Below are 56,781 nucleotides of genomic sequence, written 5' to 3' on the forward strand. Positions count from 1 at the left end.
ATACGTTGCGCGGCCACCACATGCAGGTTCTCGACGATCTGCCCGTCGACCACCGCGATCCCCTGCCCCGAGGCCATGCTGTCTTCATAGGCCTTGATCTGACGCTCGGCGAGATCAATCTCGGAACTGGTCGGCGCAAAGGCCTGATTGGCCCCCTCGATCTGCGCCGGATGGATCAGCGTCTTGCCGTCAAAGCCCAGATCCCGCCCCTGCTCGCACTCGGCCTTGAGCCCATCGCCATCACGAAACCGGTTATAGACCCCGTCAATCGCCACGATCCGCGCCGCCCGTGCCGCCATCACGATGGTCTGCAACGCGGTCATCAGCGGCATCCGATCCGCCCGCGACCGACAGCCCAGATCCTTGATCAGATCATTGGTCCCGGTGACCAGCCCCGCCACCCGGCCATGCGCCGCAATCTCGCGCGCGTTGAACACGCTGACCGGCGTCTCCATCATCACCCAGATCGGCATGGTCGGCGGCAAGAGATCGGCCAGCGCATCCACATCCGACGGCGAATTGACCTTGGGCAAGAGGATCGCATCGGCCCCCGCATCGCGCAGCACCCGCACATCCTCGAGCCCCCACTCCGTGGTGAGCGCATTGATCCGCACGATCTTGATCCGCTTGCCATAGCCCCCCTCGCGCAGCGACGCGGCCAGCGTTTCGCGCGCCTCCGCCTTGGCATCCGGGGCCACCGCATCCTCGAGATCGAAGATGATCGCATCCGCCGGCAGGCTTCGCGCCTTGTCGAGCGCCCGCTCCTTCGAGCCGGGGATATAGAGCACGGAACGATAGGGGTGGTTGGTCATGTCCATCGGCGGCACCTCTCGGGGAGTGTGAAATTTTCTTGCGCAGGGATGCCATTTTTTGCCCGAAATGTTCAAGCCCTTTCATGCCGCAACGCAGCGACACCCCTCTTTTCGGGGCAAAGCACGCGGCGTTAACCGTGTTTTCAGGGATCATTCGGCAGGCTGTACCCAGAGCCGGGGCGTGAACCGACCCCCGGCGTGACAGGGGCCCAACCATCTGGAAAGGACTGCGACATGAGAAAACAACTGATGATCGCCTGCACGGCCGGGCTGGCCTTCCTCTCCGGCGGGCTCACCGCCGAAGGTCAGGCACAGAATTGCGCGCCCCGTGACATGGTCGTCGACCGGCTCGCCACAAAATACGGCGAATCCCGGCAGAGCATGGGGCTCGGCTCCAACAACGCGGTGATCGAGGTCTTTGCCTCACCGATCTCCGGCAGCTGGACCATCATCGTCACCACCCCGCGCGGCATCGCCTGCCTCGTGGCCTCCGGTCAGGCCTATGAAACCATGGCCGAGGCGCTGCCCGCCGAGGGCAGCGACGCCTAGCTCAGCGCCACCTGCACAAGCCGCAGCCCGGTGACGATCAGCAACCCGTAGGTGAGCCCAAAGAACCAGCGCTCGGGAATTCGGTGATGGGCCATCACGCCAATCCACGTCCCCGCCAGCGCAAAGGGCAGCAACCACAGGTCGAGCCAGAGCGTCGCCGGGCTGAACATGCCCTGCCCGGCATAGAGCGCGAATTTCAACAGGTTCATCAGGCCAAAGACGAGAACCGTCGTGGCCTGAAACACCGTTTTCGTCACGCCCCGCGCCAACAGGACCACTGCCACCGCCGGCCCGCCGGCATGGCTGACATAGCTGGTGAACCCCGCGAGCCCTGCCAGCGCCCAGACCGCCCAAGGCGGCAGATCCCGGCGCGCGGCGTCACGGCGCGGCCAAAGCCGCCAGGCGACAAAGCCGAGACAAATCACCCCGATGATGAGCCGGAACAGATCCGCATCCGCCACCCGGTAGACCAGCGCCCCGAGCAACACCCCCGGCACCGACGCCAGCAGCAAATGCCGCGCCAGCGCCCAATCCCACTGCCGCCAATAGGCCCGCAATGACGCCGCATCGATCGCCAGCAACAGCGGCAACATGATCGCCAGCGCCGCCCCCGGTGACACGAACAGCGCCAGCACCGCCGCCCCGACAAAGGCCGCGCCTGATCCGAATCCCCCCTTCGAGATGCCCGCAAAGAGCGCCGCCCCCGCGCCCACCGCCATCACCTCCCAGCCCATCTCGCCCATCCGGCCCGCCTTTCAAACGCCCATGCCTGCCAAAATCCCCCGCAATTACGGTACACAACAGTACACAATTGCCCCCTGCGGCACGCTGCACCCTTGCACGCAAGGCGGCAAAGGGCTACGCACTCGGCAACATTCACATTGATGCGGAGACACTCCCATGGCCAGACCCAAGATCGCCCTGATCGGCGCCGGTATGATCGGCGGCACGCTCGCCCATATGGCGGCGATGAAGGAACTCGGCGACGTCGTCCTGTTCGACATTGCCGAAGGCATGCCCGAGGGCAAAGCCCTCGACATCGCGGAATCCGGCCCCTCCGAAGGCTTCGACGCCTCGCTCAAGGGCACCCAATCCTATGCCGATATCGCCGGGGCCGACGTCTGCATCGTCACCGCCGGTGTGCCGCGCAAACCGGGGATGAGCCGCGACGACCTGCTGGGCATCAACCTCAAGGTCATGAAATCCGTCGGCGAAGGCATCAAGGAACACGCGCCCAACGCCTTTGTGATCTGCATCACCAACCCGCTCGACGCCATGGTCTGGGCCCTGCGCGAATTCTCCGGCCTGCCCCACAACATGGTCTGCGGCATGGCCGGCGTGCTCGACAGCGCCCGCTTCCGTCACTTCCTGAGCCTCGAATTCGGCGTCTCGATGCGCGATGTCACCGCCTTCGTGCTCGGCGGCCATGGCGACACGATGGTGCCGCTGGCCCGCTACTCGACCGTCGCTGGCATCCCGCTCCCCGACCTGGTGGACATGGGCTGGACCACCCAGGACAAGCTCGACCAGATCATTCAGCGCACCCGTGACGGCGGCGCCGAGATCGTCGGCCTGCTGAAAACCGGTTCGGCCTATTACGCCCCGGCCACCAGCGCCATCGAAATGGCCGAAGCCTATCTCAAGGACCAGAAACGCGTCCTGCCCTGCGCCGCCCATGTCGACGGGGCCCTCGGCCTCAATGGCATGTATGTGGGCGTGCCCACCGTCATCGGCGCCGGCGGTGTCGAGCGGGTCATCGACATCAAGATGACCTCCGACGAACAGGCGATGTTCGACAAATCGGTCGACGCGGTCAAAGGTCTCGTCGAGGCCTGCAAAGGCATCGACAGCACGCTGGCCTGATCGCCGCGGCATGACTGCAAAGGGCGTCCCTCGGGGCGCCCTTTTTTCTTTGCATACGAATGGCTTGGCCTCCCTGCGCCCCTGCACAAAACCGCGCCGGTTTGATCCCATTGCCGCGCTGTGGCACAGTGCCGCCATCCCCCCTCCACTGGGCCCCGGCACATCGCGGCGGTGATTCTTTCCACAGGACGCAGCCGCCCTTGTGATCACAGGAAAATATCATGTGATCACAAATCCGCGAAAATCCGCGCAATTTTCCGCAACAGCCCAGAAACCGCTTTAATTCCCTCGCAACCTGCCCAGTATACCAAGGCAATCGCACCAACACGGGATAGGTTTATGAACATCCACGAGTATCAGGCGAAGGCGCTGCTTCGCTCTTACGGCGCGCCGGTTTCCGATGGCCGGGTCGTGCTTCGCGCAGAAGAGGCGAAGACCGCCGCAGGCGAAATGGACGGCCCTCTCTGGGTGGTCAAGGCACAGATCCACGCGGGCGGCCGCGGCAAGGGCTCCTTCAAAGAGGCCGGCGCCGGTGAAGCAGGCGGCGTGCGTCTCGCCAAATCGGTCGAAGAGGCCGCCGAAGAGGCCAAGCGCATGCTCGGCCGCACCCTGGTGACCAAACAAACCGGCCCCGCCGGCAAACAGGTCAACCGCATCTATATCGAAGACGGCTCGGGCATCGAAAAGGAATTCTACCTCGCCCTGCTCGTCGACCGGCAGACAAGCCGCGTCTCCTTCGTCGCCTCCACAGAGGGCGGCATGGACATCGAGGAAGTCGCCGAAAGCACCCCTGAGAAAATCCTCAGCTTCTCGGTCGATCCGGCCACCGGCTATCAGCCCTTCCACGGCCGTCGCATCGCCTTCAACCTCGGTCTCGAGGGCAAGCAGGTCAAACAATGCGTTTCGCTGATGGGCACGCTCTACAAGATGTTCCTCGAAAAGGACATGGAGATGCTCGAGATCAACCCGCTGATCATCACCGACGCGGGCGATCTGAAATGCCTCGACGCCAAGATGGGCTTTGACGGCAACGCGATCTATCGCCACGCCGACATCGCCGAGCTGCGCGACACCACCGAAGAAGACCCCAAAGAGCTCGAAGCGTCGAAATACGACCTCAACTATATCGCGCTCGACGGTGAAATCGGCTGCATGGTGAACGGCGCGGGCCTCGCCATGGCGACCATGGACATCATCAAGCTCTACGGTGCCGAACCCGCCAACTTCCTCGACGTGGGCGGTGGCGCGACCAAGGAAAAGGTCACCGAGGCGTTCAAGATCATCACCTCCGACCCCAACGTCAAAGGCATCCTCGTCAACATCTTCGGCGGCATCATGCGCTGTGACGTGATCGCCGAGGGCGTCGTCGCCGCGGTCAAGGAAGTGGGCCTCAAGGTGCCGCTCGTCGTCCGCCTCGAAGGCACCAATGTCGAAGAGGGCAAGGCCATCATCAACAATTCCGATGTCGATGTGATCGCCGCCGACGACCTCAAGGATGGCGCCGAAAAGATCGTCAAGGCGGTCAAGGGCTAACGCGACGGGCGGGCCCGGCGCCCGTCCTTTCGCCATGGCGGGCCTCAACCCCCGCCCCAACGGATTTCAAAGGAGAACGCCAAAATGGCAGTCCTCGTAGACAAGAATACCAAAGTTATCTGCCAGGGCCTCACCGGCTCGCAGGGCACGTTTCACAGTGAACAGGCCATCGCCTACGGCACCCAGATGGTCGGCGGCGTGACCCCCGGCAAGGGCGGTCAGACCCATCTCGACCTGCCCGTTTTCGACAGCGTCCACGAAGCCATGGACCGCACCAGCGCGGATGCATCGGTGATCTACGTGCCGCCCCCCTTCGCGGCCGACTCGATCCTCGAGGCCATCGACGCCCAGATGCCGCTCATCGTCTGCATCACCGAAGGCATCCCGGTGCTCGACATGATGCGCGTCAAACGCGCGCTCGAAGGCTCGAAATCGACCCTCATCGGCCCCAACTGCCCCGGCATCATCACCCCCGACGCCTGCAAGATCGGCATCATGCCCGGCCATATCCACAAACGTGGCTCGGTCGGCGTCGTGTCGCGCTCGGGCACGCTCACCTATGAGGCGGTCAAACAGACCACCGATGTGGGCCTCGGCCAGTCGACCTGCGTCGGCATCGGCGGCGACCCGATCAAGGGCACCGAACATATCGACGTGCTCGAATGGTTCCTCGCCGATGACGAGACCGAGAGCATCATCATGATCGGGGAAATCGGCGGCAGCGCCGAAGAAGAGGCCGCTCAGTTCCTCGCCGATGAGAAAAAGAAAGGCCGCTGGAAGCCGACCGCCGGCTTCATCGCCGGGCGCACCGCGCCTCCGGGCCGCCGCATGGGCCATGCCGGTGCCATCGTCGCCGGTGGCAAGGGCGGGGCCGACGACAAGATCGAAGCGATGAAATCCGCAGGCATCGTCGTCGCCGAGAGCCCCGCAGGTCTGGGCGAAGCCGTTCTGGCCGCCATCGGGTAAGTGACCGGGCCGCGCGCATATCGTGGCCGGGCCGTCCCACCGGACGGCTCGGCCGCTGTGCCGCCCCCGCTCGCTCTCCCAACCGACCTGCGCAGGCCCCGGCCCGGCGCAGGTTTTGCGTTACCACCGGTCCCAACCCAATAGAGGTGACATCATGACCGACCAATCCCCCAATGATCAGTTCCATGCCTCCAGCTTCATGCAGGGGCATAATGCCGAGTATCTCGAACAGCTTTACGCCCGCTACGCCACCGATCCCAACGCCGTGGATGAGGCCTGGCAGGCGTTCTTCGCCCAGCTCGGGGATGGCGAGGTCGAGGTCAAACGCGAGGCCGCCGGCCCCTCCTGGGCCCGGGCCGACTGGCCGCCGATGCCCCAAGATGATGTCACCGGGGCGCTGACCGGGGATTACCCGCCCGAGGTCGAAGCCGCCGATAAGACCCGCAAGATCACCGCCAAGGCCGCCGAAAAAGGCGTCGAGATTTCCGACGCCGCCGTGCAACAGGCGGTGCTCGACAGCGTGCGCGCCTTGATGCTCATCCGCGCCTACCGCATCCGCGGCCATCTCGTCGCCGATCTCGATCCGCTCGGCCTGCGCGAAATGCCCTACCGGCCCGAGCTTGATCCGAAATCCTACGGTTTCACCGAGGCCGACATGGACCGGCCGATCTTCATCGACAATGTGCTCGGTCTCGAAGTGGCCTCGATCCGCGAGATCCTCAGCATCGTGCGCCGCACCTATTGCGGCACTTTCGCGCTGCAATACATGCATATTTCCAACCCCGAGGAATCCGCCTGGCTCAAGGAGCGGATCGAAGGCTATGACAAGGAAATCACCTTCACCCGCGAGGGCCGCAAGGCGATCCTGAACAAGCTGGTCGAGGCGGAAGGCTTCGAAAAATACCTTCACGTCAAATACATGGGCACCAAACGCTTTGGTCTCGACGGCGGCGAGAGCCTGATCCCCGCGATGGAGCAGATCATCAAGCGCGGCGGTCAGCTCGGCGTCAAGGACATCGTCATCGGCATGCCGCACCGTGGCCGGCTCTCGGTGCTCGCCAATGTGATGGGCAAACCCTACCGCGCCATTTTCAACGAATTCCAGGGCGGCAGCTTCAAGCCCGAGGATGTCGACGGCTCCGGCGATGTGAAATACCACCTCGGCGCCTCGTCCGACCGCGAATTTGACGGCAACACCGTGCACCTGTCGCTCACCGCCAACCCGAGCCACCTCGAAGCGGTGAACCCCGTGGTGCTCGGCAAGGTCCGCGCCAAACAGGACCAGAACAACGACAGCGACCGGATCTCGGTGCTGCCGATCCTGCTGCATGGCGACGCGGCCTTTGCCGGCCAGGGCGTCGTGGCCGAATGTTTCGGCCTCTCGGGCCTGCGCGGCCATAAAACCGGCGGCACCATCCATATCGTGGTGAACAACCAGATCGGCTTTACCACCGCGCCACATTTCTCGCGCTCCTCGCCCTATCCGACCGACATCGCGCTGATGGTCGAGGCGCCGATCTTCCACGTCAACGGCGACGACCCCGAGGCGGTGGTGCACGCCGCCCGCGTCGCCATCGAGTTCCGCCAGCGGTTCAAGAAGGACGTGGTCATCGACATGATCTGCTATCGCCGCTTCGGCCATAACGAGGGGGATGAACCGATGTTCACCAACCCCGTCATGTACAAGAAGATCAAAAAGCAAAAGACCACCCTGTCGCTCTACACCGACGTGCTGATCAAGGACGGTCTCATCCCCGAGGGCGAGATCGAGGATATGAAGGCGGCGTTCCAGGCCTTCCTCGCGGACGAGTTCGAGGCCGGCAAGGATTACCGCCCGAACAAGGCCGACTGGCTCGACGGCAAATGGAAACATCTCGACCGCAAGGACGAGGATTACCAGCGCGGCGAAACCGCCATCAAGGCCAAGACCTTCGATGAAATCGGCCGCGCCCTGTCGACCGCGCCGGACGGTTTCCCGCTGCACAAGACCGTGCAGCGCCTGCTGGAAAACAAGGCCAACATGTTTGAGACCGGCAAGGCCATCGACTGGGCCACGGCCGAGGCGCTGGCCTTTGGCTCGCTCCTCACCGAAGGTTTCCCGGTCCGCCTCTCGGGTCAGGATTGTACCCGCGGCACCTTTAGCCAGCGCCACTCCGGCCTGATCAACCAGGACACCGAAGAGCGCTACTACCCGCTCAACAACATCCGCAAGGGGCAGGCCCATTTCGATGTCATCGACTCGATGCTGTCGGAATATGCGGTGCTCGGCTTTGAATATGGCTACACGCTGGCCGAACCCAACGCCCTCACCCTCTGGGAGGCCCAGTTCGGCGATTTCGCCAATGGCGCGCAGATCATGTTTGATCAGTTCGTCAGCTCCGGCGAGAGCAAATGGCTCCGCATGTCCGGCCTCGTCTGCCTGCTGCCGCATGGCTACGAGGGCCAGGGCCCGGAACATAGCTCGGCGCGGCTCGAACGCTTCTTGCAGATGTGCGGTCAGGACAACTGGATCGTCGCCAACTGCACGACGCCCGCCAACTATTTCCACATCCTGCGCCGTCAGCTGCACCGCACCTTCCGCAAGCCGCTGATCCTGATGACCCCGAAATCGCTGCTGCGCCACCGGCTCTGCATCTCGAACAAGGAAGACTTTACCAAAGGCTCCTCCTTCCACCGGGTGCTCTGGGACGATGCGCAACAGGGCCATTCCGACACGAAACTGGTGGCCGATGATAAAATCCGCCGCGTCGTGGTCTGCTCGGGCAAGGTCTATTTCGACCTGCTCGAGGAACGCGACAAACGCGGGCTCGACGATGTCTACCTGCTGCGCGTCGAACAGTTCTACCCCTTCCCGGCCATCTCCATGGTCAAGGAAATGGAACGGTTCACCAATGCCGATGTCGTCTGGTGTCAGGAAGAGCCCAAGAACCAGGGCGCCTGGAGCTTTATCGAACCCAATCTCGAATGGGTGCTGACCCGCATCAAGGCCAAGCACACCCGCCCCATCTATGCCGGCCGCTCGGCGTCGGCCTCGCCCGCCACGGGCCTGGCCTCGGCACATAAGCAACAGCAAGAAGCGCTGGTCGACGCCGCGCTCACCATCGAAGGGAATTAATTCATGAGCACCGAAGTTCGCGTCCCCACGCTGGGCGAATCCGTGACCGAAGCCACCGTCGCCACCTGGTTCAAGAAACCGGGCGATGCCGTGGCGCAGGATGAAATGCTCTGCGAGCTGGAAACCGACAAGGTCACCGTCGAAGTGCCCGCCCCCGCCGCTGGCACCATGGGCGAGATTGTCGCCGCCGAAGGCGACACCGTCGGCGTCGACGCCCTGCTCGCCACCATCGTCGCGGGCGATGCCAAACCCGCCGGCAACACGGGCTCGCCCAAGGATGACGCCCCCGCCGCCAAACCCGCCTCCGGTGGCGACGCGGCCAAAGGCAACACCGATGTCATGGTGCCGACGCTTGGCGAATCCGTGACCGAGGCGACCGTCTCCACCTGGTTCAAAAAGGTCGGCGACAGCGTGAGCCAGGACGAAATGCTCTGCGAGCTTGAAACCGACAAGGTCTCGGTCGAGGTCCCCGCCCCGGCGGCTGGCACCATCGTCGAAATCTTGGCCCAAGAAGGCGACACCGTGCAGGCCAATGGCCGTCTCGCGGTGCTCTCCGGCTCGGCCGATGGCACCATCACCCCCGACACCCGCCCCGAGGCTTCCGCCGCCGACGCGGCCCCGGCCCCTGCCGCCTCTGGTTCTGGCCGCTCGGATGTCGAAGACGCGCCCTCCGCCAAAAAGGCCATGGCCGAGGCCGGTCTCAACCGCGACCAGGTCACCGGCACCGGCCGCGACGGCCGCGTGATGAAGGATGACGTGGCCCGCGCCGCCGCCGCCGGTGCCGCCACAGGAGCCAGCGCCTCGGCCCCGGCCCCTGCAGCACCCGCCGCCCCGCGCGCCGTCTCGGCCGACGATGCCGCCCGCGAGGAACGGGTCAAGATGACCCGCCTGCGCCAGACCATCGCCCGCCGCCTCAAGGACAGCCAGAACACCGCCGCGATGCTCACCACCTATAACGAGGTGGACATGACCGAGGTCATGGCGCTGCGCAACGAGTACAAGGACCTGTTCCTGAAGAAACACGGTGTCAAACTCGGCTTCATGTCCTTCTTCACCAAGGCCTGCTGCCACGCGCTCAAAGAAGTGCCCGAGGTCAACGCCGAAATCGACGGCACCGACATCGTCTATAAAAACTTCGTGCATATGGGCATCGCCGCCGGCACCCCCACCGGGCTCGTCGTGCCGGTGATCCGCGACGCCGACAGCATGTCCTTCGCCGCCATCGAAAAGGCCATCGCCGAAAAAGGCGCCCGCGCCCGCGACGGCAAGCTCTCCATGGCGGAAATGCAGGGCGGCACTTTCACCATCTCCAACGGTGGCGTCTACGGCTCGCTGATGTCCTCGCCGATCCTCAACCCGCCGCAATCGGGCATCCTTGGCATGCACAAGATCCAGGACCGCCCGATGGCGATCAACGGCAAGGTCGAAATCCGCCCGATGATGTATCTGGCGCTGAGCTATGACCACCGCATCGTCGACGGCAAAGGCGCGGTCACCTTCCTCGTCCGCGTCAAAGAAGCGCTCGAAGACCCCCGCCGCCTGCTGATGGATCTCTGATCCTTGCGCAGGTCTCGTGACATCGGGCAACGCCCGACCCTGGGAGGGCGTCTCACGCCCTCCCGTGAGGAGGCTCAGACCCCCCAATGACCCCCGAGCTCAACGCCCTCACCCTCGCCGCCCTCCTCCAGGGGCTGCAATTCCTCGCCTATTCGGTGCAGGCCAATCTCGACGTGGGCCCGGGCTATGCCATGTCGGCCCGCGACCGCGAACCCTCGCGGCCGCTCTCGATCCATGGCGGGCGGCTGCAACGGGCGCTCACCAACCATTTCGAAGGGCTCATCCTCTTCACCATCGCGGTGCTGGTCACCACCCTCTCGGGCCAGTCCACCGCCTTCACCGCCGCCTGCGCCTGGATCTACCTCGCCGCCCGCCTGGCCTATGTGCCCGCCTATTACTTCGGCCTGCGCCCCTGGCGCTCGCTGGTCTGGGCCGTGGGGTTTCTCGCCACCATGGCCATGCTCTTCGCCGCGCTGCTATGATGCCGCCCAACGCCGCATCTTCTGGCGCGAAATATCCCGGGGGGTTCGGGGGGCTGGCCCCCCGTCCCGCCACTGACAAAAGGACCAAACCCAATGGCAAGCTATGACGTCATCGTAATCGGTGCAGGCCCCGGCGGCTATGTCGCCGCCATCCGCTGCGCGCAACTGGGACTGAAAACCGCCTGCGTCGAAGGCCGCGACACGCTCGGCGGCACCTGCCTCAACGTCGGCTGCATCCCGTCCAAGGCCCTGCTGCACGCCTCGCATATGCTGCATGAGGCGGAACACAACTTCGCCAAGATGGGGCTCAAGGGCAAATCCCCCTCGGTCGATTGGCCCGGCATGCTCGCCTATAAGGACGACGTCATCGGCCAGAACACCAAAGGCGTCGAATTCCTCTTCAAAAAGAACAAGATCGACTGGCTCAAGGGCTGGGGCTCGATCCCCGAAGCGGGCAAGGTCAAGGTCGGCGACGAGGTCCATGAGGCCAAGAACATCATCATCGCCTCCGGCTCCGAGGCCGCCTCGCTCCCCGGTGTCGAGGTGGACGAGAAAATCGTCGTGACCTCCACCGGCGCGCTGGAACTGCCCAAGGTGCCCAAGAAACTCGTGGTGATCGGCGCCGGCGTCATCGGGCTCGAACTGGGCTCGGTCTATGCCCGCCTCGGCTCCGAGGTCACGGTGATCGAATATCTCGACGCGGTCACCCCCGGCATGGATGCCGAGGTGCAGAAAACCGTGCAGCGCATGCTCAAGAAACAGGGCATGTCTTTCATCATGGGCGCCGCCGTGCAGAAAACCGAGGCCACCAAGACCAAGGCCAAGGTCCATTACAAGCTGCGCAAGGACGACAGCGAACATGTGCTCGACGCCGATGTGGTGCTCGTCGCCACCGGCCGCAAACCCTATACCGACGGTCTCGGGCTCGAGGCGCTCGGCGTCGAGATGTCCCAGCGCGGCCAGATCAAGACCGACGATCACTGGCAGACCAACGTCAAGGGCATCTATGCCATCGGCGACGCGATCGACGGGCCGATGCTCGCCCACAAGGCCGAGGACGAAGGCATGGCCGCCGCCGAGGTCATCGCCGGCAAGGCGGGCCATGTGAACTATGGCGTCATCCCCGGCGTGATCTACACCCACCCCGAGGTCGCCACCGTCGGCAAGACCGAGGACCAGCTCAAGGAAGAAGGCCGCGCCTATAAGGTCGGCAAGTTCTCCTTCATGGGCAATGGCCGCGCCAAGGCGGTCTTTGCGGGCGACGGCTTCGTGAAACTTCTGGCCGACAAGGACACCGACCGCATCCTTGGCTGCCACATCATCGGCCCGGGCGCCGGCGACCTGATCCACGAGGTCTGCGTCGCGATGGAGTTCGGCGCCTCCGCCGAAGACCTCGCCATGACCTGCCACGCCCACCCGACCTATTCCGAGGCGGTGCGCGAGGCGGCGCTGGCCTGTGGCGACGGCGCGATCCACAGCTGATCCCGCCCCGCAAAACGACATCAGGCGCCGGGGATCCCCTCCGGCGCCTTTTTCATGCCCGCCTTTTTCATGCCCGCTGTTTCATGCCCGCTGTTTCATGCCCGATGTGCAAAGGTTAACGCGACCCGCTGTGGCGAAAAGACCCACTGTCGTCTTGCTGCCGTAATACCGACAGGATACCGACGTCCCAAATCGTGGTTAACGCGGGCCTCACCACAGGCTCTTGGCGGCGCGCTCGGGCCAGGCTGCATCATAGGCCGCGCCCCCCACTTCCCCGTCGGTCTGCTCGGCCAGAATATCGCCCATACTGGGCAGGCCCGCGCTCTCATCCGGCCCCCAGAGCCCGGCCCGCATCACCGCCCGCGCGCATTGGCTATAGATCTCGCCGATACGGATCACGATCACCGATCTCGGCCGCCGCCCCCGGTCCTCGAACCGGTCACAGAGCGCCGCATCGACACTGATCCGCGCCCGCCCGTTGATACGCACCACATTGGTCGATCCCGGCACCATGAACATCAGAGACACACGGTCATCCGTCACGATATTTCGCAGCGAATCCATACGGTTATTGCCCCGCCAATCGGGCATGAGCAGGGTTTGATCATCGAGCTCGGTCACCACCCGGCCATCGTCGCCGCGCGGACTTCCGTCGGTGCCCTCCGGCCCCACGGTCGACAGCACGCAAAACCGCGACGCCATGATCCACTGGCGATAGAGCGGCGTCATCCGATGCGCCACCTTGCGGATCGAGGCCGCGCCCGGCGTCCCATAGATCGCCTCGAGCGTCGCAATATCCTCAACCCACTCCGTCATCGCCTAGCCCTCGAACCCTGCCTCGCGCGCCAGCCGCTCCGACGCGCCTTCCACCGCCTGCTCCAACTCGGCCATAAAGGCCTCCTTGCTCTTGCCCGGCGCGATTTCGGGTAGGAATTCCACCACCGCCAACCCCGGCTTGCGATAGATCCCCCGCTTCGGCCAGAACAGGCCCACATTCGTTGCCACCGGCACGCAGGGCTGGCCAAGCTCTTGATACAAAACGGCGGTTCCGACCTTATAGGGTGCCTTGACCCCGGGCGGAATGCGCGTGCCCTGCGGATAGATGATGAGCTGCCCGGGCGCGGCACGGCCCTTTTCGACATCGTTAACCATCTTCTTGATAGCCTGGCTGCGCTTGCCGCGATCCACCGGCACACAGCCCAGCTTGAGCGCATATTGCCCGATGATCGGCGCATAGACCAATTCGCGCTTCATGATGAACTTGCCGGCGGGGATCGACATGAAGATGAGAATGATATCGAGAAAGGATTGATGCTTGGCCGCGATCATGACCTCACCTTGCGGTGGCGTGCCGCGCACCTCGGTGCGAATGCCCACCATCCAGCGCGCCGACCAGATGGCCCAGCGCGACCAGGCCTTGCAGGCGCCAATCGCGCCGCGGCGGCTGAGCAGAGCCCAAGGCAGGTACACAACCCCGATGGGCAGCATCATGAAATAGATCTGCATCACATAGATCAGCGACCGCAGCCATTGGACCGCATAGCTCATGCCATATTCTCCAACGTCCGCCGCGCCGCCGCCCGGGTCGCCGCATAGGCCACCGCGCCCGCCAGAAGCGGGATCAACAGCGGCCAGAGCCAATGCCAACCCTGAAAGCCAAGGCCGGTCAGGAACCCGCCCGCCACATCCGTGCTCGGCAGGATCAGCGTCGCGAGCACCCCGGCGATCATGCCGACGCCCGCCCCCATCAGCCCGCGCAGGGTGAACCGACGCTCAAACGCCTGCGCGATATAGCCATCCGTGGCCCCCACCAGCCGCAGCACCGAAATCACCTGCGCATTGGCCGAGAGCGCCGCATTCGCCGCCAGCGTGATCATCGCCGCCATCGTGCCGCCAATCAGGAGAAGCGACAGCCAGCCCAGCAGCCGCAGCCGTGACGCCGCCGAGATCAGCGGCTTGCGCCAGCGCGTATGATCGTCGAGCACCGCCCCCGGTGCCTCCGCCGAGAGCCGCAGCCGCAGCCCGTCCGCGTCATAGCCGTCGCCCTCTTCGATGATCTCGATGAGCCGCGGAATGGGCAGCCGCTCGACCGGCAGATCGGGGCCGAACCACGGCTCGAGCAGGGCCTTTTGTTCGTCACTGGTGAGCGTCCGCGCCGAGGCGATCCCCGGCGTCGTCTTGAGCACCTTGAGCGCGGCATCGGTCTGCGCCTGGATCTGCCCCTCAGGGGCCGAAATCCGCAGCGTCGAGGCCCGCGCCAGCTCGTCGCCCCAACGATCCGCCAGCCGCGACGTGGCCAGCGACAAGGCCAGCGCAAACACCGCGAGAAAGGCCATCGCCCCGGCGCTGAAAAGCGTCAACCAAGCGGTAAACCCGGTCGGCGGCACCACCCGGTCCGCCTGGCTATCACCAATGATAAGCCCCGAGAAACGTTCAACAAATTGACCAAAGAGCTCTTTCACAGATCCGCCCCCGCCAATTGCAGCCGCCGGTTTGAGATGCGCAGCACCCGCGCTTGAACCTGGCTCTTGGCGGCGCGGATCAACCCGAGGTCATGGGTCGCGATCATCACCGTCTTGCCCATCCGGTTGAGCTCAATCAACAGCCGCAACAGCCGCTGCGACATCTCCCAATCGACGTTGCCGGTGGGCTCGTCGGCGAGGATCACATCGGGCGACATGATCACCGCCCGCGCCAGCGCCGCCCGTTGCCGTTCCCCACCCGAGAGCTCTGGCGGCAACGCCTCGGCCCGCGATTTGAGACCGACCCAATTCACCAGCTCGCGCAGGTTGGCCCCTTCATTGAGCATATCGCGCCCCGACACCGTCAGGGGCAGGGCGATGTTTTCCTCGACGCTGAGATGGTTGAGAAACTGGCAATCCTGATGCACCACCCCGATCCGCCGCCGCGCCAGCGCGATGTCGTCCCGATCAAGCGATCGCACGTCCCGATCAAACAACTGCACCTGCCCCGCCGTCGGAAACAGCGCGCCATAGCACAGCTTCAGCAAGGTGGTTTTCCCGGCCCCCGAAGGCCCGGTGAGGAAATGGAAAGACCCCGGCTGCAGTCGCAGCGATATGTCGCTGAGCAACTCGCCCCCGCCATAGCTATAGGCCACATTTTCAAGCTCGATCACACGCGCCCTTTCCCATCCTGCCCGTTTCCTAAATGCCTCAGAGCCGCGCCTCTTGCAATCGGGGGTCGCAAATCCTTTGCTCTTTTCCGCCAATCCTTTACACCTTATGGTGTTGGCAAGGACAAGACGGCCCGGGCAACGGGACCGGCCAAGAGGTTCAGACAGGTGATTTCATGCGACTGACCTGCCCCAATTGCGAGGCGACATATGAGGTGCCTGACGACGTGATCCCCGAAGCGGGACGCGACGTGCAATGCTCCAATTGCGGGGATACATGGTTTCAGCACCACCCTGATCACCTGCCGCAAACCGCCGATCACCCGCAGGACGATCCGTCTCAGGACGCCGACGATTATGACGACACGGCCCTCGATGACGAAGAGGACGACCTGCCCGACCTCGGCCGCGGCACCGCCGCCGCCGCAGGCTCGCCCCTCGCCTCCGAAGAGGACAGCGACGCAGACATCGCCCGCGACATGTGGCAGGACCCAGAGCCCGAGGATCACGACGCCGCCGCGAGCGACGCCCCCCTCGCCGGCCAGCCCCGCCGCGCCATCGATCCCGAGGTGCGCGGCATCCTGCAAGAAGAGGCCGAACGCGAAAGCCGCGCCCGCGCCGAAGAACGCGCCCGGCTCGAGACCCAGCCAGAGCTCGGCCTCGACGACGAGGACGAGACCAGCCGCCGCACCCGCGAGGCCCGCACCCGCATGGCCCGCCTGCGCGGCGAACCGGACCCCGAGGATGACGCCGAAATCGCCAGCGCCACAATCGACCCGACCTCGCGCCGCGACCTGCTGCCCGATATCGACGAAATCAACTCGTCCCTGCGCTCCGAAGGCGAGGCCGCGGCGGGCAGTTTCAACGAAGATGACTATCCGGCCCTGCCGCCCCGCAAACGCGGCGGTTTTCGCTTTGGCTTCTTTCTGATCCTCATCCTCGCCGGGCTTGGCCTGCTGGCCTATATGCTGGCGCCGATGATCAAGGAAAACGTCCCGCAAGCGGCCGATCAGGTCGATGCCTACGTCGCCCAAGTCGACAGTTTCCGGCTCTGGCTCGACGATCAGGCGCGGCTCTTGCTGGCCTGGCTCGACAGCAAATCGGGCAGCGGCGCGGGGGAATAACCCGCGCCCGAAAACGCGGTCTGGACGCCGCCCAACCGCCACTTTATAACGCCCTCATGTTGCGGATAGACGCGATCATTATTCGAATTACCTGCCCGGCGCTCTGATCCAGACGAGCCGCCGGGACAAGGCGTATGGACCTTTCCGCGCCGCCCCAGACCTGACCCTCCGACCTATCGAACCGAAGGACGCCGTCCAATGTGCGCCGCTGACACCCAGACGCCCGACTACAAAGACACCCTGAACCTGCCCGAAACCGATTTCCCGATGCGCGCGGGCCTGCCCAAGCGCGAGCCGGAATGGCTCGCCCGCTGGCAAAAGCTCGACGTGTATCACCGCCTGCGTCAGGCCGAGGGGCGCAAGCCCTTCACCCTGCATGACGGCCCGCCCTATGCCAACGGCCACCTGCATATCGGTCACGCGCTCAACAAGACGATCAAGGACATGATCGTCCGCTCGCATCAGATGATGGGCTTTGACGCGCGCTACATCCCCGGCTGGGATTGTCACGGGCTTCCGATCGAATGGAAGATCGAGGAACAATACCGCAAGAAGGGCCGCGACAAGGATCAGGTGCCGATCAACGATTTCCGCGCCGAATGCCGCAAGTTCGCCGATGAATGGGTCGATGTGCAGCGTCAGGAATTCAAGCGTCTGGGCATCACCGGCAATTGGGAAAAACCCTATCTCACGATGGATTTCCACGCCGAGCGGGTGATCGCCGAAGAGTTCATGAAGTTCCTGATGAACGGCACGCTCTATCAGGGGTCCAAACCCGTCATGTGGTCGCCCATCGAAAAGACCGCGCTGGCCGAGGCCGAGGTCGAGTATCACGACAAGGAAAGCTTTACCATCTGGGTGAAGTTCAAGGTCGTGAATGGCGGCGATCTCGATGGCGCACAGGTCGTCATCTGGACCACCACCCCCTGGACGATTCCGTCGAACAAGGCCGTGGTCTATGGCAAGGACATTGCCTATGGGCTCTACGAGGTCACTGGCACGCCCGACGAATGCTGGGCCAATGTCGGCGACCGCTATCTGCTGGCCGACAATCTGGCCGCCGATGTCTTTGGCCGTGCGCGTCTTGGCGATGATCAATGGACACGCCTGCGCGACGTCACCACGGACGAGCTCGCCGGTCTCTCGCTGCAGCACCCGCTGGCCGGGGCCGAAGGCGGTGAGGGCGAATGGGATGACCTTCGCGACTTCCGCGCGGCGGAGTTCGTGACCGACACCGAAGGCACGGGTTTCGTCCATTGCGCGCCCTCGCACGGGATGGAGGAATACGAGCTCTACCGCGATCTCGGCATGCTCGAGCAGGTGATCACCTATAACGTGCTCGACGACGGGTCTTTCCGGCCCGGCCTGCCCTTCTTTGGCGGCAAATACATCCTCAACCGCAAGGGCGGCGAGGGCGATGCCAACAAGACGGTGATCGACAAGCTGGTCGAGGTCGGCGGGCTGCTGGCGCGTGGCAAGATCAAGCACAGCTATCCGCATAGCTGGCGCTCCAAGGCGCCGGTGATCTACCGCAACACGCCGCAGTGGTTTGCCGCCATCGACAAGGTGGTGGGCGATGGGCTCGACACCCATGGCAAGACCATCCGCGAACGCGCCCTGACCGAGATCGACAATGTGAATTGGGTGCCGCGCACCGGCCGCAACCGGCTCTATTCGATGATGGAGGCGCGCCCCGATTGGGTGCTCAGCCGTCAGCGGGCCTGGGGCGTGCCGCTCACCTGTTTCACCAAGAAAGGCGCGCTGCCCACCGAGGAGGATTTCCTGCTCCGCAACCCCGAGGTCAACGCCCGCATCGCCGAGGCCTTTGAGGTCGACGGCGCCGATGTCTGGTATCAGGACGGCGCCAAGGAACGGTTCCTCGGCGGCATCGTGAACCCCGAGGATTACGATCAGGTTTTTGACATTCTCGACGTCTGGTTTGACAGCGGCTCGACCCATGCCTTTGTGCTGCGCGACCGCGAGGACGGCACCGAGGATGGCATCGCCGATGTCTATATGGAAGGCACCGACCAACACCGGGGCTGGTTCCATTCGTCGCTTCTGCAGTCGGTGGGCACCACCGGCCGCGCGCCCTATCGCAACGTGGTGACCCATGGCTTCACGCTCGATGAAAAGGGCCTGAAGATGTCGAAATCCATCGGCAACACCATCGTGCCGCAGCAGGTGGTCGACCAATATGGCGCCGACATCCTGCGCCTTTGGGTGGCCCAGACCGACTATACCGCCGATCAGCGGATCGGGCCGGAGATCCTCAAAGGCACCGCCGACAGCTATCGCCGTCTGCGCAACACGGTGCGCTTCATGCTCGGCGCGCTGGCCCATTTCGACGAGAGCGACCGGGTCGAGGCCGAGGCCATGCCCGAGCTCGAACAATGGGTGCTGCACCGTCTCGCCGAGCTCGATCACAAGGTCCGCAAGGGTTATGGCGCCTATGACTTCCAGGGCGTGTTCCAGGCGCTGTTCCAGTTCTGCACCGTCGATCTGTCGGCCTTCTATTTCGACATCCGCAAGGACGTGCTCTATTGCGATGGCGACAGCGCCGAACGCCGGGCCGCGCGCACCGTGCTCGACCTACTGTTCCACCGTCTGACCACATGGCTCGCGCCGATCCTCGTCTTCACCATGGAAGAGGTCTGGCTGTCGCGCTTCCCCGGTGACGAGAGCTCGGTCCATCTCATCGACATGCCGGCCACCCCCGCCGATTGGCTCAACGAGCCGCTGGCGGCGAAATGGGCGCAGGTGCGTCGCGCCCGCCGTGTCGTCACCGCCGCGCTCGAAGTGCAGCGGACCGAGAAGGTCATCGGCTCGTCGCTCGAGGCGGCGCCGGTGGTGCATGTGCGCGAACCGGAAACGCTGGCGATCCTGAAATCGGTGCCGTTCGAGGATATCTGCATCACTTCGGACATCTCGCTGACCAAGGACCCGAGCCCGTCGGAAGCCTTCCGCATGCCCGAGACCGACGGCATCACCGTGGTGTTCGAGAAGGCCGAAGGCGGCAAATGTCAGCGCTGCTGGAAGATCCTGCCCGATGTCGGCACGCATAAACATGCGGACACCTGCAAACGCTGCTCGGACGCGCTGGGCTAAGCCTCAGGCGTCACGCCACAAGATTAAAGCCCCCGGAGCCATGCGGCGCCGGGGGCTTTTTCATGTCTGGTTTGAAGTGGCCGAGCTCAGTCGGTTTTCCATTCCCAGGGCCGGGTAAAGGCACCGAGCACCCCGTTCACAGCCGCGTCATCCGCACCGTCGCCGGTCGCCTCGAGCCGCGCCACGAGGCCGCGCTTCTTGTCGTCGATGACCTCGGCCACCCGCGCCGCAACCCCGGCCTCGGCCAGCGCCGCGTCATAGACCCGGGTGATCGCCCGCTTGCGCAGATCGGGTTTGAACACCTTGCCCACGGCGGTCTTGGGCAGCTCGTCGAGGATCTCGATATGCTTGGGCAGGGCCGCGCGTTCCTTGACATGGGTTTTGCAGATCTCGGCCAGATCGGCCTCTGTCGCTTCGGCCCCCTCGACCAGTTCGACATAGACGCAGGGCAGTTCGCCGGAATGAGCGTCGGGCTGACCGATGGCCCCGGCCATGGCGACCGCATCATGCGCCATCAGCGCCTCTTCGATCTCCGCGGGGTCGATGTTATGGCCGCCGCGAATGATCAGATCCTTGGCCCGGCCAGTGATCCAGAGATAGCCATCGCCGTCGAGCCGACCGAGATCGCCGGTGCGCAGATATTCGTCGAAATAGTAGAGATCGGCGTTTTTCTCGGCCTCGGTATAGGTGTGGCCGGCATAGACGCCGGGGCTCGAAATGCAGATCTCGCCCACCTCGTCGGCGGCGCATTCGACCGGGCCGTTGGGAGTGTTCTTGACGATCTTCACATCCGTATGCGGGAAGGGCACCCCGACTGAGCCCACCTTCTTTTCGCCCTCGGGCGGGTTGCAGGACACAAGGCAGGTCGCCTCGGTCAGGCCATAGCCTTCGATCACCTTCATGTTGGTCGCGCTCTCGAACCGTTTGAAGAGTTCGAGCGGCATCGGCGCGCTGCCGGAAAAGGCGTTGCGCACGGTCGAAAGGTCGGCATCCACCGGGCGCTGCATCAGGGCCGACACGGCGGTGGGCACGGTGATCACAAAACTGATTTTCCAGCGCTCGCAGAGCTTCCAGAAATTGTCGAAAACGCCATCGCCGCGATAGCCCGCAGGCGTCGGAAAGACCACATGCGCGCCGGATTTGATCATCGCCATCAAGATCACATGGCAGGCGAAAACGTGGAAGAGCGGCAGCGGGCACATGACATTGTCATGCTCGGTGAAGAGCAGTTTATGCCCGATCCAGCCATTGTAGACGAGCCCGTCATAGCGGTGCTGGGCGACCTTGGGCATGCCGGTGGTGCCGCCGGTGTGGAAATAGGCGGCGACCCGGTCGCCGGCGCTGTCGGCGAAATCGAGGCTCTTGTTCTGGCGCGCGATTTCCTTGTTGAAATCGCGGCAATCGGCGGGGCGCGGGCCCGGCACCTTGGGCCGGATCAGCGGCACGATCCAGCTCTTGGGCGGGCTGAGGTAGCGGTTGAGGTCGATCTCGAGCACGGTTTTGACATTGGGCGCCTGGGCCGCGGCAAGGGCGGTTTTCTGGGCGATGTCGGTCTTGGGGAAGGCGCGCAGGGTGACCACGACGCGGGCGTTGGTTTCGCGCAGGATGGCGCCGATCTGTTCGGCGTCGAGCAGCGGGTTGATCGGGTTGACGATCCCGGCCACCGCCGCGCCGATGGTGGCAATGGCGGTTTCCATGCTGTTCGGCAGGACCAGGGCCACGACGTCGTTTTCGCCGATGCCGAGGCTGCGGAACAGGTTCGCGGCCTGACAGACCTTGGCGTGGAACTCGGACCAGCTCAGCGTTTCGGCGGGGTCCTTGGGGCCCGACATGAGCTGATAGCTGATGGCGGGGCGGTCGGGAAAGGCCTCGGCGGTGTTGCGCAGCATCTGATAGAGCGTGCGCGGGTTGTCGAGCTGATCCCAGCTGCCTTCTGCCTCGATATCGAGCACGTCCTGACGTGTCGTGAAACTCATCCTAATCTCCTCCCCTGCGCGGTCGTTGCCGCGCGATCTCTACTGCGTCCAGCATGGGCAAGCTTTTCATTCCGCGCAAGTTTTACGCAGCGTTGTCACATATGCGGGCCCCAGCATCCCATGCCAAGGGCAGATATGTGATTTCGCCCCGCGGGAATTGACTTGACTAAATTAGTCGGACTCTCCAGAGAGGGTTCCGAGTATTTTAGTCGGAAAAGCAAGGAATCGCTATGAACTGCCTGACTTTCGCCCGCCGTGCCAGCGCTGCTGTTGCACTGGCCGCCCTTGGCACCACCGCAATGGCCGACGAGGTCAATGTCTATTCGAGCCGCCATTACGATTCGGACGATGCGCTCTATGCCAAGTTCACCGAGCAAACCGGCATCACCGTGAACCGCATCGAAGGCGAGGCCGACGAGCTCATCGCGCGGCTCAGCGCCGAGGGCGACAACAGCCCCGCAGATGTGTTCATCACCGTCGACATCGGCCGCATGGGCCGCGCCGAAGAGGCTGGCGTCCTGCAAGCGGTGGAGTCCGACGTGATCGCCAATGCCGTGCCCAAGCACCTGCGCGACCCGGAGAACATGTGGTTCGGCGTGTCGCAGCGCGCGCGCATCATCTTCTACGCCAAGGACCGCGTCGAGAACCCGCCGCGCAGCTATGAAGAGCTGGCCGATCCGAGCCTCAAAGGCCAGATCTGCATCCGCTCGTCCAAGAACATCTACAACCAATCGCTGCTGGCCTCGCTGATCGAAGCCAATGGCGAAGAGGCTGCCAAGGATTGGGCCGCCGGGATCGTTGCCAACATGGCGCGTGACCCTGAAGGTGGCGACACCGATCAGCTCCGCGGTCTCGTGTCGGGCGAATGCGATATCGCCGTGGCGAACCATTATTACTTCCTGCGCGGCTACGACAAGGATGTCGAAGGTCTGACCTCGGGCATCGACGGTATTGGCTGGGTCTGGCCCAACCAGAGCGACCGTGGCGCGCATCTCAACCTCGCCGCTGCTGCGATGACGAAATCGGCCCCGAATGCCGAGGCCGCGAAAACCTTTCTCGAATTCCTAACCAGCGAATTTGCGCAGCAGCATTTCGCCAGCCAGAACAACGAATACCCGGCGGTTCCGGGTGTGGGCCTCGACGAGGACACCGCGCGCCTGGGCTTCTTCATTCCCGACACGGCGACCAACACCGCGTCGTTCGGGGATAATGCCGCCAAGGCACAGGCGATCTTCAACGAGGTCAACTGGAAGTAAGCCGCAAAAGCTTTAACGAGCAGTAAAGCGTCGGGGCCCTGCCCCGGCGTTTTTTTTGGTCAGCTCTTGGGGCAGGGTCTGAAAGAGGCTCAGACCTTGGGACGGCTCAGCTCTCGGGCAGGCGCAGTACGGCGCCGGGGTTCATGATGCCGCGCGGGTCGAGGGCGGATTTGATGGCGCGCATGGCGGCGAGCTTGGCCGGGTCGCCGTAATGTTCGAGATCGCCCACCTTGAGCCGTCCGACGCCGTGTTCGGCGCTGAACGAGCCGCCGAGCTCGGCCACCAGATCATGCAGTGCGCGCGAGATGGCGGGGGCCTCGGCGCGGTAGGCGTCGCGGCTCTCGCCCTCGGGCGGGAAGATGTTGTAATGCAGATTGCCGTCGCCGAGATGGCCAAAGCAATTGATCCGGTAGGGGCCGAGATCCGCCACCAGCGCGGCGCCGCGGCGGATGAATTCGGGCAGCTCGCCGAGCGGCAGGGCGATGTCATGCGAGGCGATGGCGCCGATGCGGCGGTTGCCCTCGGGGATATGTTCGCGCATGTCCCAAAGCGCGTCGCGCTGGGCCTGGGACTGGGCCACCACGCCATCATGGACGAGACCGGCCTCAAAGCCTTCGGCGAAGAGCGTCTCGAGCGCCTCGGCCGGGTCGAGCCCGCGCGGCAGCCCGACTTCGATCAGCACCGACCATTCCGGCGGCTCGTCGAGCGGCTGGCGCACGTCGGGGAGGGTCTGGCGCAGGAAATCGAGCCCTTGGCGGTGGATGATCTCGAAGGCGCTCACCCCCGAGCCCATCTGCGCCTGAGCCATGTCGAGCAGCGCCAGCGCGGCATCGGGATCGCGCACCGCCATCAGCGCCGTGCCCTCGCCTGCGGGCACCGGGACGAGGCGCAGCGCGGCGGCGGTGATCACCCCGAGCGTGCCCTCGGCGCCGATCAGCAGGTTGCGCAGATCATAGCCGGTGTTGTCCTTGCGCAGGCGTTTGAGCCCGTGCCAGATCGTGCCGTCGGGCAGCACCGCCTCGAGCCCGAGACAGAGGTCGCGGGCATTGCCATAGCGCAGCACATTCACCCCGCCCGCATTGGTCGACAGGATGCCGCCGATCCGGGCGGTGCCCTTGGCCGCGAGGCTCAGCGGGTAGAGCCGGTCGGCCCCGGCGGCGGCGTCATGGATGTCCGACAGGATGGCGCCGGCCTCGACGATCATCGTGTTCTCGCTCGGGTGGAGGGCGCGGACGCGGGTCATCCGCTCGAGGCTCAGCACCAATGGGGCGGGGCCTTCCGGCATGACCTGTCCGCCGACCAGCCCGGTGCCGCCGCCATAGGGCACCACGCCGACGCCCGCCGCATGGGCGATGCGGAGCGTTGTGGCGACCTCTTCGGTGGAGGCGGGGGCGACGATCACCCCGGCCTGTCCCTGCCAGCGGCCACGGGGCTCTTCGACGTAATGCGGGGCCGGCTCGCGGAAGGCGGAGGCGGGGAGTTCGGCGGCGAGGCGGGCGCGGAAGGCGGGATCGGCGGGGGCAAGTGTCATGACAAATTTCTAGCCAGATCACCGCGGGTTGGAAAGCCAGAACTATGGCGAAATGGAGGGTCGGTTTTGCGTCGGTATCACGGCGGCAGGACGGCGGTGCGCCTTGGCCGAAAACGCCCCGAAATGTCCTGTCGGCAGCACGTCGGTATCGCGTCGGTATTACGACAGTGTGGATTTTGGGCCGTTCGAGACCGTCCCAAAACCCCGGCCCAGCCCCAGCGCCGCCCAGCGTACGGAGGGTTAACAAAATCCTGACGCCTGAGGGGGAGGCTGATCCCACTGAACGCTCCGAAGCAACAGGAGGCGACGAACAGGCATGACGACACAGGCATATGGCGATGACGGGTTGGGGCTCAGCACCTCGATCCGGCGGCTGGAGCAACAGCTCAGCGACATGACCCGGGACCTGGAACGGATACAGAGCAAGCTGCGCGACGGGCCGCCCGAAATCCTGGGCAACTCGGGGCGGTTGATTTCGGACATACGGCAATGGTTGCGCATTGCCTTTGAAGCGGAGGCGGACCTTGAAAGACGCAAGACACGAGACACAGACACCAGTGCCGCAACGGCGCTCGACCTCGACGCAGCACGGCATTCGATCGGGTGCCGATTGGATCGCCTCCGGCGGGCCTGTGCGGCAGGAGAGGTTCCTCAACAGCCTGAGTGACGCGGAAATCCTCGCGCTGCCCTATCTTTTCGAGTTCTGGGCGCTGCCGCATCAGATGCCGCCGGAAGGTAAATGGAAGACCTGGGCCATCATGGGCGGGCGTGGCGCGGGCAAGACGCGGGCCGGGGCCGAATGGGTGCGCGCCGCCGTGGAGGGTGCGACGCCCGGCGCGCCGGGGCGGTGCCGCCGGATTGCCCTTGTCGGCGAGACGGTCGATCAGGTGCGCGAGGTCATGATCTTTGGCGAGAGCGGCATTCTGGCCTGTTCGCCCCCCGATCGTCGCCCGGAATGGCAGGCGAGCCGTCGCCGGCTGGTCTGGCCCAACGGGGCCGAGGCGGCGGTGTTTTCGGCGCATGATCCCGAGGCGCTGCGCGGGCCGCAGTTCGATGGCGCCTGGCTCGACGAGATGGCGAAGTGGAAGAAGGCGCGGGCGACATGGGACATGCTGCAATTCGCGCTGCGGCTGGGCGACGATCCGCAGATTTGCGTGACCACCACGCCGCGCAATGTAGGCGTGCTCAAGGATGTGCTGGCAGCCCCGAGCACCGTGGTGACGCAAGCCCCGACCGAGGCCAACCGGGCGCATCTGGCCGAGAGCTTTCTCGCCGAGGTGCGGGCGCGCTATGTCGGCACGCGGCTGGGGCGGCAGGAGCTTGACGGGATTTTGCTCGAAGAGGCGGAAGGCGCGCTCTGGAGCCTCGCCGCGCTCGATGCGGCGCGGGTGAGCAAGCTGCCGGAGCTGAGCCGCATCGTGGTGGCGGTCGATCCGCCGGTGACGGGCCATGCCGGGTCGGATGAATGCGGCATCATCGTCGCGGGCGTCGATCAAAGCGGGCCGGTGCAGGAGTGGCGGGCCTATGTGCTGGCCGATCGGTCGGTGAGCGGGATGAGCCCCACCGGCTGGGCCGGGGCGGCGATCCGCGCCATGGAGGAATTCGGCGCCGACAAGATGGTCGCCGAAGTCAATCAGGGCGGCGATCTCGTCGAGACGGTGCTGCGCCAGATTGATCCGCTAATCCCGTTCCGGGGTGTCCATGCGAGCCGGGGCAAACAGGCCCGGGCCGAGCCGGTGGCGGCGCTCTATGAGCAGGGGCGGGTGCATCACATGGCCGGGCTCGACCGGCTCGAGGATCAGATGCGGGCGATGACGACGCGCGGCTATGAGGGACGGGGCAGCCCGGACCGGGCCGATGCGCTGGTCTGGGCCTTGCATGAGCTGGTCATCGCGCCGGCGGCGAAATGGCGGCACCCGAGGGTGCGTGCGGTGTGATTCACATTTCTTAAACTTTTCAGGGTCTGCTGAGACCCAGACGCGACACAGCCGGAGACGGCAGGGCCAGTCCAACAGGCCGGAACAAGGAGCCAAGCATGATCCTCGACTTTCTTCGCCAGACGGCCAGCGGCCCCGATGCGACCGCCAGCGCCGCCCGCCCCACCGAGAGCAAGGCAAGCGCCGCCGGGCCGGTCATGGCTTGGCCCGGAGCCTGGACTGGGGCTGGACGCGTGGCCTGGAGCCCGCGCGATACGGTGAGCCTCACCCGCAACGGGTTTGCCGGCAATCCGGTGGGGTTTCGGTCGGTCAAGATGGTGGCCGAGGCCGCCGCCGCGCTGCCGCTGGTGTTGCAGGACAGCTGTGCGCGCTATGCCGATCACCCGATCCTCAGCCTGATGCGCCGTCCCAACCCGGCGCAGGGGCGGGCCGAGCTTCTTGAGGCGCTCTATGGTCAGCTGTTGCTCACCGGCAATGCCTATCTCGAGGCGGTGGGCGCGGATGAGGCGGCGGGCGGTCTGCCGCAGGAGCTGCATGTGCTGCGCTCGGACCGGATGAGCGTGATCCCCGGGCCGGATGGCTGGCCGATGGGCTATGAATATGCGGTGGGCGGGTCGAAACACCGGTTCGACACGCGCAGCGGCCCGCCTGTCATCTGCCATTTCAAGAGCTTTCATCCGCAGGATGACCATTATGGTCTCTCGCCCTTGCAAGCGGCGGCGCAGGCGGTCGATGTGCACAACAGCGCGAGCCGCTGGTCCAAGGCGTTGCTCGACAATGCGGCGCGGCCCTCGGGGGCGATTGTCTATCGCGGGGCCGAGGGCCATGGCAGCCTCAGCCCGGATCAATATGACCGGCTGGTGAGCGAGATGGAGAGCCACCATCAGGGCGCGCGCAACGCCGGGCGGCCGATGCTTCTTGAAGGCGGGCTCGACTGGAAGCCGATGGGGTTCAGCCCCTCGGACATGGAGTTTCAGAAAACCAAGGAAAGCGCCGCGCGCGAGATCGCGCTCGCCTATGGGGTGCCGCCGATGCTCTTGGGCATTCCGGGCGACGCGACCTATGCCAATTACCAGGAGGCCAACCGGGCGTTTTACCGTCAGACCGTGCTGCCGCTGGCGCAGCGGGTCACGGCGAGCCTGTCGGATTGGCTCACCGGGTTTGGCGCCGAGGTGGCGCGGCTCTGTCCCGATCTCGATCAGGTGCCGGCGCTGGCGGGCGAGCGCGATGCGCTCTGGGCGCGGGTGGCGGGGGCCGAGTTCCTGACCCGGGCCGAGAAACGCGCGCTGCTTGGCCTGCCTGCCGAGGAGGAGGAGGCGTGACGGGCGAGCGCGCCCCGGCCGAGGCAACGCTGGCCTACATCCCCTTTGAGAGCAGCCAGGCGATGTTTCGCCATCTCGAGAAGCGGATCGCGCAGGCCGAGGCGATGCTCGCCGCGATCGAGACCGACCGGGCGGTGGCGGCCGAAAAGCGCAAGTTCATGGAGGCGCGGTTTGACGGGATCGACCGGCGGCTCGACCGGATCGAAGGACATATCGCGCGGCTGGTCTGGCTGATCATCGCGGGCATTCTGGGCGGGGTCATGTCGCTCTTGGTGCAGGGCAATATCTGGGCCGCCTGAGCGGTGGCGAGAAGGAGACGACGGATGCAGGTAGAGAACGGCAATAGGGGCGGGCTCGAACACAAGTTTCGCCGGTTTAGTGACGATTTGGCGCTGGGTCAGGACCTCGGGATCGCGGGCTATGCCAGCTTTTTCGGCGCGGCCGATCAAGGCGGCGACATTGTCGAGCCGGGGGCCTATGCGGCGTCGCTGGCGCGGCTCGCGGCGGAGGGGCGGCAGGTCAAGATGCTCTGGCAGCATGACCCGGCCCAGCCCATCGGCCTCTGGGACGAGGTGCGCGAGGATGCGCGGGGGCTGTTCGTCAAGGGGCGGCTTCTTGAGGGGGTGGCGCGGGCGCGGGAGGCGGCCGAGCTGATCCGGGCGGGGGCCATCGACGGGCTCAGCATCGGCTATCGCACCCGGCGCGCCACCAAGGACAGCAAGGGCCAACGGCACTTGCACGAGCTGGAGCTTTGGGAAGTGTCGCTGGTGACCTTTCCGATGCTGCCCAGCGCGCGGCTTGGGGCCAAGGGCGATGCGCCCGATCCCCAGGATCTGCGTGAGCTGGCCCGGACCCTTCGGGGTGCGCGGCAGAGACTGGCGCGGATCTAGCGCCGGGGACCACGACCACCACCAGAACACAGGATGAGATGATGACAGATACCGAGACGACTTCTCGGGCCGGGACGGGTGTGTCCGCGGTCACCGAGGTGAAAACCGCGATGGCGGATTTCCTCACCGGGCTCGCCGAGTTTCGGGCCGATTTCGACAGCAAGCTTCAGCAACAGGAAGAGAAACTGACCATGATGGAACGCAAGACACTGGCCGCGGCGCGCCCTGCGCTGGCAATGGATCATGACGCGGGTGCCCCGCATCTCAAGGCCTTTGGCACCTATCTGCGCAATGGCGATGACGACGGGCTGCGCGGGATCGAGCTCGAGGGGAAGGCGATGTCGAGCGCGGTGGCGGGCGATGGCGGCTATCTCGTCGATCCGCAGACCTCGGAGACGATCCGGTCGACCCTGTCGTCGACCGCGTCGATCCGGGCGATTGCCAATGTGGTGACGGTCGAGGCCACCTCGTTCGACGTGCTCGTCGACCATAGCGAGATGGGCCATGGCTGGGCCACCGAGACCGGCAGCACCACCGAGACCGGCACGCCGACCATCGACCGGATCACCATCCCGCTGCATGAGCTGAGCGCCCTGCCCAAGGCCAGCCAGCGTCTGCTCGACGACAGCGCCTTTGACGTGGAAACCTGGCTTGCCGGGCGGATCGCCGAAAAGTTCGCCCGCGCCGAAGCCGCGGCCTTTGTCAGCGGCGACGGCATCGACAAGCCCACCGGCTTTCTGACCAAACCGACGGTGGACAATGACGTCTGGAGCTGGGGCAATCTCGGCTATGTGCCGACCGGCACGGCGGGCGGGTTCACCAGCGCCGATGAGATCGTCGATCTGGTCTATGCGCTGGGCGCCGAGTACCGCGCCAATGCGAGCTTCGTGATGAACTCGAAAACGGCGGGCACCATCCGCAAGATGAAGGATGCCGATGGCCGCTTCCTGTGGTCCGACGGTCTCGCGGCGGGAGAGCCTGCGCGCCTCTTGGGCTATCCGGTGCTGATCGCCGAGGACATGCCGGATATCGCGACAGACGCGATGGCCGTGGCCTTTGGCGATTTCGGCGCGGGCTATACCGTGGCCGAGCGTCCCGACCTGCGGGTGCTGCGCGACCCGTTCAGCGCCAAGCCGCATGTCCTGTTCTATGCGACCAAGCGCATCGGCGGCGATGTCAGCGATTTCAAAGCGATCAAGCTGTTGAAATTCGGCCTCTCCTGAGCCGGGCCGGGGGCGGGTCTGCCCGCCCCCCTTCCCCGCACTCCGTGAGCCACGGCCCTGCCCTGCCTGCCCCTTCGGGCCGGGGGTGCCACGCGGAGAACCAACCCTCAGAGGGGCCGGTCGTTTCGGAGCAAAACCATGAGTCTTATAGAAGAAACCGCCATACCGCTGATGGCGCTGCCGCTGGCCCAGTTTCGGGCGCATCTGCGGCTCGGCACCGGGTTTTCGGATGATGACGTGCAGGATGCGGTGCTTGAGAGCTTTCTCCGGGCAGCCCTTGCCACCATCGAGGCGCGCACCGGCAAGATCCTGATCGAACGCGATTTTTCCTGGGAGCTGCGGCAGTGGCGCGACGGCGGCGAGCAGCCTTTGCCGGTGGCGCCCGTGTCGCTCATCCTGAGCCTGACGGTGCGGGATCGGATGGATGATCCGATCCCCGTCGAGGCCACGAGCTACAAGCTCATCCCCGATATGCAGCGCCCGATGGTGGCGGCCACCGGCACCTGTCTGCCGAGCATCCCCACCGGCGGCGCGGCTGAAATCCGCTTTACCGCGGGCTTTGGTCCGGGCTGGGCCGAGCTGCCCGCCGATCTCGGTCAGGCGGTGCTCTTGCTGGCGGCGCATTACTATGAGCACCGCGCCGAGGCCGCGCCGAGCGGCGGGCCGATGCCCTTTGGGGTGAGCAGCCTCATCGACCGCTATCGCACGGTGCGCATTCTTGGCGGGGGGCCGGGCGCATGAGCGTGCCGCAGCTCACCCGACAGCTCACCCTCGAGACACGTGCGCGCACGCCGGATGGCGCGGGCGGCTATGCCGAGAGCTGGCAGGCGCTTGGCACGCTTTGGGCCGAGGTCGTGCCGCGCAGCGGGCGGCAGGCCGCGCAGGGCGCAGTGTCGGTGTCGCGGGGCAGCTTTCGCATCACCTTGCGCGCCGCCCCGGTGGGCAACCCGTCGCGGCCCCGGCCCGGCCAGCGGTTTCGCGCGGGCGACCGGATTTTTGCCATCACCGCCGTGACCGAGCGCGACGCCGAGGCGCGGTATCTCACCTGCCATTGCGACGAGGAGATTTCGCTATGAGCTATGGCCCATCCTCTGCGCTGCAAAGCGCGATCTATGACCGGCTCAGCACCGATGCCGCGCTCACCGCCCTGATTGGCGACGCGATCTATGACGCGCTGCCCGAAGGGCCGCTGCCGCCGCTTTACGTGGTGCTCGGCCCCGAGGATGCCCGCGCCGCCAGCGACCAGACCGGGCGCGGTGCCTGGCATCGGGTGATCCTGTCGGTGGTGACCGATGGCGCCGGGTTCCAGCCCGCCAAGGAGGTGGCCGGGGCGATCAATGACGCGCTGGCCGCGACGCCGCTCAGCCTGACGCGGGGGGCGGTGTCGCATCTGAGCTTTTACCGGGCCAAGGCGCGGCGGGTCGGCACCGCCGATATCCGGCGCATCGATCTCACCTTTCGGGTGCGCACCGACGAGGCGGCGGCCTGACGAAGCAGACCCACAGACCAGACCCAGACATCAGACCCAGAGACAGATTTCCAACGGAGTAGAGACAATGGCAGTTCAGAACGGCAAGGACCTGTTGATCAAGGTGGATCTCACCGGCGACGGCAATTTTCAATCGGTGGCGGGGCTGCGCGCCACGCGGATCAGTTTCAACGCCGAGAGCGTCGATGTGACGAGCCTCGAGAGCCAGGGCGGCTGGCGCGAATTGCTGTCCGGCGCGGGCGTCAAATCGGCGGCGATCAGCGGCTCGGGCATTTTCCGCGATGCGGCCTCGGACGAGCGGGTGCGGCAGATCTTCTTTGACGGCGAGACGCCGGAATTTCAGGTCATTATCCCCGATTTCGGCACGGTGGAGGGGGCGTTTCAGGTCACCTCGATCGAATATGCCGGCACCCATGACGGCGAGGCCACCTATGAGCTGTCGCTCGCCTCGGCCGGGCTTTTGACCTTCACCGCGCTGGTCTGATCATGGCGAACCCATGGGCAGGCGAGGTGGCGATCCGCATCGATGGCGAGCGGCAGGTGCTGCGGCTCACCCTCGGGGCGCTGGCCGAGCTCGAGACGCAGCTCGGGGCCGAGGGGCTGGTGGCGCTGGTCGAGCGGTTCGAGAGCGCCCGGTTCAGCACCCGCGATGTGCTCGCGCTCATCGTGGCGGGGCTGCGCGGCGGCGGCTGGCAGGGCGGGCCCGGCGATCTTTTGGGGGCCGAGATCGAGGGCGGGCCGGTGGCGGCGGCGCGGGCGGCGGCCGAGCTCTTGGCGCGGGCCTTTGCCCTGCCCGAGACGCCCGGCCAGACCCCATGAGCACCTTTGACTGGCCCGGCTTGATGCGGGCGGGGATCTGCGGGCTTGGCCTGAAGCCCGCCGAATTCTGGGCGCTGACCCCGGCCGAGCTCGGCCTGATGCTGGGCCGGGGGGCGGGCATCGCGCCGCTTGGGCGGCGCGGGCTCGACGAGTTGATGCAGAGCTATCCCGATTGCGCAGGAGGCGATCACCATGACCGAACTGGATGAGATGAGCGAGTTTGACGCCGAATTGGCGCAGCTTGAGAGCGGGCTTGCCGGGGCGGCGGGGATGGCCGCGGCCTTTCACGGCGAGCTGGGCCGGGTGCAGGGTGCCTTTGTCGGGGCGGGGCGCGATGTGGCGAGCCTCGAGCGGGGGGTGAGCACCGGGCTGCGCCGGGCCATTCGCGGTGCTGTGGTGGAGGGCGACAGCCTGTCGACCTCGCTGCGCAGCCTCGCCAATTCGATGATCAACACCGCCTTTAACGCCGCGATGCGGCCGGTGACCGACCATGTCGGCGGGATGCTGGCGCAGGGGGTCGGCGACCTGATGGGCGGGCTGTTCAAATTCGCCGATGGCGGCAGTTTCACCCAGGGCCGCGTCATGCCCTTTGCCAATGGCGGGGTGGTGAACGGGCCGGTGACCTTTCCGATGCGCCGGGGCGTCGGTCTGATGGGCGAGGCGGGACCGGAGGCGATCATGCCGCTGGCGCGCGGCGCCGATGGCAAGCTTGGGGTGCGCAGCGCGGGCGGCGGCGGCCCGGTCAATGTGGTGATGAACATCACCACGCCCGATGTCGGCGGCTTTCGCCGCAGCCAGGGCCAGATCGCCGCGCAACTGGGCCGGGCCATTGGCCGTGGCCAGCGCAACAGGTAACCCGAAAGGAGGCATGTCATGGGATTTCACGAGGTTCGATTTCCCGCCAGTCTGAGCTTTGGCTCGGTCGGTGGGCCGGAGCGGCACACGGATGTGGTGACGCTCGCCAATGGTCACGAGGAGCGCAACACGCCCTGGGCCCATTCGCGGCGGCGCTATGATGCCGGGGTGGCGATGCGAGGGCTCGACGATATCGAGACGCTCATCGCCTTTTTCGAGGCGCGGCAGGCGCAGTTGCACGGGTTCCGCTGGAAGGATTGGTCGGATTACAAATCCGGTCCGGCGCTGGCCGAGCCCGCCTATCACGATCAGATCATCGCCATCGGGGATGATGTGACCGCGAGCTTTCCGCTCATCAAGGCCTATCGCTCGGGCGAGCAGATCTATCGTCGTCCGATCACCAAGCCGGTGGCGGGGACGGTGCGCATTGGCCTCTCGGGCGACGAGCAGCAGGAGGGGGTGCATTACGAGGTCGACACCACCACCGGGATCATCACATTCGCGCATCCGCCCAACGAGGGGCTCGAGATCACCGCCGGGTTCGAATTCGACGTGCCGGTGCGGTTCGACACCGACCGCATCCAGACCAGCGTGGCGAGCTTTCAGGCCGGGGACATGCCCAATGTGCCAGTGGTGGAGATCCGGGTATGAGCGGGTTTGACGCAGGCCTTCTGGCCCATCTTCGGACCGGCGAGACCACCACCTGCCGCGCCTGGGCGGTGCGGCGGCGGGACGGAGTCCAGCTCGGCTTTACCGATCACGATCTGTCGCTCGCCTTCGACGGCATCGAGTTTCGCGCCAACAGCGGGCTCAGCGCCGGGGCGTTGCAGCAATCGACGGGCCTGTCGGTGGACAATAGCGAGGCGCTGGGGGCGCTGAGCCATGAGGCGATCTGTGAGGCGGATATTGAGGCCGGGCGCTATGACGGGGCGGAGATCCGCGCCTGGCTGGTGAACTGGGCCGATGTCAGCCAGCGCCAGATGCTGTTTCGCGGCACCATTGGCGAGCTGCGCCGGGCGGGGGCCGGGTTCGAGGCCGAGCTGCGCGGGCTGACCGATCTGCTCAACCGGCCCTTGGGGCGGGTTTATCAGAAACCCTGTGGCGCGGTGCTCGGCGATGCGGCCTGTGGCGTTGACCTTGACGCGCCCGGCTATCACGCGACCCTCGCGGCCGAGAGTGTCGAGGACCGCCGCGTCTTTCGCTTTGCCGCGCTCTCGGGGTTCGAGCCGGGCTGGTTCCGGCAGGGGCGGCTCGACATCGAAAGCGGCGCGGCGGCGGGGCTGTCGGGGATGATCAAGCGCGACCGGGCCGAGGGCCACGACCGGGTGATCGAGCTCTGGCATCCGATCCGGGCCGAGATCGCGCCGGGCGATGCGCTGCGCCTTGTGGCGGGCTGTGACAAGCGGATGGCGACCTGCCGCGAGAAATTCAACAACCTGATCAATTTTCAGGGCTTCCCGGACATTCCCGGCGATGATTGGAGCCTCACCGATCCGGCGAAATCCGGTGATCTGTCCGGGGGCAGCCGCAGATGAGCGGGGCAAGGCCGGAGATCGTCGCCGCCGCGCGCGGCTGGCTCGGGACGCCCTATCGGCATCAGGCCTCGTGCAAGGGGGCGGGCTGCGATTGCCTGGGGCTGTTGCGCGGTGTCTGGCGCGAGCTGCTCGGACCAGAGCCGGAGCGCCCGCCGGCCTATTCGCGCGACTGGTCCGAGCCGGGCCGGGACGAGCGGCTCTGGCGGGCGGCGCTGCGCCACCTCACCCCCTGCCCCGGTAACGAGATCCAGCCGGGCGATGTGCTGCTCTTTCGGATGCGCGACGGCGCGGTGGCCAAGCATCTGGGGCTGGCCGCCCGGACCGGAACCAGCGCCAGTTTCATTCACGCCTATAGCGGGCATGGCGTGGTCGAAAGCCCGCTCACCGCGCCCTGGCAGCGGCGGATCGTGGCGCGGTTCGCCTTTCCGGCGGCACCAGAGACGGGCCAACCCATGAAGGAGATGCTCTGATGGCGACTATCGTTTTATCCGCGGCAGGGGCCGCGATCGGCGGCTCTATCGGGGGCTCGGTCCTCGGGCTGTCGAGTGCCGCCATCGGGCGGTTTGCCGGGGGGCTTATTGGCCGGTCGCTTGACCAGCGGCTGATGGGGCAAGGATCCGATGTGGTCGAGACCGGGCGGGTCAACCGGCTGCGCCTCACCGGGGCGGGCGAAGGCGATGCGGTGGCGCAGGTCTTTGGGCGCATGCGGCTTGCCGGTCAGGTGATCTGGGCCACCGAGTTCCGTCAGGATGTGACGGTGAGCGGCGGCGGGGGTGGCGGCAAGGGGCGGCCCCGCCCCGCCCAGCCGACGACGCGCAGCTATAGCTATTCGCTCAGCCTTGCCATTGCGATTTGCGAGGGCGAGATCACCCATCTTGGCCGGGTCTGGGCCGATGGCGACGAGATCGCCCCCGACAGCATCACCATGCGGGTTTATAGAGGCACGCGCGACCAGCTTCCCGATCCCTGTATCGAGGCGGTCGAGGGCGCGGGCAGCGTGCCCGCCTATCGCGGCATCGCCTATGTGGTGATCGAGGATCTCGACCTTGGCCAATTTGCCAACCGCGTGCCGCAATTTACCTTTGAAGTGGCCCGCCCGGCCCCGGCCGAGGCCCCCGGTGGCGCCAGCGCCCCGGCGCAGGGGCTGCGGGCCGTGGCGCTCTTGCCCGGCAGTGGCGAATATGCCCTCGCCACCAGCCCGGTCGCGATGCGCTATGGGCCGGGGTCGACCGGGCTTGCCAATGTGAACACCGTTTCCGGCAAGTCGGATTTCGCCACCTCTCTCGAAGCGATGACCGGCGAGCTGCCCAATTGCGGCGCGACATCTCTTATCGTGAGCTGGTTCGGGGATGATCTGCGCTGTGATGCCTGCCGCCTGCACCCCAAGGTCGAGCAGCAGCAATATGAGGCGGACAACATGCCGTGGTCGGTGGCCGGGCTCAGCCGCAGCAGCGCCCAGCCGGTGCCGCGCGATGGCGACGACCGGATGATCTATGGCGGTACGCCCTCGGATGCGGCGGTGATCGAGGCCATTCTCGGGTTGCAGCAATCGGGGCAGGAGGTGATGGTCTATCCCTTCATCCTGATGGAGCAGGTGGCGGGCAATGGCCTGCCCGATCCCTATAGCGACGCAGGCGATCAGCCCGTGCTGCCTTGGCGGGGACGGATCACCCTGCCCATCGCGCCGGGGCGGGCGGGCAGCGTCGATGGCACGGCGGCGGCGGATGCGGCTGTGGCGGCGTTCTTCGGCACGGCGGCGGCGGCGGATTTCACCATCGCGCCGGTCACGCCGGAGGTGGCGCAGCCCGGCGACGGGGCCACGTCGCTTCTCAGCTATGGCGGCGCGGTCAAGCGCAGCCCGGTGAGCTATGCCGGGCCAAACGAGTGGGGCTATCGCCGGTTCATCCTGCATCACGCCGCTCTTTGTGCGGCGGCGGGGCGCGTCGAGAGCTTTTGCATCGGGTCGGAGATGCGCGGGCTTACCACGATCCGCGGCGCGGGCGGCGGGTTTCCGGCAGTGGATCAGCTCATCTCGCTGGCCGCAGAGGTGCGGGCGATCCTCGGGCCCGAGGTCAAGATCGGCTATGCCGCCGATTGGTCGGAATATTTCGGCTATCAGCCGCCGGGTGCGCCGGGCGACATGCATTTCCACCTCGACCCGCTCTGGGCCGATGCCAATATCGATTTTATCGGGATCGACAATTACATGCCGCTGTCGGATTGGCGCGAAGGCCGCGATCATGCCGATGCGAGCTGGGGCTCGATCTATAATCCCGATTACCTCAAGGCCAATATCGAGGGCGGCGAGGGTTATGAGTGGTATTACCATTCCGACACCGCCCGCGCCGCGCAGATCCGCACGCCGATCACCGATGAGGCGGAGGCAGAGCCTTGGGTCTGGCGCTACAAGGACATGCGCAACTGGTGGCGAAACGGCCATCACGACCGGATCGACGGGGTGCGCCAGGAAGTGCCGACGCCCTGGGTGCCGATGTCCAAACCGATCCGCTTTACCGAGTTCGGTTGTGCGGCGGTGGACAAGGGCAGCAACCAGCCCAACAAGTTTCTCGACCCGAAATCCTCGGAATCGAGCTTGCCGTTTTTCTCGGACGGCTATCGCGACGATTACATTCAGGCGCAGTATCTGCGGGCGATGGTCGAATACTGGTCGGCGCCGGAGAACAATCCGCAATCGGTCGAATATGACGGGCCGATGATCGACATGGATCATGCCTATGCCTGGGCCTGGGATGCGCGGCCCTATCCGGCCTTTCCCAATGCCCGGGCGCTCTGGTCCGATGGGGAGAATTATGCGCAGGGTCACTGGCTCAACGGGCGGGTGTCGCAGCCCGCGCTGGCCGCCGTCGTGCAAGAAATCGCGCGCCGCGCCGGGGTGCAATATCTCGATGTGAGCCGCCTTGAGGGCGTGGTGCGCGGCTATGCCAGCGAAGAGGTGAGCGATGCGCGGGCGCTTTTGCAGCCGCTCATGCTGCGCTATGGGTTCGATGCGGTGGAACGCGGCGGATGTCTCAGCTTTCGGATGCGCGATGGGGAGAGCGATCATCTGCTCAGTGACGAGGATCTGGTGCGCGATGAGGAGGGGGGCAGCACCCTCGAAGAGACCCGCGCCAATGCCGCCGAGATCGCCGGGCGGGTGCGGCTTCGGTTCATCGAGGCGGATGCGGATTTCGAGGTGATCGCCGAGGAATCGATCCTGCCGGACGATGCGACCCACACTGTCTCGACCTCGGAAATGCCGCTGGCCATGACCCGTGGCGAGGGGCGCGCGACGGTCGAACGATGGCTCTCGGAGGCGCGGGTGGCGACCGATACGCTGCGCTTTGCCCTGCCGCTGTCACGGGCCGAGATCGGCGCGGGCGATGTGGTGTCACTGGCAGAGGCCGGGGGCACCGGGCATTTCCGCATCGACCGGGTCGAGCAGTTTGCCAGCCAGCAGATGATCGAAGCGGTGCGGATCGAGCCAGAATCCTATCGCCCACAGATGATCGAGGATCTGCCGCCGGGCAGCCGCAGCTTTACCGCGCCGGTGCCGGTGCTGCCGCTCTTCCTCGATCTGCCGCTGATGACCGGGGCCGAGACGCCCCATGCGCCGCATCTCGCCGTGGGCGGCGAGCCCTGGCCGGGGGCGGCGGCGCTCTATGCCTCGGACAGTGACGCCAATTATCAGCTCAACCATCTGACCGAGCTGCGGGCGCGGATCGGTGTCACGCAGACCCCATTGGCGCGGGCCAGCAAGGGGCTCTGGGATCGTGGGGAGGGGCTCACCGTCAGGATGGTGCATGGCACGCTCGACAATGTGCCGGAGGCGGATCTTTTGTCGGGGGCCAATCTCTGTGCCATTGGCGATGGCACGCCCGAGGGCTGGGAGCTCATGCAATTTGCCGAGGCCGAGCTTGTCGCCAGCAACACCTATATCCTGCGCCACAGGCTGCGCGGGCAGCTTGGCACCGATGTGGCCATGCCCGATCATTGGCCGGTGGGCAGCTATCTGGTGATGCTCGACGGGCTGCCGGCGCAGATCTCCCTGCCCGAGGCGGCGCGCGGACGTGCCCGGCATTACCGGATCGGCCCGGCTGGTCGGCCCGTGGATGACCCGTCCTATCAGCATGCGGTGATCGCCTTTGAGGGGCTGGGGCTGCGGCCGCTGTCGCCGGTGCATCTGAGGGCGCACCGGGCGGCGGGCGATGTGACGCTGAGCTGGATCCGCCGGACACGGATCGATGGCGACCGTTGGGACACGCCGGATGTGCCCTTGGGCGAAGAGCAGGAGCTCTATGCCATTCGGGTGCGGCAGGGGGAAACCGTGCTGCGCGATGCGATGAGCGAGAGCCCGACCTGGACCTATGCCCAGAGCGCGCAGGCGGCGGATGGGGCGAGCGGCGCGATCACGATCGAGGTGGCGCAGGTGTCGGGCCGGTTCGGCGCGGGGGCCTGGGCGGGCCTTGAGCTGACGCTCTAGCCATTGGGGCGAGCGGCACACAACCAGACGGCGCGGCGGGGCAGATCCCAGCCGCGCCGCATCGCATCTGAAAATTGGTCATTCATATCGTTGATTTATCCGATCACGGCTTTGCATTTTGCGCATCCTCCCTATCTGATATACTCAGCGCCGAGCCACAGGAGCACGGATATGGCCAAAGCACATGCAAAACTCTCGGAACTCGACCCGGTCTGGAAGCAGATCACCGAGGAAGCCAAGGACACGATCGCCCAGGAGCCGCTCATGGGCGGGCTGGTTCATAGTTCGATCCTGCACCACAAAACCATCGAATCGGCGCTCGCCTATCGGATCTCTCTGAAACTCGCCTCGAGCGAGATGCCCGAGCAGATCCTGCGCGAAATCTGTGATTGGGCGCTGGCCGCAGATCCCAATATTTCGCTGGCCTCGCGCGCCGATATCGTCGCCGTGAACGACCGTGACCCGGCCTGTGACCGGTTCATCCTGCCGATGCTTTTCTTCAAGGGGTTTCAGGCGGTGCAGGCGCATCGCGTGGCGCATTGGCTCTGGCATAACGAACGCAAGGATATGGCGCGGTTCTTCCAGATGCGCTGTTCCGAGGTGTTTGGCATCGACATTCACCCCGCCGCCCGGATGGGCAAGGGCATCATGATCGATCATGCGCATTCCATCGTGATCGGGGAAACCGCCGTGGTCGGCGACAATGTCTCGATGCTGCATTCTGTGACGCTCGGCGGCACCGGCAAGGAAGAAGAAGACCGCCATCCCAAGATCGGCGACGGTGTTCTGATCGGCGCGGGGGCCAAGGTTCTCGGCAATATCAAGGTTGGCCATTGCTCGCGCATCGCGGCGGGCTCGGTCGTGCTATCCGAAGTGCCGCCCTGCAAGACGGTGGCGGGTGTTCCGGCCAAGATCGTCGGCGAAGCGGGCTGTGATCAGCCCTCGGTGGCGATGGATCAGCTGCTCGGCGTGCGCTAAGCCCACGGTCCACGGATAAGACAAAAGAAAACCGGGCAGCGAAACTGCCCGGTTTTTTTCATGTGTGGGCAATGTGCCCCAAGCGATCAATAGGCCGTGTCGATCAGCGTCGACAGCGCATTGTGGCGCGGGGTCATGACTGAACGTGCGACGCTGTTTTCCGGCGCGCGCTTGGCATTGCCGAGGGCGAAGGTCACGCCGAAACGCACGGTGTCTTCTTCGACAGAGCCGGCACCGGCGTCCAGATCGCTGCGCGCCAGTTCCAGCGACAGGTTGATCGGCGCGCTGGTGACGGCCGAGAGATCATAGCCGACGCCCACACCATAGGTCGTCACATCGGTGTTGATCTGATCGGCATCGACGAAATTCACGCCGCCAAAGGCCGAGAAACCGCGCCCGAAGCTGTGATCCGCGCCAATACCGATGCTGGTGATCTCGAACGATCCGCCGCCCGCGACATCGCCTTCGCTCATCATCCAGTGGCCGCCGATCCGGGTGGCGTCGGTCGGACGGAACCGCAGGGTCACGCCATAATCGGTCCAGTCGCCACCACCGTCGACCTCACTGATGCCGAGATGGAATTCGGCGCCAAAACTGTCGTTCACATAGCCGCCGTTGAGACCGTAGGAGGTCACCTCGGTGTCCGTGTTGCCGAGAACCGGACCGGTCGTGTCGAAATTCATGAAATCGCCATAGGCGCCGATGGTCGCGCCCGAGGCCATTTGATAGGCGAAATTCACCCCGAGATCGGTCGTGTCGAAATCGCCCGGCCCTTCCGGGTTCATCTTGGCCAAGGTCGCATCGAGGCCCATCACCCAGCCGTTCTGGAACTGGATCGCGCCGCTGCCATCCAGCGTCAGCGAGTCGATGTCGCCGCCGCCGTTGGAAATCGACCCAAGCCCATAGCCCAAGGTCACCGCGCCCGAAAAATCCTGTGCCTGTGCGGCGACCGGCAGAGCGGCCAGGGCACAAGCGAAAAATCTACTGCTGTTCAAAGTCTTCACAATGTTCACCGTAAGTTAGTTTGTACCGCACACAATCGTGCGAGACGGCAAGAATCACACACAGCCATAAGTTGCAATTCCCGAAATGCGCCTATTATTTCAGCAAGATGGAGGGTGGCAAAAAAGACTCACCCGGCCCGTTTGAGACGGGGCGTTCAGGTCATCCAAACCGGGTTTCGGCCAATCTTGCCGATCAGGAAATCCATGAACACCCGCACCTTTGGCGAGAGCACATGGGAGCTTGGATAGACGAGCCAGAGCTTGGCCTGATCGTCGAGCTCATAGTCAGGCAGAACACGGGTGAGCGCGCCGGAGCCAAGCTCGGCATGGACGCTCCACAGTGAATTGAGCGAAATGCCCGCGCCCTGCACCGTCAGGAGTTTCTGGCTCAGCCCGTCATCTATGATCACCTGTCCCTTGGAGAGAGCGGGATGATAGCTGCTCTGCCCGCCGTCCTTGTGCAAGAGCGGCCGCGGCCCTTGATCGCGAAACGCGATGAGCCTGTGGTCGGCGAGATCCTCTGGCGTCGCGGGCGCACCATGTGTGGCGATATAGGAGGGCGCGGCGCAGAGGATGCGGCGATCCTCGGCAAGCTTGCGGCCCTTGAGACTGCTGTCCTGCAGCGGGCTGTTGCGCAGCGCCAGATCGAAACTGCCCTCAATGGCGTCAAAGGGGCTATCGGAGAGGCGCAGATCCAGCCTCACCCCGGGGTATTGATCCAGAAATTCCGGCAAGAGCGGCACAATGTAGAGCTGGGCAAAGCTGCTCGGCGCGGCGAAGCGGAGCGTGCCTGCGGCCTGCAGCCCGCCCGACCCGAGCGCCGCGCGGGCGGCCTCTTCCTGCGCCAGAATTTCGCGTGCGAAGGGCAGGAAATCCGCCCCTTCCAGCGACAGCGACACCTTGCGCGTGGTCCGGTGCAGCAATTCCGCCCCGAGCGCCGCCTCGAGCTTGGCCAGCCGGGCGCTCGCCACCGCGGGGGCCAGACCGAGATCCCGGCCAGCAGCGCTGATATTGAGCAGGTCAGCGGCCCGCACGAAGAGCCGAAGCGCGTCTGTGTCCATCGGTGTTCGCCCCGCGATTATATTGAAATACCGAAATCAGAAACAAGTTTGCCCCGGTTTTTATAGGTTTTGCAAGGGATATACTTGGGGTCAACGCCTTCCTAAGCGCGCAATCCAAGGACCACCCATGCTCACGCAGACCGATCTTCGCCCGTTTCCAACGCTCAACCCCGGCTATAACCAGATCTTTCGCCCTGGCGAGCTGAGCCTTGGGCTCGTCCTGCCTATTGAGCGCTATGACCAAGGCCCGGTGCCCAGCATGGAGCGGGCGACCGAACGGGCGCAGCTTGCCGAGGCACTTGGGTTCAGGGCGCTCTGGCTGCGCGACGTGCCTTTCAACGTGCCGAGCTTTGGCGACGCCGGGCAGCTCTATGATCCGTTTGTCTATCTCGGCTATCTCGCGGCCCAGACCCGCGCGATCACCCTCGGCACGGCGAGCATCGTCCTGCCGCTGCGCCATCCGGCGCATGTGGCCAAGGCGGCGGCCAGCGTCGATCAGCTCTCGGGTGGGCGGCTGGTGCTCGGGGTGGCGTCGGGAGACCGGCCCGAGGAGTACCCCGCCTTCGGCATGGGCTATGAGGATCGCGGCGAGCGGTTTCGCGACAGCTTTGACTATATTCGCGCGATGGGGGGCGACTATCCCGAGGGGATCTTTGACCAAGGGGCCTTTTCCGGGCGGATTGATATGCTGCCCAAACCGGTGACTGGCCGCATCCCGATGTTGATCACCGGGGCGAGCCGGCAGAGCCCGGATTGGATTGCCAGCCATGGCGACGGTTGGATGACCTATCCGCGCAACGCCACGGCGCAAGGTCAGATCATCGACGCCTATCGCGGCAACCTCGCCGCTTTGGGCGACACCGACCGGCCCGTGATGCAGTCGCTCTATGTCGATCTGGTCCCGGACGCGGATGCCGCGCCGCAGCCCATTCACCTCGGGTTTCGCTCCGGGGTCGACTATCTGCGCAAGTACCTCCGAGACTTGCGACAGCTTGGCGTGAACCACGTGGCCCTCAACCTGCGGCTCAATCAGGCCGAGACCGAGGGCACGCTCGAACGGATCGCAGAAACGTTGCTTCCTGAATTTCACCAGTGAAAGGGTATCTCATGACCAAGACCATTCTCATCACCGGCGCCACCGACGGGATCGGCCTCGAAACCGCGCGACATCTGGCGGCGAAGGGTCATAGCCTCATCCTGCACGGGCGGAGCGCGGCCAAGCTCGACGCCGCACGGGACAAGATCGGCGGCACCACCTCCGGCTATCTCGCCGATCTGTCCGATCCGGCAGAGACGCTCCGGCTGGCCCGTGACATCGCCCGGGATCACGACGCGATTGATGTGATCATCAACAATGCGGGTGTCTACAAAATCCCCGATCCGGTGACCAAAACCGGTCATGATCTTCGGTTTTTGGTAAACACCATTGCGCCCGAAATCCTGACCCGCGCATTGCTCTCGACGCTTGGCGAGAATGGGCGCGTGGTGAACCTGTCGTCGGCCGCACAATCGCCCGTCGATCTGGAGGCATTGGCCGGTCGCAAGCGGCTCGCCGATTTCGAGGCCTATGCCCAGAGCAAGCTCGCCCTGACCATATGGTCGCGCGAAATGGCCGCGAAACATCGCAACGGGCCGATATTCGTGGCGGTGAACCCCGGCTCTCTTCTGGCCTCGAAAATGGTCAAGGACGGGTTTGGTGTGGCCGGCAAGGACCTTGGCATCGGGGTGGAAATTCTCGCACGCGCCGCCCTGTCGGATAGGTTCGCCCTGGCCTCGGGGAAATATTTCGACAATGACATTGGCGAGTTCACCCCGCCGCATCCCGCAGCCTTGGATGATCAAAATTCGGCCAAAGTCTATGATCAGATCGTCCAGCTCGCCAAGGAGCTTGGTGCGGCATAGACGGCGAAACTCAACGTCGCAGATGTTGAGACGAAACCCGACAAACTCGCACTTGTGTGGTCCTGCCTCTCGGGCTGCCCACAAAGAAAACGCGCCGCAGGCCAAGGCCCACGGCGCGTTTAGGTCTTAAAATCAAACCCATTCTAGGCGAGCATCACCATCGGATTCTCGAGGTTCTGCACGATGGCGTCGAGAAGCTGCGCCCCCAGCGCCCCGTCGATCACCCGGTGATCCACGGACAGGGTGACCGACATCACGGTCGCCACGCTGAGCTCGCCATCCGCGCCAACCACCGGTTTCTTGACCCCGGCGCCGACGGCGAGAATCGCCCCATGCGGCGGGTTGATCACGGCGTCGAAATTGTCGATCCCGAACATTCCGAGGTTGGAAATGGCAAAGCTGCCGCCCTGGTATTCATGCGGCGCGAGTTTGCGGTCGCGGGCCCGGCTGGCGAGGTCCTTCATCTCTGACGACAGGGCCGACAGCGATTTCATCTCGGCATCTTTCAGAACCGGGGTAAAGAGCCCGCCCTCAATTGCCACGGCCACGGCCACATCCGACGGCTTGAGCTGAAGCACCCGGTCCCCGGCCCAGACCGCATTGGCGGCGGGAACGGTTTGCAGGGCCAAGGCGCAGGCCTTGATGATGAAGTCATTGACCGACAGCTTGACCGAACGCGCCTCAAGCTGCTTGTTCAGCTGACCGCGGAACTTGAGCAGCGCGTCGAGGCGGATATCGCGCCGCAGGTAGAAATGCGGGATCGATTGCTTGGCCTCGGTGAGACGCGCGGCAATCGTCTTGCGCATTCCGTTGAGCGGGATTTCCTCGTACTCGCGCCCCTCGTACATGGCGATGACCTGCGAGCTGCTCGGGCCCGTAGCGGCAGGGGCGGCAGCGGCCGGGGCAGCTGCAGGCTGATCCTTGGCCGCGGGTTTGGCGGCAGAAGGCTGCGCGTTCTCCACATCGGCTTTGACGATGCGGCCACGCGGACCAGAGCCGCTGATCTGCGACAGATCGAGCCCCTTGTCCGCCGCGATGCGCCGGGCCAGCGGCGAGGCAAAGATGCGCTCGCCATCAGCCTTGGGCGCGGCTGGCGCCGCCGACGCAGCCGGGGCCGCCTCGGGTTTGGGCGCGGCGTCGGATTTCGGCGCCTCGGCTTTGGGCTCAGCGGCGGGCGCGCTGGCCTCACCGATGTCGTCGGCGCTTTCGCCCTCTTCAAGCAGCACAGCGATAGGCGTGTTGACCTTGACCCCTTCGCTGCCCTCGGCGACGAGGATCTTGCCGATAACGCCCTCGTCCACGGCCTCGAACTCCATCGTGGCCTTGTCGGTTTCAATCTCGGCAAGCAGATCGCCGGAAGAGACGGTGTCGCCTTCTTTGACCAGCCATTTGGCAAGCGTGCCCTCTTCCATCGTGGGCGAGAGGGCGGGCATGAGAATTTCTGTAGGCATCGCTCTCTCCTTACTTGTAAGTCACTTTGCGCACCGCTTCGATCACCTCGGCGGTCGAAGTCAGTGCCAGTTTCTCGAGATTGGCGGCATAGGGCATCGGAACATCCTTGCCCGTGCAGTTGATGACCGGCGCATCGAGATAGTCGAAGGCGCGCTCCATCAGCGTGGCCGAGATATGGTTCCCGATAGAAGCCACCGGCCAGCCCTCTTCCACGGTCACACAGCGGTTGGTTTTCATCACGCTGGCGATGACCGTGTCGTAATCGATAGGGCGCAGGGTACGCAGGTCGATCACCTCGGCGCTGATCCCGTCCTCGGCCAGTTTCTCGGCCGCGTCGAGCGCATAGGTCATGCCGATGCCAAAGCTCACGATGGTCACATCCTCGCCTTCACGCCAGACACGGGCCTTGCCGAAGGGAATGGTGAAATCGTCAAGCGCGGGCACCTCGAAGGATTTGCCATAGAGAATTTCATTCTCGAGGAAGACCACCGGGTTGGGATCGCGGATCGCTGATTTGAGGAGTCCTTTGGCATCTGCCGCCGAATAGGGCTGTACGACCTTAAGGCCGGGCACTTGGGCGTACCATGCCGCGTAATCCTGGCTGTGCTGGGCCCCGACCCGAGCGGCGGCACCGTTGGGCCCCCGGAACACGATGGAACAGCCGAGCTGGCCGCCGGACATGTAATTGGTCTTGCCGGCCGAGTTGATGATCTGGTCAATCGCCTGCATGGCAAAGTTCCAGGTCATGAATTCGACGATGGGCTTGAGCCCGCCCCAGGCGGCCCCGACCCCGATCCCGGCAAAGCCATGTTCGGTGATCGGCGTGTCGATGACCCGTTTCGATCCAAACTCGTCGAGCAGGTTCTGGGTGATCTTATAGGCACCCTGATATTCGGCCACCTCTTCGCCCATGACAAAGACGGTTTCGTCCGAACGCATCTCTTCGGCCATGGCCGAATTGAGCGCCTCGCGCACGGTCATCGTCTTCATCGGCGTCCCCTCGGGCCAGTCCGGCTCGGTATTTGGGGCGAGGTTTTCACTCTCCGTGGCGGGTGCCTTGGCTTTGGCCGGCGCAGGCTTGGCCGCGTCCTCGGATTTGGGGGCCTCAGCCGGTGCGGCGCTGGCCTCGCCAATATCATCGGCGCTTTCGCCCTCTTCGAGCAGCACTGCGATGGGCGTGTTGACCTTGACCCCTTCGCTGCCGTCGCCGACGAGGATCTTGCCGATCACCCCTTCGTCCACGGCCTCGAACTCCATCGTGGCCTTGTCGGTCTCAATCTCGGCGAGGATATCGCCGCTCGATACGGTGTCGCCCTCTTTGACGAGCCATTTGGCGAGCGTGCCCTCTTCCATGGTCGGGCTCAGCGCGGGCATCAGAATTTCAGTTGGCATAATCAGTTACTCCCGCTCACGCTTCGACGTAGATGTCAGTCCACAGCTCCGAGACTTCGGGCTCTGGGCTGGTCTTGGCAAATTCGGCGCTCTCGTTGACGATGGATTTGATCTCCTTGTCGATCGCCTTGAGATCGTCCTCGGTGGCGTGCTTGCCCTGCAAGAGCAGCTCGCGCACATGTTCGATCGCATCCATTTCGTCGCGGACCTTCTGCACCTCGTCGCGGGTCCGGTATTTCGCCGGGTCCGACATCGAATGGCCGCGATAGCGGTAGGTCTTGACCTCGAGGATATAGGGCCCTTTGCCCGAGCGGCAGTGCGCCACGGCCTTTTCGCCCGCTTCTTTCACCGCGAGCACATCCATCCCGTCGACCGCCTCGCCGGGGATGCCGAAGGCTGCGCCACGGGTGTAGATGTCGGGGCTCGAGGTCGAGCGCTTCTGCGAGGTGCCCATGGCATATTGGTTGTTCTCGATCACGAAGATCACCGGCAGCGACCAGAGCGCCGCCATGTTGAACGTCTCGTAGACCTGACCCTGGTTCGCGGCGCCATCGCCGAAATAGGTAAAGGTGACGTTGTCATTGCCCTTGTACTTGTCCGCAAAGGCAAGCCCCGCGCCAAGCGGGACGTTCGCGCCCACGATGCCGTGACCGCCATAGAAATGCTTGTCGCGGCTGAACATGTGCATCGAGCCGCCCTTGCCTTTGGAATAGCCGCCTTCGCGCCCGGTCAATTCGGCCATGACGCCGTTCGGGTCCATGCCACAGGCCAGCATATGGCCGTGATCGCGATAGGTGGTGATCCGTTTGTCACCCTCTTTGGTGGCGGATTCGAGACCGACAACAACCGCCTCTTGACCGATGTAGAGATGGCAGAACCCGCCAATCAGCCCCATCCCGTAAAGTTGACCTGCCTTTTCCTCGAATCGGCGGATCAGCAGCATGTCTCGGTAAAATCCTTTCAGCTCGTCAGCTGAAACATTTGGCTTCTTTGGCTTTTTCGGGGTGGCCATGAACGGGCATCTCCTCGGCTACACAAATGGTTTAGCATTAAACTATCCATACACGATCAGGCCCCGCGTTGCGAGTATGTAATTGCGCAACGCTGCAATCAAGCGCGTCTGCGCGCAATCAGCCGTGCCATATCGAGCATCCGGCAAGAGAAACCCCATTCGTTGTCGTACCAGCCAAAGACCCGCAGCAAACCGCCTGTGGAGACCGACGTTTCATGCCCGCAGAGGATCACCGATTCAGACCGCCCCCGCAGATCGCTCGAGACCAGCGGCTTGCGCGTATAGCCAAACACCGGCCCGGATTTCGCCGCGGCCTCGAGCACGGCGTTGACCTCGGACACCGTCACCGGTGCCTCGGTGTGCAGCGTCAGATCGATGGCGGACACGCTGGCCGTGGGCACGCGGATGGCGCGCGCTTCGATCCGGCCCTTGAGCTTGGGCAGCACAAGCCCCGTCTGATGCTGGGCAGAGGTGGTGGTGGGCACCATCGACAGGGCCGCGGCCCGGCTACGTTCCGGCGCGCCGCGCGGCTTGTCCACCGTGGGCTGGCTACCGGTGTAGCAATGGACCGTGGTCATCTGCCCGCTGATGATGCCAAAAGCATCGTCCAAGAGCCGCGCCAGCGGCGCCAAGGCATTGGTGGTGCACGACGCGTTGGAAATGATCCGCTCGGCCCCCAGCGCCGCATCATTTGCCCCCAGGACCAGCGTGATATCCGCCTCGGCCGAGGGCCCGGAGACCAGAACCGCCCCGGCCCCGGCGGCAAGGCCCCGTTCGGCCACCGGCCGCGCGCCGGCCATGCCGGTACATTCCAGCACGAGATCGACGCCAGAAAGATCGAGCGCGCTCAGATCGGGAGCCGCCAGAAAGGGGATGCTGCGCCCGTCGACGATCAGCGTTTCCGGACCGGTTTCGACCGTACCGGACCACGGGCCAAAGACGCTGTCATATTCAAAGAGATAGGCGCAGGTTTCCAAGGGCTCGATCTCGTTGATCAGGACCAGTTCGAAATCCTGCCCCTCGCGCAACAGGATGCGGAGGATGGCGCGGCCAATACGTCCAAACCCGTTGAGCGCGATGCGGATGGGCGGCTGTGCCATGACGATTCTCCCGGTCTTCTGACGTTTGATGTCAAATCGCTAGCGCATCGTTACCGGCAACACCACCGGCAACACCGGATGAGGCATCTTGCCCGAAGCAGTGCCATGCTCTATGTCCGCCACATGCTCGACGATGCCGACGATATTCATCCGCTCTTTCACGGAGCCCCCCGCAGCACCGAGTTTCGGAAGCTGCGCAAACGCATCGTGCGACAGACGCGCGAGGCGATTGAACAGTTCGGCATGATCGAACGGGGCGCGCGCTGGCTTGTCTGCCTGTCGGGCGGCAAGGACAGCTATACTCTGCTCGCCGTGCTGCACGAGTTGAAATGGCGCGGGCTCTTGCCGGTCGAAATCCTCGCCTGCAATCTCGATCAGGGGCAGCCCGGTTTTCCGGCGACGGTCCTGCCCAAGTTCCTCGAAGACATGGGCGTGCCGCACCGGATCGAGTATCAGGACACCTATTCCGTCGTCATGGACAAGGTCCCCGAGGGGCGGACCTTCTGCGCGCTCTGTTCGCGGCTGCGGCGCGGTCATCTCTATCGCATCGCCCGCGAAGAAGGCTGCAGCGCCGTGGTGCTGGGCCATCACCGCGATGACATGCTCGAAACCTTTTTCATGAACCTCTTTCATGGCGGGCGTCTGGCGACGATGCCCCCCAAACTGGTCAATGAAGAGGGCGATCTCTTTGTCTATCGCCCGCTGGCCTTTGTCGCCGAAGAGGATTGCGAGAAATTCTCGCGGGCCATGCAATACCCGATCATTCCCTGCGACCTCTGCGGAAGTCAGGACGGGCTGCAGCGCCAGCAGGTCAAAAAGATCCTCGACGGTTGGGAGGCCAACCGCCCCGGCCGCCGTCAGGTGATGTTCCGCGCGCTGATGAATGCGCGCCCCTCGCATCTGCTCGATCCCAAGCTCTTTGATTTCGCCGGGCTGATGCGTGATCCGGACAAGATCGACGAAAATTCTAACGATATTCCCACGCTCCGTTAAGCGCGCCTTGAGCCGCAAATGCTATCCCCGTGCAGCGATGCCGCGGCCCCGTGTTTCCCGCACGGCTGCGGGGTCGGCTGACCACCGGGGACCATGTGATGCCTTTGCGCCTGAGGGATTTGATCGACGATTGCTATGAGCGCCTCTATCCCGTTCTGACCGGGCCACCCATGCTTGCCTTTCTGCCCGCCTTGGTGCTGGCGGGCTATTGGCTCGGGGGTGAACTGGTTCTCGTGGGGTTGGCGCTCGGCTCGCCCGTGATCCTCGTGCTCATCGGCCTGTTGCGCCCGGGTGACGAGGATGGGCTGCGCATTGAGCGGCGTCTTCGCAATAGTGACAGCTTTGCCGACATGCTCGGGACCATGGTGCAAGCTGCGGCGCAATCCTCACGGCACACCGGCTGCTTGCTCATCGCCCCCGATGAGCCCGAGGCGCTGCGCGCCCGGCTGGGCGAGGCAGAATTCACCACTGTGATGCAACAGATACATGATCGCGTCGCCTCGGTCGTCCGAGGCCGCGATCAGGTCCGGCGGCTGGCCGAGGACCGCATTGGTGTCGCAATGGCACCGGTTCATCGCCTCTCGCATGGCAATGCGCTGCATTTGGCAAACCGACTGCACGCCGCGCTCGAGCCGCATTTCCCGCTCGGCAGTGGCGGTCAGCGCATCTATGTGTCGATCGGCCTCGCCTTGGCCTCGGATGTCGAGGATGCGGGCGGCGGCGCGTTGTTGGATGCAGCAGAGCAAGCGCTGGCACTCGCCCGCAAGCACCCGCCCGGCGCTCTGCGCATCTATGCCCAGCGGGCCCCGTCCGGCGGACGTGTGGACCTGCCGCAACTGTCCGACATTCTCGCAGGTCTCGACCGAAGCGAATTCACGCCGTGGTATCAGCCGCAGATTTCCACCGACACGGGGCGGGTTTCGGGCATCGAGGCGCTGGCCCGATGGCACCGGGGCAAAGACACGATCATGACACCAGCCGGCTTTGTCGGCGCGCTGGAAAAGGCGGGGCAAATTCCCCGGCTCGACGAACAGGTACAGATCCGCGCCCTCGCGCAATGGGCCAATTGGCAGGCTTCCGGCCTCGACATCCCGCAGCTCACGCTCAACCTCTCGCCGCAAACCTTGGGGCAGGTTGATCTCGCGCAACAGCTGGAATGGACCTTTGATCAGTTTGGCGTGGAGCCCGGGCAAATCTGCCTTGATCTGCCCTATGCCATAGCAGCCCAAACCCGCGCCACGGAACTGATCACAACAATCGCCCGACTGCACCAGATGGGATGCCAGCTCGATCTCGATGACTTTTCCGCCAGCGCATTCGACACAGAGCACCCGTTTCACGAGCACATCACGCGCCTCAAACTCTCGGCAAATCTGACCCGCAACATCGCCCGGGATACAGCGGCCCAAAGGCGTCTCACCGACCTGATCGAAACCTGCGAACCGCGCGGCATAGAGATCCTCGCCAAGGGCGTCGAGACGCCGGAAGACCACGCCATTCTGGCGCAATTGGGCTGTCGTCACATTCAAGGCTTTGTCGTGAGCGCCCCCATGGCGGGCCCCGACTGCGCCCGCTGGCTTGCCGCGCATGGCACCACCCGCGCCGATCTGCCCGACGTGGGCCGATTGGGCGAGTGACCATCCCCACCGGAGCCCTAGCCCCGGTAGCCGCCTCGGCACAGGGCACGGCCAATTCGCGCCCTATCGCCGCAATACAAGGGGAATCCCCTTGACCTTTGGGCCTCTACTCTGTTGAACCGCCGGGAACGCTTCAAACAGATGGACGATCCGGCGCAATGGACGATCAAAACAAGAACCTCATTCTCGCGAGTATTCTGAGCCTTCTGGTGATCATCATCTGGACGGTGCTGTTCCCCGCCGCCGAGACGGATCTTCCCGCAGACACGGTAACGACCACGGCTTCTGCACCGGCAGGCGACACCGCATTGACCCCCGGCAGCGCTGGCGGCGAGGTCAGCACCGAGACAACTGCGCCGGCAGAGCCCCTCCCCGAGAGCGCCGCGCGCGTCGCGGTCGAAACACCGTCAGTCACCGGCTCGATCTCGCTGCGCGGCGGGCGGCTCGATGAGCTGGCGCTCAATAATTACCGCGAAAGCCTCGATCCCGGCGCCGAGATCGTCACCCTGCTCAACCCGACAGGCAGCGCCAGCCCTTATTACGCACTCTTCGGCTGGGCCCCGGGCACTGGTCTCAACAGCGATTCCGTCCCCGGCGCCAACACGCTCTGGTCGGTGGAATCGGGCGAGACGCTGACCCCCGAAAGCCCGGTCACCCTGCTTTGGGAGAACGGCCAAGGCCTCACCTTCCGCCGAGAAATCAGCGTCGACGCGAAATACATGTTCACCATCCGCCAGACGGTCGAGAACACCGGCGACGCCGCTCCGGTTCTGGCCCCCTACGGGATCATTGCGCGCCATGGCGAACCGGCGGACCTCAAGAATTTCTTCATCCTGCACGAAGGCGCGGTGCAGATGGCAGATGGCGAGCTCAACGAGATCGACTACGACGATTTCGAAGGCGCTGGAAACCACACACCGCTGAAAGTCGCCACAAATGGCTGGACCGGCTTTACCGATCACTACTGGATGACCACCCTGATCCCGCGCGGCGAAACCGGGTTCGACCTGTCGACCTTCCAGGACCCGCGCCGCAACATCTATCAGACCACCGTCAAACAGCCCGCGATCACCCTCGAACCGGGTCAGACCGCCGAGGCCACGACCCAGCTTTTTGCCGGTGCCAAGGAATGGGAAACCATCCGCAACTATCAAAACAAGGGCGGCGTCGACAAGTTTCTCGACTCGATCGACTGGGGCTGGTTCTTCTTCCTGACCAAACCGATCTTTGCCCTGCTGCATTGGCTCAATCAGCAAATCGGCAACATGGGCTGGTCGATCATCGCCCTGACGCTGATCATCAAACTGGTGCTGCTGCCGCTGGCCTATAAATCCTACGTCTCGATGGCCAAGATGAAGGAACTGCAGCCGCAGATGGAAAAGATCAAAGAGCGTGCAGGCGACGACCGTCAGGCGCTTCAGAAAGAAATGATGGCGCTCTACAAGAAGGAAAAGGTCAACCCGGCCTCCGGCTGTCTGCCGATCCTTCTGCAGATCCCGATCTTCTTCTCGCTCTACAAGGTGATCTTCGTCACGCTCGAACTGCGCCACGCGCCTTGGATCGGCTGGATCCGCGACCTTTCGGCCCCCGATCCCTCGTCGCTCTATAACCTCTGGGGTCTACTGCCCTGGAACGCGCCCGAACCCGGCTCGCTGCTGGCACTGATCTTCATCGGCATCCTGCCGCTCTTGCTCGGTATCTCGATGTGGCTGCAGCAAAAACTGAACCCGGCGCCCACCGACCCGACGCAAAAGATGGTCTTCGCCTGGATGCCGTGGATCTTCATGTTCATGCTCGGCAGCTTTGCCAGCGGGCTCGTGGTCTACTGGATCGCCAACAACACGATCACCTTTACCCAGCAATACGCCATCATGCGCAGCCAAGGGTACAAACCGGACGTGTTCGGCAACATCAAGTCGGGCTTCAAGCGCACGCGCAAAACCGACGATAAAAAGTGATGAAACTGGCCGCTCTCTGGCGACACCCGATCAAGTCGCATGGCCGCGAGGCCCTGACCGAGGTCACGCTGAGCCCGGGGCAAACCATGCCCTGGGACCGGCGCTGGGCGGTGGCGCATGAGGCGGCCAAAATTGACGGCGACGGCTGGGCCCATTGCGCCAATTTCTCGCGCGCCGCCAAAGAGCCCAGCCTCATGGCGATCACCGCAACAAGTGACGAGGCCGAAAACCGCGTGACCCTGCGCCACCCGGACCTCGCCCCGCTGCGCTTTGATCCCGACAATGAAGCGCAGGCCTTTCTCGATTGGATCCGCCCCTTGATGTCCGAGGGCCGCGCCCAGCCTGCGCGGCTCGTGCGCGCCCCGGGACGCGGCATGACCGATAGCGATTTCCCCTCGATCAGCCTGCTCAACCGCGCCTCGCATGACGCAGTCGCGAGCCATTTGGGCCGCGAGGATCTGTCGATGGAACGCTGGCGCGGCAATCTTCATATCGAGGGCGCCGAAGCTTGGGAGGAATTCTCCTGGCTCGGGCGCAGCCTGCGCATCGGCGAGGCCATCCTTGATATCCGCGAACGCATCACCCGCTGCATGGCCACAACGGCCAATCCGGCCACCGGCGAACGCGACGCAGACACGCTCGGCGCGCTGCGCGACGGCTTTGGGCATCAGGAATTTGGCGTCTACGCCGTGGTGCGCCAAGGCGGCACGCTGCGCCGAGGCGATACGGTCGAGGTACTCTGACATGGCGCTCCCCTTCCCTCTCGTCGAAGACCCGGACCCCCAGACCCTTGAACGCGGGCGCAAGCTCTTCCTTGGCGAGGTCGACTTTCTCAAAGGTGTCGTCGCCATGTCCGGCCTGCCGCCCGCCGACCGGATCGAGGTCTGTTTCGCCGGCCGCTCAAATGTCGGCAAATCGAGCCTGATCAACGCGCTAACCGGCCGCAAGGCGCTGGCCCGCGCCTCCAACACGCCGGGCCGGACCCAAGAGGTGAACTTCTTCACCATGGCCGACAGTCATTATCTCGTCGACCTGCCCGGCTATGGCTATGCCAATGCGCCGCTGCCCATCGTGGCCAAATGGCAAGCGCTGCTCAAATCCTATCTCTCGGGCCGTGCCAACCTGCGCCGCGCCTTCGTGCTCATCGATGCGCGCCACGGCGTCAAAGCCGTCGATGAAGAAATCATGGCCCTGCTCGACAGCTCTGCCGTGACCTTCCAGACCGTGCTGACCAAGGCTGACAAGGTCAAAGAGGCCGAACGCGAGAAGATTCTGACACAGGTGCGCAGCCGCCTTGCCACCCATCCCGCCGCCTTCCCCGAGCTGATCGTCACCTCGAGCGAAAAGGGCTGGGGCATCCCCACCCTGCGCGCCACGATCGCGAGCCTCGTCTGACGCCCCGGCTCTTTCTGGTATCAAATACCCCTGCGCCGACGCCCGCCCGACACAGTGCGGCCCCTGAGGCGCGCCCAGTTTGGCTTCCCCTTGCAAGCGCGCGGGCTTGCGGCGATAAACGGCCAAACAAGGATCACCGAGATGAAGACACGCCCTATGAACCGTGACTGGATTGCCACCGCCCGCACGCTGAGCGAGGCCCTGCCCTACCTGCAGCGCTATGACGACGCCATCGTCGTGATCAAGCTCGGCGGTCATGCCATGGGCAGTGACGAGGCGATGGAAACCTTCGCCCGCGACGTGGTGCTGATGCGTCAGGTCGGCGTGAACCCGGTTGTGGTCCATGGCGGCGGCCCGATGATCAACGAGATGCTCGGCCGTCTCGACATTCAGTCCGAATTCGTCAACGGCAAGCGCGTCACGGACGAGGCCACGATGGAAGTGGTCGAGATGGTCCTCTCGGGCCGCGTGAACAAGCGGATCGTCGCGGCGATCAACGCGCAGGGCGGCCGCGCGGTGGGGCTCTCGGGCAAGGATGCGAACCTCGTCACCTGCACCCCGGCCAATCCCGAACTGGGTCTCGTTGGCGATCCGACCAAGGTCGATCCCTCGATTCTGCACACGCTTTTCCGCGACGATATGATCCCGGTGATCGCCCCCTTGGGCGCGGGCGAGAACGGCGAAACCTATAATATCAACGGCGATACGGCTGCGGGGGCGATTGCGGCGGCGTTGCGGGCGGATCGGTTGTTGTTGTTGACGGATATCGATGGGGTGCGGGATGCGGAGGGTCGGGTGATCACCGAGCTGACGGCGCAGGACATTCACGATCTCGTCGCGGATGGCACGATTGCGGGCGGCATGATCCCCAAGACCGAGACCGCGCTGGCGGCGATCGAGGGCGGCGTGCGCGCGGTTGTGATCCTTGACGGGCGGGCGCCCAATGCGCCGCTGCTCGAGCTCTTCACCGATCACGGGGCCGGTTCAATTATCCGTGCAAAGTGACGGCTTTGCTTGCGTGACACGCCGGGCCGCCTAAGGTCTGCCCATGCAAAACGAAGCCCTCATCCGCCTCAGCGTCTTCCTCGGCCTCTTCGCGCTTTTCGCGCTGATCGAAGCCTATGCGCCCCGCCGCGCCCGCGTGCAACCGCGCGGCAAGCGCTGGCTAACCAATTGGTCTATCGTCATAATATCCACCCTCGCCCTGCGGGCCTTGGCCTTTGGTCTGCCCCTCTTGGCGGTGGGGGCAGCCATCGATGCCGAGGCGCAGGGATGGGGTCTCTTCAACGCCGTGGCCCTGCCCTATTGGGTCGAGGTGGTCGTCGCGATCCTGCTGTTGGATCTGGCGATCTGGACGCAGCATCTGGTGACCCACAAGGTGCCGCTCTTGTGGCGGCTGCACCGGGTGCACCATGCGGATAGGGATGTGGATGTGACCACGGCGATCCGGTTTCACCCGGTGGAAATCGCCCTGTCGATGCTGCTCAAGATCGGCTTGGTCTATCTTCTTGGCCTGCCCGCATTGGCGGTGATCCTCTTTGAAATCATCCTCAACGGGACGGCGATGTTCAACCATTCCAACCTGAAATTGCCTGTCGGTATCGAGGCGGTATTGCGTCGGTTTCTCGTCACCCCTGATATGCACCGGGTTCACCACTCGATTCACCGCGACGAACATGACAGCAATTACGGCTTTGCACTCTCGATCTGGGACCGTATCTTTGGCACTTACATCCCGCAGCCGCGGGGCGGGCATGACGGGATGACGACCGGGCTGCAGTGGCAGGACGAGCGGCCCGCGAAATTGGGGTGGAGCCTATGGTTGCCGTTCAGGCGCAAGTGACTTTCGACAGCATCGCG

General features: G+C 64.7%; 52 protein-coding genes (2 of these 52 running past the window's edge). 38 read left to right on the plus strand and 14 right to left on the minus strand.

Annotation, left to right across the window (positions count from 1 at the left end; translation table 11 throughout):
- On the minus strand, positions 1–818 hold the 5' portion of the coding sequence (locus tag ISM_RS04990; RefSeq protein ID WP_009813032.1) for an HpcH/HpaI aldolase/citrate lyase family protein. It extends 43 nt beyond the left edge of the window; the window shows 818 of its 861 coding nt (coding positions 1–818); the start codon lies at positions 816–818; its stop codon lies beyond the left edge, outside the window.
- A 228-nt stretch (positions 819–1,046) separates the two neighbouring features.
- Between ISM_RS04990 and ISM_RS04995 the strand changes: the two genes are divergently transcribed.
- Positions 1,047–1,361, plus strand: a complete 315-nt coding sequence (locus ISM_RS04995) for a hypothetical protein (protein ID WP_198011649.1) — start codon at positions 1,047–1,049, stop codon at positions 1,359–1,361.
- Here the strand turns inward: ISM_RS04995 and ISM_RS05000 are convergent.
- Positions 1,358–2,104 carry a sulfite exporter TauE/SafE family protein gene (locus ISM_RS05000; protein WP_009813034.1) on the minus strand — a complete coding sequence of 249 codons (747 nt, stop codon included), beginning with the start codon at positions 2,102–2,104 and terminating at the stop codon, positions 1,358–1,360. The two genes, ISM_RS04995 and ISM_RS05000, sit on opposite strands and share 4 nt — an antisense overlap.
- A gap of 157 nt (positions 2,105–2,261) precedes the next feature.
- Here ISM_RS05000 and mdh point away from each other — a divergent pair, with 157 nt between their 5' ends.
- From mdh to lpdA, 7 genes are all read left to right on the plus strand, one after another.
- Positions 2,262–3,224: a malate dehydrogenase gene (mdh, locus tag ISM_RS05005; RefSeq protein ID WP_009813035.1), complete on the plus strand. Its 963-nt coding sequence runs from the start codon at positions 2,262–2,264 to the stop codon at positions 3,222–3,224.
- A 339-nt stretch (positions 3,225–3,563) separates the two neighbouring features.
- A complete protein-coding gene (sucC, locus tag ISM_RS05010; RefSeq protein ID WP_009813036.1) occupies positions 3,564–4,757 on the plus strand; it encodes an ADP-forming succinate--CoA ligase subunit beta in 1,194 nt (397 codons plus the stop codon).
- A gap of 84 nt (positions 4,758–4,841) precedes the next feature.
- Positions 4,842–5,723, plus strand: a complete 882-nt coding sequence (sucD, locus tag ISM_RS05015) for a succinate--CoA ligase subunit alpha (protein WP_009813037.1) — start codon at positions 4,842–4,844, stop codon at positions 5,721–5,723.
- 154 nt (positions 5,724–5,877) lie between these two features.
- A complete protein-coding gene (locus ISM_RS05020) occupies positions 5,878–8,838 on the plus strand; it encodes a 2-oxoglutarate dehydrogenase E1 component (protein WP_009813038.1) in 2,961 nt (986 codons plus the stop codon).
- Between the two features lie 3 nt (positions 8,839–8,841).
- Positions 8,842–10,395 (plus strand): 2-oxoglutarate dehydrogenase complex dihydrolipoyllysine-residue succinyltransferase, encoded by a 1,554-nt coding sequence (gene odhB / locus ISM_RS05025; RefSeq protein WP_009813039.1) that lies wholly within the window; start codon positions 8,842–8,844, stop codon positions 10,393–10,395.
- A gap of 86 nt (positions 10,396–10,481) precedes the next feature.
- On the plus strand, positions 10,482–10,877 hold the full coding sequence (locus tag ISM_RS05030) for an MAPEG family protein (RefSeq protein ID WP_009813040.1): 396 nt from the start codon (positions 10,482–10,484) through the stop codon (positions 10,875–10,877).
- A gap of 93 nt (positions 10,878–10,970) precedes the next feature.
- Entirely contained in the window at positions 10,971–12,359 is a 1,389-nt protein-coding gene (gene lpdA, locus ISM_RS05035; protein ID WP_009813041.1) for a dihydrolipoyl dehydrogenase, read from the plus strand.
- A 210-nt stretch (positions 12,360–12,569) separates the two neighbouring features.
- On the opposite strand, the gene ISM_RS05040 is transcribed toward lpdA, so the two are convergent.
- Genes ISM_RS05040 through ISM_RS05055 form a run of 4 tightly spaced genes read right to left on the minus strand, consistent with a single transcriptional unit; the run spans position 12,570 to position 15,495 of the window.
- A complete protein-coding gene (locus tag ISM_RS05040) occupies positions 12,570–13,175 on the minus strand; it encodes a pyridoxamine 5'-phosphate oxidase family protein (RefSeq protein WP_009813042.1) in 606 nt (201 codons plus the stop codon).
- Between the two features lie 3 nt (positions 13,176–13,178).
- Entirely contained in the window at positions 13,179–13,907 is a 729-nt protein-coding gene (locus tag ISM_RS05045) for a lysophospholipid acyltransferase family protein (protein ID WP_009813043.1), read from the minus strand.
- A complete protein-coding gene (locus ISM_RS05050) occupies positions 13,904–14,821 on the minus strand; it encodes a cell division protein FtsX (protein ID WP_009813044.1) in 918 nt (305 codons plus the stop codon). The genes ISM_RS05045 and ISM_RS05050 overlap by 4 nt, the downstream gene beginning before the upstream one ends.
- On the minus strand, positions 14,818–15,495 hold the full coding sequence (locus ISM_RS05055) for a cell division ATP-binding protein FtsE (protein WP_009813045.1): 678 nt from the start codon (positions 15,493–15,495) through the stop codon (positions 14,818–14,820). Before ISM_RS05055 ends, ISM_RS05050 begins: the two co-directional genes overlap by 4 nt.
- A gap of 173 nt (positions 15,496–15,668) precedes the next feature.
- On the opposite strand from ISM_RS05055, the gene ISM_RS05060 reads away from it, so the two are divergent.
- A complete protein-coding gene (locus ISM_RS05060) occupies positions 15,669–16,616 on the plus strand; it encodes a zinc-ribbon domain-containing protein (protein WP_040617864.1) in 948 nt (315 codons plus the stop codon).
- 198 nt (positions 16,617–16,814) lie between these two features.
- Complete coding sequence (ileS, locus tag ISM_RS05065; RefSeq protein ID WP_009813047.1) at positions 16,815–19,724, plus strand: isoleucine--tRNA ligase; 2,910 nt, start codon at positions 16,815–16,817, stop codon at positions 19,722–19,724.
- A gap of 86 nt (positions 19,725–19,810) precedes the next feature.
- Here ileS and ISM_RS05070 read toward each other — a convergent pair whose 3' ends face one another.
- Entirely contained in the window at positions 19,811–21,700 is a 1,890-nt protein-coding gene (locus tag ISM_RS05070; protein WP_040617865.1) for an acyl-CoA synthetase, read from the minus strand.
- A 230-nt stretch (positions 21,701–21,930) separates the two neighbouring features.
- Here ISM_RS05070 and ISM_RS05075 point away from each other — a divergent pair, with 230 nt between their 5' ends.
- Complete coding sequence (locus ISM_RS05075; RefSeq protein WP_040617866.1) at positions 21,931–22,956, plus strand: Fe(3+) ABC transporter substrate-binding protein; 1,026 nt, start codon at positions 21,931–21,933, stop codon at positions 22,954–22,956.
- A gap of 106 nt (positions 22,957–23,062) precedes the next feature.
- Here ISM_RS05075 and ISM_RS05080 read toward each other — a convergent pair whose 3' ends face one another.
- Positions 23,063–24,487: an FAD-binding oxidoreductase gene (locus ISM_RS05080; RefSeq protein ID WP_009813050.1), complete on the minus strand. Its 1,425-nt coding sequence runs from the start codon at positions 24,485–24,487 to the stop codon at positions 23,063–23,065.
- A gap of 593 nt (positions 24,488–25,080) precedes the next feature.
- Here ISM_RS05080 and ISM_RS05090 point away from each other — a divergent pair.
- The 17 genes from ISM_RS05090 to cysE all read left to right on the plus strand — a co-directional run bounded on the left by ISM_RS05090 (position 25,081) and on the right by cysE (position 40,015).
- Positions 25,081–26,424, plus strand: a complete 1,344-nt coding sequence (locus ISM_RS05090) for a DNA-packaging protein (RefSeq protein WP_050754170.1) — start codon at positions 25,081–25,083, stop codon at positions 26,422–26,424.
- A gap of 98 nt (positions 26,425–26,522) precedes the next feature.
- On the plus strand, positions 26,523–27,746 hold the full coding sequence (locus ISM_RS05095) for a phage portal protein (RefSeq protein ID WP_009813052.1): 1,224 nt from the start codon (positions 26,523–26,525) through the stop codon (positions 27,744–27,746).
- Entirely contained in the window at positions 27,743–28,045 is a 303-nt protein-coding gene (locus tag ISM_RS05100) for a hypothetical protein (RefSeq protein ID WP_009813053.1), read from the plus strand. The genes ISM_RS05095 and ISM_RS05100 overlap by 4 nt, the downstream gene beginning before the upstream one ends.
- Positions 28,046–28,069: 24 nt before the next feature.
- Complete coding sequence (locus ISM_RS05105) at positions 28,070–28,636, plus strand: HK97 family phage prohead protease (protein WP_009813054.1); 567 nt, start codon at positions 28,070–28,072, stop codon at positions 28,634–28,636.
- Between the two features lie 41 nt (positions 28,637–28,677).
- Positions 28,678–29,859, plus strand: a complete 1,182-nt coding sequence (locus ISM_RS05110) for a phage major capsid protein (protein ID WP_040618334.1) — start codon at positions 28,678–28,680, stop codon at positions 29,857–29,859.
- Between the two features lie 138 nt (positions 29,860–29,997).
- Positions 29,998–30,600, plus strand: a complete 603-nt coding sequence (locus ISM_RS05115; protein ID WP_040617868.1) for a head-tail connector protein — start codon at positions 29,998–30,000, stop codon at positions 30,598–30,600.
- The gene (locus ISM_RS05120; RefSeq protein ID WP_009813057.1) at positions 30,597–30,935 is read left to right on the plus strand and encodes a phage head closure protein; all 339 of its coding nucleotides are present in this window, start codon (positions 30,597–30,599) and stop codon (positions 30,933–30,935) included. The genes ISM_RS05115 and ISM_RS05120 overlap by 4 nt, the downstream gene beginning before the upstream one ends.
- A complete protein-coding gene (locus ISM_RS05125) occupies positions 30,932–31,348 on the plus strand; it encodes a DUF3168 domain-containing protein (protein ID WP_009813058.1) in 417 nt (138 codons plus the stop codon). The genes ISM_RS05120 and ISM_RS05125 overlap by 4 nt, the downstream gene beginning before the upstream one ends.
- 67 nt (positions 31,349–31,415) lie before the next feature.
- The gene (locus tag ISM_RS05130) at positions 31,416–31,832 is read left to right on the plus strand and encodes a phage major tail protein, TP901-1 family (RefSeq protein ID WP_009813059.1); all 417 of its coding nucleotides are present in this window, start codon (positions 31,416–31,418) and stop codon (positions 31,830–31,832) included.
- 2 nt (positions 31,833–31,834) lie between these two features.
- Entirely contained in the window at positions 31,835–32,167 is a 333-nt protein-coding gene (locus tag ISM_RS05135) for a gene transfer agent family protein (protein ID WP_009813060.1), read from the plus strand.
- Complete coding sequence (locus ISM_RS05140; protein ID WP_009813061.1) at positions 32,164–32,376, plus strand: rcc01693 family protein; 213 nt, start codon at positions 32,164–32,166, stop codon at positions 32,374–32,376. Before ISM_RS05135 ends, ISM_RS05140 begins: the two co-directional genes overlap by 4 nt.
- Positions 32,360–33,022, plus strand: a complete 663-nt coding sequence (locus tag ISM_RS05145; protein ID WP_009813062.1) for a phage tail tape measure protein — start codon at positions 32,360–32,362, stop codon at positions 33,020–33,022. The genes ISM_RS05140 and ISM_RS05145 overlap by 17 nt, the downstream gene beginning before the upstream one ends.
- An 18-nt stretch (positions 33,023–33,040) precedes the next feature.
- Complete coding sequence (locus tag ISM_RS05150) at positions 33,041–33,673, plus strand: DUF2460 domain-containing protein (RefSeq protein WP_009813063.1); 633 nt, start codon at positions 33,041–33,043, stop codon at positions 33,671–33,673.
- A complete protein-coding gene (locus ISM_RS05155) occupies positions 33,670–34,557 on the plus strand; it encodes a DUF2163 domain-containing protein (RefSeq protein ID WP_009813064.1) in 888 nt (295 codons plus the stop codon). Before ISM_RS05150 ends, ISM_RS05155 begins: the two co-directional genes overlap by 4 nt.
- Positions 34,554–35,027, plus strand: a complete 474-nt coding sequence (locus ISM_RS05160; protein ID WP_009813065.1) for an NlpC/P60 family protein — start codon at positions 34,554–34,556, stop codon at positions 35,025–35,027. The genes ISM_RS05155 and ISM_RS05160 overlap by 4 nt, the downstream gene beginning before the upstream one ends.
- The gene (locus ISM_RS05165; protein ID WP_009813066.1) at positions 35,027–39,037 is read left to right on the plus strand and encodes a baseplate multidomain protein megatron; all 4,011 of its coding nucleotides are present in this window, start codon (positions 35,027–35,029) and stop codon (positions 39,035–39,037) included. The genes ISM_RS05160 and ISM_RS05165 overlap by 1 nt, the downstream gene beginning before the upstream one ends.
- A 171-nt stretch (positions 39,038–39,208) precedes the next feature.
- On the plus strand, positions 39,209–40,015 hold the full coding sequence (gene cysE, locus ISM_RS05170) for a serine O-acetyltransferase (protein WP_009813067.1): 807 nt from the start codon (positions 39,209–39,211) through the stop codon (positions 40,013–40,015).
- Between the two features lie 86 nt (positions 40,016–40,101).
- Here cysE and ISM_RS05175 read toward each other — a convergent pair whose 3' ends face one another.
- Entirely contained in the window at positions 40,102–41,019 is a 918-nt protein-coding gene (locus tag ISM_RS05175; RefSeq protein WP_156783316.1) for a hypothetical protein, read from the minus strand.
- Positions 41,020–41,174: 155 nt separating this feature from the next.
- Positions 41,175–42,080 carry a LysR family transcriptional regulator gene (locus tag ISM_RS05180; protein WP_009813069.1) on the minus strand — a complete coding sequence of 302 codons (906 nt, stop codon included), beginning with the start codon at positions 42,078–42,080 and terminating at the stop codon, positions 41,175–41,177.
- Between the two features lie 127 nt (positions 42,081–42,207).
- On the opposite strand from ISM_RS05180, the gene ISM_RS05185 reads away from it, so the two are divergent.
- Both ISM_RS05185 and ISM_RS05190 read left to right on the plus strand, forming a co-directional pair.
- Positions 42,208–43,176: an LLM class oxidoreductase gene (locus ISM_RS05185; RefSeq protein ID WP_009813070.1), complete on the plus strand. Its 969-nt coding sequence runs from the start codon at positions 42,208–42,210 to the stop codon at positions 43,174–43,176.
- Positions 43,177–43,187: 11 nt separating this feature from the next.
- Positions 43,188–43,982, plus strand: a complete 795-nt coding sequence (locus tag ISM_RS05190; protein WP_040617870.1) for an SDR family NAD(P)-dependent oxidoreductase — start codon at positions 43,188–43,190, stop codon at positions 43,980–43,982.
- A 143-nt stretch (positions 43,983–44,125) separates the two neighbouring features.
- On the opposite strand, the gene ISM_RS05195 is transcribed toward ISM_RS05190, so the two are convergent.
- From ISM_RS05195 to ISM_RS05210, 4 genes are all read right to left on the minus strand, one after another.
- Positions 44,126–45,433, minus strand: coding sequence for a pyruvate dehydrogenase complex dihydrolipoamide acetyltransferase (locus ISM_RS05195; RefSeq protein WP_040617871.1), 1,308 nt, complete (start codon positions 45,431–45,433; stop codon positions 44,126–44,128).
- 10 nt (positions 45,434–45,443) lie between these two features.
- Complete coding sequence (locus tag ISM_RS05200) at positions 45,444–46,826, minus strand: pyruvate dehydrogenase complex E1 component subunit beta (protein WP_009813073.1); 1,383 nt, start codon at positions 46,824–46,826, stop codon at positions 45,444–45,446.
- A 16-nt stretch (positions 46,827–46,842) separates the two neighbouring features.
- Positions 46,843–47,838 (minus strand): pyruvate dehydrogenase (acetyl-transferring) E1 component subunit alpha, encoded by a 996-nt coding sequence (pdhA, locus tag ISM_RS05205; protein WP_040617872.1) that lies wholly within the window; start codon positions 47,836–47,838, stop codon positions 46,843–46,845.
- A 98-nt stretch (positions 47,839–47,936) separates the two neighbouring features.
- Entirely contained in the window at positions 47,937–48,938 is a 1,002-nt protein-coding gene (locus ISM_RS05210; protein WP_009813075.1) for a type I glyceraldehyde-3-phosphate dehydrogenase, read from the minus strand.
- A gap of 123 nt (positions 48,939–49,061) precedes the next feature.
- Between ISM_RS05210 and ttcA the strand changes: the two genes are divergently transcribed.
- From ttcA to ISM_RS05250, 8 genes are all read left to right on the plus strand, one after another.
- Positions 49,062–49,931 (plus strand): tRNA 2-thiocytidine(32) synthetase TtcA, encoded by an 870-nt coding sequence (gene ttcA, locus ISM_RS05215; RefSeq protein ID WP_040618335.1) that lies wholly within the window; start codon positions 49,062–49,064, stop codon positions 49,929–49,931.
- Positions 49,932–50,101: 170 nt separating this feature from the next.
- Complete coding sequence (locus tag ISM_RS05220; RefSeq protein ID WP_217622865.1) at positions 50,102–51,568, plus strand: EAL domain-containing protein; 1,467 nt, start codon at positions 50,102–50,104, stop codon at positions 51,566–51,568.
- 158 nt (positions 51,569–51,726) lie between these two features.
- Complete coding sequence (gene yidC, locus ISM_RS05225) at positions 51,727–53,526, plus strand: membrane protein insertase YidC (protein ID WP_009813079.1); 1,800 nt, start codon at positions 51,727–51,729, stop codon at positions 53,524–53,526.
- On the plus strand, positions 53,526–54,269 hold the full coding sequence (locus tag ISM_RS05230) for an MOSC domain-containing protein (RefSeq protein WP_009813080.1): 744 nt from the start codon (positions 53,526–53,528) through the stop codon (positions 54,267–54,269). The genes yidC and ISM_RS05230 overlap by 1 nt, the downstream gene beginning before the upstream one ends.
- 1 nt (position 54,270) lies before the next feature.
- Positions 54,271–54,921, plus strand: a complete 651-nt coding sequence (gene yihA, locus ISM_RS05235) for a ribosome biogenesis GTP-binding protein YihA/YsxC (RefSeq protein ID WP_009813081.1) — start codon at positions 54,271–54,273, stop codon at positions 54,919–54,921.
- Positions 54,922–55,062: 141 nt separating this feature from the next.
- Entirely contained in the window at positions 55,063–55,926 is an 864-nt protein-coding gene (gene argB / locus ISM_RS05240; protein WP_083780905.1) for an acetylglutamate kinase, read from the plus strand.
- Positions 55,927–55,969: 43 nt separating this feature from the next.
- On the plus strand, positions 55,970–56,764 hold the full coding sequence (locus ISM_RS05245; protein WP_009813083.1) for a sterol desaturase family protein: 795 nt from the start codon (positions 55,970–55,972) through the stop codon (positions 56,762–56,764).
- Positions 56,740–56,781, plus strand: partial view of a ferredoxin gene (locus ISM_RS05250; protein ID WP_254655650.1) — the beginning only. It continues 612 nt past the right edge of the window; 42 of the gene's 654 nt are visible here — the first part of the coding sequence; it begins with the start codon at positions 56,740–56,742; the stop codon falls past the right edge of the window. Before ISM_RS05245 ends, ISM_RS05250 begins: the two co-directional genes overlap by 25 nt.

Origin of the sequence: Roseovarius nubinhibens ISM, from assembly GCF_000152625.1 — a bacterium.
Taxonomy (GTDB): Bacteria; Pseudomonadota; Alphaproteobacteria; order Rhodobacterales; family Rhodobacteraceae; genus Roseovarius; species Roseovarius nubinhibens.

What these genes read in the sequence shown, in the direction of transcription:
- ISM_RS04995 (WP_198011649.1), top strand. Translation starts at nt 1,047, where the DNA reads ATGAGAAAACAACTGATGATCGCCTGCACGGCCGGGCTGGCCTTCCTC.
- ISM_RS05000 (WP_009813034.1), bottom strand. Translation starts at nt 2,104, where the DNA reads ATGGGCGAGATGGGCTGGGAGGTGATGGCGGTGGGCGCGGGGGCGGCG.
- mdh (WP_009813035.1), top strand. Translation starts at nt 2,262, where the DNA reads ATGGCCAGACCCAAGATCGCCCTGATCGGCGCCGGTATGATCGGCGGC.
- sucC (WP_009813036.1), top strand. Translation starts at nt 3,564, where the DNA reads ATGAACATCCACGAGTATCAGGCGAAGGCGCTGCTTCGCTCTTACGGC.
- sucD (WP_009813037.1), top strand. Translation starts at nt 4,842, where the DNA reads ATGGCAGTCCTCGTAGACAAGAATACCAAAGTTATCTGCCAGGGCCTC.
- ISM_RS05020 (WP_009813038.1), top strand. Translation starts at nt 5,878, where the DNA reads ATGACCGACCAATCCCCCAATGATCAGTTCCATGCCTCCAGCTTCATG.
- odhB (WP_009813039.1), top strand. Translation starts at nt 8,842, where the DNA reads ATGAGCACCGAAGTTCGCGTCCCCACGCTGGGCGAATCCGTGACCGAA.
- ISM_RS05030 (WP_009813040.1), top strand. Translation starts at nt 10,482, where the DNA reads ATGACCCCCGAGCTCAACGCCCTCACCCTCGCCGCCCTCCTCCAGGGG.
- lpdA (WP_009813041.1), top strand. Translation starts at nt 10,971, where the DNA reads ATGGCAAGCTATGACGTCATCGTAATCGGTGCAGGCCCCGGCGGCTAT.
- ISM_RS05040 (WP_009813042.1), bottom strand. Translation starts at nt 13,175, where the DNA reads ATGACGGAGTGGGTTGAGGATATTGCGACGCTCGAGGCGATCTATGGG.
- ISM_RS05045 (WP_009813043.1), bottom strand. Translation starts at nt 13,907, where the DNA reads ATGAGCTATGCGGTCCAATGGCTGCGGTCGCTGATCTATGTGATGCAG.
- ISM_RS05060 (WP_040617864.1), top strand. Translation starts at nt 15,669, where the DNA reads ATGCGACTGACCTGCCCCAATTGCGAGGCGACATATGAGGTGCCTGAC.
- ileS (WP_009813047.1), top strand. Translation starts at nt 16,815, where the DNA reads ATGTGCGCCGCTGACACCCAGACGCCCGACTACAAAGACACCCTGAAC.
- ISM_RS05070 (WP_040617865.1), bottom strand. Translation starts at nt 21,700, where the DNA reads ATGAGTTTCACGACACGTCAGGACGTGCTCGATATCGAGGCAGAAGGC.
- ISM_RS05075 (WP_040617866.1), top strand. Translation starts at nt 21,931, where the DNA reads ATGAACTGCCTGACTTTCGCCCGCCGTGCCAGCGCTGCTGTTGCACTG.
- ISM_RS05080 (WP_009813050.1), bottom strand. Translation starts at nt 24,487, where the DNA reads ATGACACTTGCCCCCGCCGATCCCGCCTTCCGCGCCCGCCTCGCCGCC.
- ISM_RS05095 (WP_009813052.1), top strand. Translation starts at nt 26,523, where the DNA reads ATGATCCTCGACTTTCTTCGCCAGACGGCCAGCGGCCCCGATGCGACC.
- ISM_RS05105 (WP_009813054.1), top strand. Translation starts at nt 28,070, where the DNA reads ATGCAGGTAGAGAACGGCAATAGGGGCGGGCTCGAACACAAGTTTCGC.
- ISM_RS05110 (WP_040618334.1), top strand. Translation starts at nt 28,678, where the DNA reads ATGACAGATACCGAGACGACTTCTCGGGCCGGGACGGGTGTGTCCGCG.
- ISM_RS05115 (WP_040617868.1), top strand. Translation starts at nt 29,998, where the DNA reads ATGAGTCTTATAGAAGAAACCGCCATACCGCTGATGGCGCTGCCGCTG.
- ISM_RS05120 (WP_009813057.1), top strand. Translation starts at nt 30,597, where the DNA reads ATGAGCGTGCCGCAGCTCACCCGACAGCTCACCCTCGAGACACGTGCG.
- ISM_RS05125 (WP_009813058.1), top strand. Translation starts at nt 30,932, where the DNA reads ATGAGCTATGGCCCATCCTCTGCGCTGCAAAGCGCGATCTATGACCGG.
- ISM_RS05130 (WP_009813059.1), top strand. Translation starts at nt 31,416, where the DNA reads ATGGCAGTTCAGAACGGCAAGGACCTGTTGATCAAGGTGGATCTCACC.
- ISM_RS05135 (WP_009813060.1), top strand. Translation starts at nt 31,835, where the DNA reads ATGGCGAACCCATGGGCAGGCGAGGTGGCGATCCGCATCGATGGCGAG.
- ISM_RS05140 (WP_009813061.1), top strand. Translation starts at nt 32,164, where the DNA reads ATGAGCACCTTTGACTGGCCCGGCTTGATGCGGGCGGGGATCTGCGGG.
- ISM_RS05145 (WP_009813062.1), top strand. Translation starts at nt 32,360, where the DNA reads ATGACCGAACTGGATGAGATGAGCGAGTTTGACGCCGAATTGGCGCAG.
- ISM_RS05150 (WP_009813063.1), top strand. Translation starts at nt 33,041, where the DNA reads ATGGGATTTCACGAGGTTCGATTTCCCGCCAGTCTGAGCTTTGGCTCG.
- ISM_RS05155 (WP_009813064.1), top strand. Translation starts at nt 33,670, where the DNA reads ATGAGCGGGTTTGACGCAGGCCTTCTGGCCCATCTTCGGACCGGCGAG.
- ISM_RS05160 (WP_009813065.1), top strand. Translation starts at nt 34,554, where the DNA reads ATGAGCGGGGCAAGGCCGGAGATCGTCGCCGCCGCGCGCGGCTGGCTC.
- ISM_RS05165 (WP_009813066.1), top strand. Translation starts at nt 35,027, where the DNA reads ATGGCGACTATCGTTTTATCCGCGGCAGGGGCCGCGATCGGCGGCTCT.
- cysE (WP_009813067.1), top strand. Translation starts at nt 39,209, where the DNA reads ATGGCCAAAGCACATGCAAAACTCTCGGAACTCGACCCGGTCTGGAAG.
- ISM_RS05180 (WP_009813069.1), bottom strand. Translation starts at nt 42,080, where the DNA reads ATGGACACAGACGCGCTTCGGCTCTTCGTGCGGGCCGCTGACCTGCTC.
- ISM_RS05185 (WP_009813070.1), top strand. Translation starts at nt 42,208, where the DNA reads ATGCTCACGCAGACCGATCTTCGCCCGTTTCCAACGCTCAACCCCGGC.
- ISM_RS05190 (WP_040617870.1), top strand. Translation starts at nt 43,188, where the DNA reads ATGACCAAGACCATTCTCATCACCGGCGCCACCGACGGGATCGGCCTC.
- ISM_RS05195 (WP_040617871.1), bottom strand. Translation starts at nt 45,433, where the DNA reads ATGCCTACAGAAATTCTCATGCCCGCCCTCTCGCCCACGATGGAAGAG.
- ISM_RS05200 (WP_009813073.1), bottom strand. Translation starts at nt 46,826, where the DNA reads ATGCCAACTGAAATTCTGATGCCCGCGCTGAGCCCGACCATGGAAGAG.
- pdhA (WP_040617872.1), bottom strand. Translation starts at nt 47,838, where the DNA reads ATGGCCACCCCGAAAAAGCCAAAGAAGCCAAATGTTTCAGCTGACGAG.
- ISM_RS05210 (WP_009813075.1), bottom strand. Translation starts at nt 48,938, where the DNA reads ATGGCACAGCCGCCCATCCGCATCGCGCTCAACGGGTTTGGACGTATT.
- ttcA (WP_040618335.1), top strand. Translation starts at nt 49,062, where the DNA reads ATGCTCGACGATGCCGACGATATTCATCCGCTCTTTCACGGAGCCCCC.
- ISM_RS05220 (WP_217622865.1), top strand. Translation starts at nt 50,102, where the DNA reads ATGCTTGCCTTTCTGCCCGCCTTGGTGCTGGCGGGCTATTGGCTCGGG.
- yidC (WP_009813079.1), top strand. Translation starts at nt 51,727, where the DNA reads ATGGACGATCAAAACAAGAACCTCATTCTCGCGAGTATTCTGAGCCTT.
- ISM_RS05230 (WP_009813080.1), top strand. Translation starts at nt 53,526, where the DNA reads ATGAAACTGGCCGCTCTCTGGCGACACCCGATCAAGTCGCATGGCCGC.
- yihA (WP_009813081.1), top strand. Translation starts at nt 54,271, where the DNA reads ATGGCGCTCCCCTTCCCTCTCGTCGAAGACCCGGACCCCCAGACCCTT.
- argB (WP_083780905.1), top strand. Translation starts at nt 55,063, where the DNA reads ATGAAGACACGCCCTATGAACCGTGACTGGATTGCCACCGCCCGCACG.
- ISM_RS05245 (WP_009813083.1), top strand. Translation starts at nt 55,970, where the DNA reads ATGCAAAACGAAGCCCTCATCCGCCTCAGCGTCTTCCTCGGCCTCTTC.